The sequence below is a fragment of the Xanthomonas phaseoli pv. dieffenbachiae genome (assembly GCF_008639345.1).
Classification (GTDB): Bacteria; Pseudomonadota; Gammaproteobacteria; order Xanthomonadales; family Xanthomonadaceae; genus Xanthomonas; species Xanthomonas phaseoli.
Window position 1 is genome coordinate 630780 of sequence record NZ_CP041380.1, and the last position, 57671, is coordinate 688450.

Sequence of the window (57671 nt, forward strand, 5' to 3'; positions counted from 1 at the left end):
CGGCATGCCGCAGTTATTACGCCTGGTTGCTCAAGCATGGCCGCATTTCGGCCAGCCCGGCGGCGGCGCTGCGTGCGCCCAAAGCCCCGCGCAAGTTGCCGCAAGTGCTGGATGCCGACGAAGCCGTGCGTCTGGTGGAAGTGCCAACCGATGCGCCACTAGGCCTGCGCGATCGCGCGCTGCTGGAAGTGTTCTATTCGTCCGGGCTGCGCCTGAGCGAGTTATGCGCATTACGCTGGCGCGACCTGGACCTGGACAGCGGCCTGGTGATGGTGCTCGGCAAAGGCAGCAAGCAGCGCCTGGTGCCGGTGGGTTCGCACGCAATCGCCGCCTTGCGCGAATGGCGGCGCGACAGTGGTGCAAGTGCCGACAGCCACGTCTTCCCTGGCCGCGCCGGCGGTGCGATTTCGCAACGTGCAGTGCAGATCCGCATCAAGCAACTGGCCGTGCGCCAGGGCATGTTCAAGGACGTGCATCCGCATATGCTGCGCCATAGTTTTGCCAGCCATATCCTGGAATCGTCCGGCGATCTGCGCGGCGTGCAGGAATTGCTGGGCCATTCGGATATCGCCACCACCCAGATCTACACGCATCTGGATTTCCAGCACTTGGCCAAGGTCTACGATGCTGCGCATCCGCGTGCCAGGCGCAAGAAGGCTGCAGAGTGAGTGCTAGGCAATCAAGCCGGCACGCAGGAAGCAGGAAGCATCGCGGTGCGGTGCATCAGGTAGCGCCACAGACGCAGCAAGCTACTGCACGCATCCAGTGCATCGGCCACTTCCGACCGCGCTGATCGTCCCTCTCCCGCCGGGAGAGGGGTTGGGGTGAGGGTACGTGCGCAAGCGCGGCTTGCGCGTTGCGCATGGTTTGCGGACGGTGACGTTAGGGCTGATGCGATCCCCGTAATGCGTTGCGGCAGGTGGACCTGCATGGTCGCGCGCAACCGTGTGGCTGTCTCGCAAGTGAGCGCCGCCGCACCTGCCTGCGGCGGCTGGTCGCAGCGTGCTTGAACCCGGCAGGGGCGTCCCCACCTCCTTGGAAACCCCCGGAGGATCCATGGACCCTAGCCAGAACCCCAACATCGTTCACGCCACCACCATCATCTCGGTTCGACGGGGTGGGCATGTCGCCGTCGCGGGCGATGGCCAGGTCACTCTTGGCCATACGGTCATGAAGGGCAATGCGCGCAAGGTGCGTCGGCTCGGGCGCGAGAGTCAGGTGCTGGCCGGTTTCGCCGGTGCGGCGGCCGATGCGTTCACCTTGTTCGAATTGTTCGAAGCCAAGCTCGACAAGCACGGCCAGCTGACGCGCGCGGCAGTGGAACTGGCCAAGGATTGGCGCACCGAGCGCCGCCTGGGCAAGCTTGAAGCGCTGCTCGCGGTCGCCGACAAGGAAACCTCGCTGATCATCAGCGGTACCGGCGATGTGATCGAACCGGAAGACGGCATCATCGCGATCGGCTCCGGCGGCTCGTACGCCTTGTCGGCCGCGCGCGCACTGCTGGCGCACACCGAGCTGGATGCCAAGACCATCGCCACCGAAGCGATCAATATCGCTGGCGATATCTGCATCTATACCAATCGCAACGTGGTGGTCGAAGAGCTGTGAATCGGGAGTGGGGAATCGGGAATCGCAACAGCGGTTTGGTCCCCATGTCGTCGACCCAGGCTCTTGATCTTGCCCTTGCAATTCCCCTTTCTCAATTCTCGATTCCCCAATGCCAAATCCCGAGACTTCAACCATGACTCCGCGCGAAATCGTGCAGGAGCTCGACCGTCATATCGTTGGCCAGCACGACGCCAAGCGCGCGGTTGCCATCGCGCTGCGTAACCGCTGGCGCCGCATGCAGTTGCCGGAAGAGCTGCGCAACGAAGTGATGCCCAAGAACATCCTGATGATCGGCCCCACCGGCGTGGGCAAGACCGAGATCGCGCGGCGCCTGGCGACGCTGGCCAATGCGCCGTTCGTCAAGGTCGAAGCCACACGCTTCACCGAAGTGGGCTATGTGGGCAAGGATGTGGAGCAGATCATCCGCGACCTGGCCGATACCTCGGTCAAGCTGTATCGCGAGCAGGCCAAGGTGCGCGTGCGCAACCAGGCCGAAGAGCGTGCCGAAGATCGCATCCTGGATGCATTGCTGCCGCGCCGCGCGGCCGGGATTGGGTTCGATCCGGAAGCGGCGCGCAACGAGCCCTCGTCGCAGGATAACGAAACCCGCATCAAGTTCCGTCGCATGTTGCGCAACGGCGAGCTGGACGAGCGCGAGATCGAGCTGGAAGTGGCCGTCAATGCCAGCATGGACATCATGACCCCGCCGGGCATGGAGGAAATGGGGCAGCAGCTGCGGCAGATGTTCGCCAACATCGGTGGCGGCAAGTCGCAAAAGCGCAAGCTCACCATCAAGGCAGCGCGCCCGCTGTTGATCGAAGAGGAAGCCGGCAAGCTGGTCAACGAAGACGATGTGCGCACCGCAGCCATCGAAGCCTGTGAGCAGCATGGCATCGTGTTCATCGATGAAATCGACAAGGTGGCCAAGCGCGGCGAAGCCGGCTCTAGCGGCGGCGATGTCAGTCGCGAAGGCGTGCAGCGCGATCTGTTGCCGCTGGTGGAAGGCTCCAACGTGTCCACCAAGTACGGCACGGTCAAGACCGACCATATCCTGTTCATTGCATCAGGCGCGTTTCACCTGGCCAAGCCCAGCGATCTGATTCCGGAACTGCAGGGCCGTTTCCCGATCCGGGTGGAATTGACCGCGCTGACCAAGGCCGATTTCGTGCGCATCCTCACCGAGCCCAAGGCGGCGTTGATCAAACAGTACGAAGCCCTGCTGCAGACCGAGGGCGTGCACCTGAGCTTTGGCGCCGATGCGGTGGAGCGCCTGGCCGAGATCGCCGCGCAGGTCAACGAGCGGCAGGAAAACATCGGCGCGCGCCGGCTGCACACGGTGCTGGAGCGGCTGCTCGATGTGCTGAGCTACGAGGCGCCGGATCGCGACGGCCAGAGCGTCACCGTGGATGCGGCCTATGTGGATGCCCAGCTGGGCGAGCTGGTGCAGGACCCGGACCTGAGCCGCTACATCCTCTGAGCGCAGCGCACCTGCGCGCAGATGTCGAATGCAATGCATAGGTGGCATGTCGCATCCATGCATTGCAAACATGGCACGTACGCATCACAGGACGATGCAAGCTAGCCGCATCCTGTCAGCTGCAGTCAACGCCGGGTCGGTCGCGGGCGCGGCGCCCTCGCCGCGTGCAGGCCACGCCGTCACTCCGGCCCTGGAGGCTCGATGGCGGCATCATGCCTCCACATGGTCCCGCAAGTGGCAAAGACACCGCACCACACCGTTGGTCGGCGCTCATCCAAAAAGCTGTCTGTCGTGCGGTGCGCATCAGACCTGTCGCCGATGCTGCAATGATCGAACAAGGCGCATCCAGCACTGCTCTTCCCATGCACGCCGACCATCTCGACTGGTCATTGCCCGCCCATCGTCGCGGGGCCTTACGCGGCATGGGTGCGGCGTGAGAGCTGACAGGGACGTCCTTGCAGTGTGCCCTGCAATGGTGGGCGGGCAAGGGCCCTGCAGCCAGGTTGCAGATCACTCCCTGCAACGAAGGCTCAGATCATCGGCTCTGCGATGGACCGTTACCTAGGCAGCCGTTTGCACTGCACAGCCAACCTGCGCAATCCCAGCATAGCCAACCTGCAAAATCCGGCAAACCGCTCAATCCTCGCCGATATCTTCGTTCCATACCTGCGGGTTGGCGGAGATATAGCCACCGAGCAGATCGATGCATTCCTGGCTCTGCAGATCGATCACGTTGACGCCGTGCTCGCGCAACCACGCGATGCCGCCCTGGAAGGTGACCGATTCGCCGACCACCACCGTGCCGATGTTGAACTGGCGCACCAGCCCGCTGCAGTACCAGCATGGCGCCAGCGTGGTGACCATGATGGTGTCCTTGTAGCGGCGCTGGCGGCCGGCCTTGCGAAACGCGTCGGTCTCGCCGTGGACCGAGGGGTCGTTTTCCTGCACGCGGCGGTTATGGCCGCAGCCAAGCAGGCGCCCGTCGTTGTGATACAGCGCCGCGCCGATCGGGATGCCGCCTTCGGCCAGGCCCTGGCGGGCCTCGGCAATGGCGGTGTCCAGCAATGCGCGGTAGTCGGGGGTGGTGATCATGCGAACTCCTGAGGGGCCGCGCCGGCAGGGCGCAGCATGTCGAGATGGGGAATGCCATCTTCCAGGTACTGCGCGGATGCAGGTGCAAACCCGTGCGCCGCGTAGAACGATTGCAGGTGCGCCTGCGCGCCGATCTGGATCGCGTGACCCGGCCACTGCGTGTGCACCAACCGGATGCCTTCGCGCAACAGCGCATGCGCAAGTCCAGTGCCACGAAATCCTGCGGCAACGACCACCCGGCCGATGCTCGGTTCGGAATAACTCAAGCCTGGCGGTAGCACGCGCAGGTAGGCCGCCAACGCGGCGTCATTGGCGGTGCCCAGCACATGCAGCACGGCCGGATCGGTATCTTTGCCATCCAGTTCCGGATAGGCGCATTGCTGCTCCACCACAAACACATCCGTGCGCAGCCGCAGTAGCGCATACAGCTGCGTGGTGCTCAGTTGCGCAAACCGCAGGTGCTGCCAGTGCAGGGGAGGAAGGGGCATGGTGGGCATCGTTGCATCATAGCGGCTGTGCCGCGCTTGAGCTGCCGAGTCGTGCACGTGTGGGCGTGCTGGCCGACGTCTCGCTGGCGGTATTGCCCACGCTCGGATAGAGGTTGATGCCTAGTCGACTGCGCTGTCGGTATCGACGGCCACCACCACCGACATGCCTGGCCGCAGCCGCGGCGCCAACGGCTGGTCCGCATCGACGCTGATGCGCAGCGGAATGCGCTGGGCAATCTTGACGAAGTTGCCGGTCGCGTTGTCGGCTGGCAGTACGCTGAATTCGGAGCCGGCGGCCGGCGAAATCTCCTGCACGCGGCCATGCAGACGCGCATTGTCCAGCGCGTCCACGGTGAAGCTGGCGCGCTGGCCGATCCGGATCCTGGCCATCTGGGTTTCCTTGAAATTGGCCACGATCCATAGCGTGTCCGGCACCAGCGACATCAGCTGCGTACCGTTGGTGACGTAGGCGCCCTGGCGCACGCCAAGCTGACCGAGCTGGCCATCGCGCGGGGCCAGGATGCGCGTGTTGTCCAGGTTGATCTGGGCCAGCTGCACGGCGGCCTGTGCATTGGCAACCGCCGCTTCCAACGCGGCGCGGTTGACAGTGACGCTGCGGGCGTTTTCTTCGGCGGCCTGCACGGCGGCACGTGCCTGCGCCACGCCGGCATCGGCTTGCGCACGCGCGGCAAATGCGGTGTCGCGGTCCTGCTCGGAGACCAGTTGCTGGCTGGCCAGCTGCTGCGTCCGCGCATAGGCCGAATGGGTGCGCTCGCGTTGTGCCTGGTTGCTGCTCAGCGCGGCGCGTTGCTCGGCGATCGTCGCTTCGGCGCTATGGCGTTGTTGATCCCAGTTGGCGAGATTGGCCTGCGCGGTCTGCACCTGCGCCTTGGCTTGTTCGAGTTGCTGCGCATAGATGCGGTCGTCGATGCGTGCCAGCAACTGGCCGCGTTTGACGTGCGCAAAGTCCTGCACCGGTACCTGCGTGACATAGCCGCTCACCTGCGGCGCAATCACGGTGATCTGCCCATGCACCATCGCATTTTCGGTGCGTTCGATCGCACTGACGAACGGCGGCAGGCGCCAGGCATAGAGCACCAGCGCCACGCCGATCAGGGCAAGCCCGCCGAAGCCGACGACCCCGGCAAGACGGCGACGCCGACGACGTTGCGGGTCGGCAGGCAGGGAGGAATCTGCTGGTGTATTCATGTACGCGCAGTGGGAGTAGGAGGAGGGGGCGATACCGATGGGCGCAGATAGCGGCGCCACACCAGCACGGATAGGATCCACACGCCGGTGGCGATGGCGATGCAGCCGATCAACAGGAATACGTCGTTGTACGCCAGCACGTGCGCACGCCCTGGGCCTGACGCAGCGCCGGGTCGCCGATGCTGCGGCCATACAGGCTTGCGTAGGCCTGCACGCGCGCGGCGACCTGCGGGTCGGTCAGCACCAGATGGTCCACCAACTGGCTGGAATGGTATTTCTCGCGCACCACCTGCACGGTGCCGAGCAGGGCGCTGCGGAGCAGGCCGCCCATGTTCTGCGCCATGCCGAACAGCACGATGAAACTGATCAGGTTGCGCGGCTGCGCGATCCCCCGGCCGATGCCGGCCACCATCGCCGGACCGATGAAGAACGTGCTGCCGAAGGCGAGCAGGAATTGGCTCGCATACATCTGTTCGGGGCGGGTGAGGCTGGTGGCATCGGCATCCATGAAGCAGCCCACGCAAATGGCGGCCACGGCGATGATCAGATGTTCGGCAACCCGCGCCGGGTTGATCAGCCACGCGCTGGCCGCCACGCCTACCACCGCGCCCAGCAGCATCAGCGCAAACAGGGTCTGCAGTTGCGTGTTGGCCAGGCCCAGCGTCTGGAAGAAGCCGATGGCGCCGGTGCTTTGTTCGGACAGCACCAGCCGGATTAACAGGATCGCCAGCCCCAGCCGCAGCATGTCCGCACTGGCCAGCCAGCGCGTGTTGATCATCGGATTGCGGCGGTTGTGTTCGATCCAGGCCGCCGTGCACAGCAGCACGATGGACGCGGCCAGCACCACGCCCAGCCACGGGGTACTGGTCCACCACAGCAGGCGCCCGAGCGACAGCACCGCGGCCAGGCCGGCGGCGCCGGCGGCGAACAGGCTGAAGGTGAGGAAATCCAGCGGCTCGAACACGCGATACCGGTCGCTCGGCGGTAACTTGAGCGCCAGCACGCAGGCCAGCGCAAACACCGCCAACCCGCACTCGAACAGGTACAGGCCTTGCCACTCGCCAAATTCCAGCAGGTCGGTGGAAAACACCCGCGCCAGCGGTAACGCCAGCTGGGTCATGCCCAGGCCCAGCACCACGGCCTTGAGCCGATATTTCGGTGGAAATGCCTGGATCACGTAATACAGGCCCAGCGAGCTGAGCGCGGCGCCCACCAAGCCATGCGCGGCGCGCACGGTGATCGCCGAGCTCAGGCTGTGCACGAACAGATGCGCGAAGGCGATGAGCGCGTACAGCGCCAGGAAGATTTCGGTGAACCGGCGCAGCCCGAACTGCTGGCGGAACTTCACCAGCAGCAGGTTGGCCGACATGTTGGTCATCACATAGGCCGCCGGCAGCCACGCCATTTCGGTGGCGTAGGCGCCCAAGGTGCCTTGCAGATAGGTCAGGTTGGCAGTGACCAGGGCATTGCTCAGCCCTCCGGTAAGCGCCACCACCACACCCACCAGCCCATACTGGATACGCCGCCGGATAGGGTGCAGGGGGGTGGAGGCCGACCCCGGCAGGGTGGGCCGCTCGTGGGGCTGCCAGTCGCGCTGGACGTACTTGTCGCGCACTGAATGCTCGCAGGGCCGGTCGCAGATGAAAACGCGATTGTGGTCCGGTTGCGGTCATGGTGGCGTCAGCAGTGCGATAATCCGCCCATGAGCGAATCCCCCTATACCTCCGGTACCACCCATTTCGGCTTTCGCGATGTCGCTGCCAAGGACAAGCAGAAGCTGGTCGGCGAAGTGTTCACCTCGGTCGCGCGTAACTACGACCTGATGAACGATCTGATGAGCCTGGGCGTGCACCGCGCCTGGAAACGCTACTTCGTGGCGACCGCGCAGGTGAAGCCAGGCGACCGCGTGCTGGACCTGGCCGGCGGCACCGGCGACATCGCCGTGCTGCTCAAGGAGCGCGTGGGCAACGAAGGCGCGGTGGTGCTGGGCGACATCAATGCCGGCATGCTGTCGGTGGGCCGCGACCGGCTGACCAACCGCGGGCTGGTGTCCGGTTTCGACTACGTGCAATGCAACGCCGAAGCACTGCCGTTCCCGGACCAGAGTTTCGATCTGGTGACCATTTCCTTCGGCCTGCGCAACGTCACCGACAAGGACGCCGCCTTGCGCGAGATGTACCGCGTACTCAAGGTCGGCGGCCAGGCGCGCGTGCTGGAATTTTCCGAAGTCACCGCCGAGTGGTTCAAGCCGATCTACGACTTCCACTCGTTCAAGATCCTGCCCAGGCTGGGCCAGCTGTTCGCGCGCGATGCCGATAGCTATCAGTACCTGGCCGAAAGCATCCGCAAGCATCCGCCGCAGGAATCGCTCAAGGGCATGATGGGCGAGGCCGGGTTTGCGCGTTGCCATTTCAAGAACCTGACCGGCGGCATCGTCGCCATCCACTCCGGCTACAAGATCTAGGCAGGTCGTTTCAGCCTGATGGGCGTCGGCGCGCAGAGCGTGCGCTGGCGCTCGCCCCCCGCGTGCACGGGATCGCTTGTTGCGGGGAAGCGGTGTCTCACATGTGTAGGCCAGCGAAGTTCTGAGAACTCCGTCGCGTTGGCTCCACACGCTCTCGGCGACACTAAACGCTCTTTTGCCGGAGTGTTGGATGCGCTTGTACGCCGGGCTCTCGCGCGTGTTTCCCCGCTCCTTCAGCGCCAAACTGCTGGCGGTGACCTTCCTGGGCATCCATCTGCCGTTGCTGCTGTTGATCGCCTGGTTGGCATCGCAGAGCGAACTGGACGGGCGCCCGCTGTGGTCGGTGGTCATCGTGGCATTGCTGGCCACGCTGGCTGGCACGGCATTGACCTTGGTCGCGCTGTATCGGCTGCTGGCACCGCTGCGCATCGCCGCCGATGCGCTGGATTCGTATTACGCCGATCAACGCCTGCCCACGCTTCCGGAACAGGGTGACGATGAATTGGGCCGGCTGTTGCGCGGCATCAACCGCAGCCTGCGCGGTATCGATTCCGGCATGCGCGATCTCAAGAAACACGCCTTGTTCGACCCGTTGACCGAAGCGCTGAACCGGCGCGGCTGCGAACAGGCGATGCGCGATTCGGTGATCGCCTCCCAGCGCGAAGGCTGGCCGTTCGTGCTGTTCGTGCTGGACATGGACAACCTCAAGCAGATCAACGACCGTTTCGGCCACCTGGCTGGCGACCGCGTGCTGGTGCGCCTGGTGAACTCGGCCTACGGCTGGTTGGGCGCGCAGGACTGGGTCGGGCGCTGGGGCGGCGACGAATTCCTGATCGGCATCCATGCCAGCGAAGACGAAGCCACGCTCAAGCTCAACCAATGGCTCTCGATGCTCGAACGCGAGGATGCCGACGACGCGCCGCTGCATGTGAGCGCCGGCAGTGCGGTGTGCGAACAGGGGCTGGATGCCACCGAACTGTATCGCCGCGCCGATGCGGCGATGTACCGCGCCAAGTTCTCCGGTGGCCGGCGTCTGGTGCGCGACGGGCACGACGCCCCGCGCGGCCATCCGGTGACCTGACCTGGGCAAGCCGATTGCGGCAGCGCGTGGCAGGCCGTCGCGCGCATGGCCACCGATGGCACGGGCAGGCTGCGGCACGGGGCGCTAAAATGCCCAATTCTCCTTGCTGCGGTGCCGTCGATGCGCTTCCCGTTCCTGTCGCTGTCCCTGGCCGTGTCCATCGCGCTGGCCGGTTGTTCCAATGACTCCACGCCGTCGGCATCCCCCACCGCGCCGGCCGCCACTGCCAAGGCTCCCGTGAAAGCAGACGCCCGCAACCACGACGAAAGTTCCTACGCCCAGCCGCAGATGGTGGTCATCAAGGACCTGGCGCTGGACCTGAAGCTGGATTTCGATGCCAAGCAGATTGGCGGCACCGCCACCTACACGCTGGAGTGGAAGGACAAGGCCGCCAAGCAACTGGTGCTGGACACGCGCGAGCTGAGCATCGCCCAGGTGCAGGCCGACGATGGCAAGGGCGGCCTGTCGCCGCTGCAGTTCGCCCTGGCGCCGGCCGACAAGACCTTCGGCAGCAAACTCACCATCGAAACGCCGAATCAGCCGGGCAAGGTGGTGATCACCTATCACACCGCGCCGACCGCCTCGGGCCTGCAGTGGCTGGAGCCGTCGATGACCGAAGGCAAACAACTGCCTTTCATGTTCAGCCAGTCGCAGGCGATTCATGCGCGCAGCTGGGTGCCGTTGCAGGACACCCCGAGCGTGCGCTTCACCTATAGCGCGCATGTCACCTCGCGCCCGGACGTAATGGTGCTGATGAGCGCCGACAACGACCCCAAGGCGGCACGCGACGGCGATTACAGCTTCAAGATGCCCGAGCCGATTCCGTCCTACCTGCTGGCCATTGCCGCCGGCGATGTGGTGTTCAAGCCGATTTCCGCGCGCTCGGGCGTGTGGGCCGAGCCAGCCATGGCCGACAAGGCCGCCAAGGAATTCGAAGACACCGAAAAGATGATCGGTGCCGCCGAAAAACTCTATGGCCCGTATCGCTGGGGCCGTTACGACATGCTGGTGCTGCCGCCGTCGTTCCCGTTCGGTGGCATGGAAAATCCGCGCCTGACCTTCGCCACGCCCACCGTGATCGTCGGCGACAAGTCGTTGGTGTCGTTGGTCGCGCACGAACTGGCGCATAGCTGGTCCGGCAACCTGGTGACCAATGCCAGCTGGAAGGACATCTGGCTCAACGAAGGGTTCACCACCTACGTGCAGGGCCGCATCACCGAAGCGCTGTACGGCAACGAGATGGCCGAGATGGAGCGCGAGATCGACCAGGGCGATCTGCTGGCCGAAGTCAAAGACATGCCGCCGGCCGACCAGGTACTGGAGTTGCCGCCGCTGGCCCAGCGCGACCCTGACGAAGCATTGAGCCAGGTCGCCTACGTCAAGGGCGCGTGGTTCCTGCAGTTCCTGGAGCAGCGCTTCGGCCGCGAGGCCTTCGACCCGTTCCTGCGCGGCTGGTTCGACGATCACGCCTTCCAGAGCGCCACCACCGACCAGTTCGTCGATTACCTCAAGAAAAATCTGCTGGACAAGCATCCCAACACGGTGAGCGCAGCCGAGGTGGATGCATGGCTGAAGCAGCCGGGCATTCCGGCCTTCGCCGCCAAGGCACGCTCGCGCAGCTTCTCGATCGTGGATACCGCACGCATTGCCTGGAGCGGCAGCGGCACCTTGCCGAACAAGCAGGTCACCGGCGAGTGGGGCACCCAGGAATGGGTGCACTTCCTCAGCGGCATGGGCGCCACGCTCAAGCCCGAGCAGCTCAAGCAGCTGGACGATGCGTACCACTTCACCGGCACGCCGAATGGCGAGATCGCGATGCGCTGGTATCCGCTGGCCATTCGCAGCGGCTACACCGACGCGCGCGCTGCCGCGGGCGAGTTCATCGAGCGCGTCGGCCGTCGCAAGCTGGTGCTGCCGATCTACGCAGAACTGTTGAAGACGCCCGACGGCATCGCGTTCGCCGAACAGGCTTTCGAAAAGGCCAAGCCCAGCTACCACCCGATCACCACCGCATCGGTGGCCGAGATGATCGCCAAGGCGAAGGCGGCGATGCCTGCTGCGGCTCCTGCACCCGCAACCGCACCTGCAGAAAAACCGGCGCCGACGCAGCAGTAGTTCGTCGCGCAACGCAGCGTCGTCAGTTCGGCAGTACGTGCAACACACCGGGAGCCTTGTGCTCCCGGTGTGTTGTCCGAGGACCCGGCGCGAACGTCGGCCGTCGTGCATGCAGCCTGCAACGCCGGGCTGCTATCGTTGCGGTGGTGTCCCACGCCTTTCGGAGTCGACGATGAAGTATCTGCTGAGCGCGGCCTTGTGCGTCGCCGCCTTGAGTGCCTGCACCGACCGCGAGGCGCAACGTCAGGCGCAGGCCACCGCGCAGGCGCAGGCCAAGGAAACCCAGGCCGATGCGCTCGCCAAGCAATACGACGAAGCGGTCAAGGCACAGAACTGGGACATGGCACGTGCGCACGGTGCGGCCTTGATCGAAGGCTACGCCGGCACTGCGGCTGCCACGCGCATCGAACCCGGCTATGCCGATATCAAGGCCAAGGGCGAGCAGGCGCGCGAGCTGCGCCGCATGCAGGCGTTGTGGCAATACTCGCAGGTGCCGGCCAAGGGCGGCACGCAGCGCTCGGCGATGATCGATGCCAAGGAGCGCGTGGATGTGGACGGCAGCGGGCCCAAGCCGGTCAGCCTGGTGTTTCGCGATCATCCGCAGTGGAAGCGCCACAGCTACCTCGTGCTCAAGGCCGGCGATTTCAATTGCTACGGTGGCTGCAAGGTGCAGGTGGCCGCCGATGGCGGAGCACCGCGTGCCATGGCGGCGCACCGCCCGGATACCGACGAAGCCATCGCCATGTTCATCGACGATGACAAAGCGTTGTGGAAGCTCGTGCGCAACGCCAAGCGCATCAGCATCACCTTCCCGGTCAAGGCCGGCGGTACGCGCACCGCAGAGTTCGAGGTCGGCGGCCTGGACACCACGCAGATGCCCGGGTGGAAGTAGGTCGGCTCGCGGTGACATCCTGGCGTCCACCGAACGTGTGTGCGAACCGGTGCAACATGACCGGGTTTGATCGACTGTGCAGTACCCCGATGTGATGGCGCTGCAGCGTATCGGCACTGCGCGTTCGGCGCGGTCAGCGAAGCTGGTGCGCATTCGTTCGGTGGCAAGGGCGAGCGCGCGTTGGAGTGTCCGCGCAAGCACATGCCGACCGCGCGCTACACGCACCGGCTTGGCGGTGCATACAGACGCGTTGTCGAGCGCGTTGGGCGAGGTTGCCGATTGCGCACTGCAGGTTGGCCGCGCCGCCGCCCGCTGCATCGCATCGATCACTTTCATGTCTTTGCACGGATGGACAGCATGACACTCACCACGCGCGCTCCCACGTTGTCCGACTACCGCCATTGGGTCTTCGACATGGACGGCACGCTGACCGAGGCTGCGCACGATTTCGCCTTGATCCGTCGCGTGCTGGACATCCCGCCAGAGGCGGACATCCTGCACCACCTGGCCGCGCTGCCGGCCGACGAAGCAGCGGCCAAGCATGCCTGGTTGCTCGAACACGAGCGCGCGCTCGCCCAAGGCGCACGCGCCGCGCCGGGCGCAGTGGCATTGGTGCACGCGCTGCATGCGGCCGGTTGCCGGCTTGGCATGCTCACCCGCAACGCACGCGAGCTGGCAACGATCACGTTGCAGGCGATCGGTCTGGACGATGCGTTCGCCTGGGACGACATCGTCGGGCGCGACGAGGCTGCCCCGAAACCTGCGCCCGACGGGCTGCACTATTTCGCGCGGCGCTGGTCGGTGCAGGGCAGCGCGCTGGTCATGGTCGGCGATCACCACAATGACCTGGCCTGCGGCCGTGCCGTCGGTGCGTGCACTGTGCTGGTCAATACACCCGGCGACCCCTGGCCCGGTTTCGCCGACTGGCGCCTGCGCGACTGCACGCAGTTGCTCGCGCAATTGGATAGCTAGGAGCTAGGAGCGCGTTGCGCCTGTGCAACGCGGGTAATGCGCACACAGCGGGCATGGGAACGGTTGAATCGCTGCCGACACCATGACGCGTCTTTAAAGGGTGCTCGTCGTATCCGCATCCGCCTTTCGGTTACCCATCTTCTGGCGAAAGAAGACATGCGTGGCCACACCGCGCGATGTGGCCTGCATCGCGCACTGCCCTGCATCAGTGGTGCCACGATTCGAGCTGGTGACATGCTCGAGGTTACCGAGACGACATTCTCGACCGCCTGCACCACCTGTGTCACAGCACGTTCGGCGCAAACTGTGCCAAAACCGTGACAACGCGAAGTGCTCAGCTCGCCGTCATTACTCCCAACCCTTGCTGACTCGACGTGGTGCGGCGCACCAGTTGGCTGGCATGCCGTTTGCTCACGTCTCTCCCGACGTTTCCTGCGTCCGCATCGTAACGGCGGTGAAAGTGGCTGCGTTGCGGGATGTTTCAACCGACTGGTTGTTCAAACGAGAGGGGTAGACGCACATGCACCAATCTTCCTGTCGCAGCGTACCCAGCGCTGCGCTGCTCATGCTTGCGCTGAGCGCCGTTTTGTCTGGCTGCAAGAAAGAAACGCCGACCGAAACTGCAGCGCCGGTAACTGCTGCAGCACCTGCCACCGCGCCCGCCGCTGCACCTGCCGCCACGGTCGACACCGATAGCGAGTTCACCGCCACTGCCAGCAATGCGGACAACTGGGGCGGCGTGGGACGCGACTTCGCACTCACCCGGCATAGCCCGCTGGCCGAGATCAATCGCGACAACGTCAAGAACCTGAAGATGTCGTGGGAGATGAAAACCGACGCCACGCGCGGCCACGAAGGCCAGCCGCTGGTGATCGGCAGCATCATGTACATGGTCAGTGCGTATCCCAACAACGTGTTCGCCATCGATCTGGCCGCGCAGGACGACGGCGGCAAGGTGTTGTGGAAATACACTCCGCAACAGGACGAGCGGTCGGTGGCGGTGGCGTGCTGCGATACGGTCAATCGCGGCGCCTCGTATGCCGACGGCAAGCTGGTGTTCGGCAGCCTCAGCGGCGATGTGATTGCACTCGATGCCAAGACCGGCAAGGAAGTGTGGAAGCAAAAACTCGCGCATCCGGACAAGGGCGAAACCATCACCATGGCGCCGATCATCGCCGACGGCAAGGTGGTTGCCGGCATCAGCGGCAACGAGTTCGGCGTGCTCGGTCGCGTGGCCGCCTATAACCTTGCCGATGGCAAGCAGGCATGGTCCTGCGATGCGGCCGGTACCGACAAGGCGATCTGCCTGGGCCCGGATTTCAACAAGGCCAATCCGCAGCATGGCCAGCTCGGCGATCTGGGCGTCAAGACCTTTCCCAACGAAGAGTGGAAGCGCGGCGGCGGTGCAGCGTGGGGCTGGTACAGCTACGACCCGAAGTTGAAGCTGGTGTACTACGGCACCGGCAATCCGGGCCTGTGGAGCCCGTCGTACCGTTGCGGCAAGACCTCGCAGGAGGAATGCAACAACGGCGAGCATGACAACAAATGGTCGATGACCTTGTTCGCCCGCAAGATCGATACCGGCGAGGCGGTGTGGGGCTACCAGAAGACTCCGTTCGACCAGTGGGATTACGACGGCATCAACGAGCCGATCCTGGTGGACCTGAGCATCGACGGCAAGCAGGTTCCCTCGGTGGTGCAGTTCGACCGTAACGGCTTTGCCTACGTGCTCGATCGGCGCGATGGCACGCTGCTGCGCGCGCACAAGTTCGTGCCGGCCAACTGGGCCGAACGCATCGACATGAAGACCGGTCGCCCGGTCAAGGTGGCCGCGCATTCGCCGCTGGAACGCGGCAAGAAAGTGCAGGCCTTCCCCTCGGCGATGGGCGGCAAGGACCAGCAGCCGTGTTCGGTGGATCCGGCCAATGCGGCGGTGTTCTTCTGCGGCACCAATAACTGGCACATGGAGCTGGAACCGCAGGAGCGCGGCAACACCATGATGGGTCTGCCGTACGTGTTCGCCAACGTGATGATGAAGCCGAACGAGCCGGGGGCGCTGGGCATCGTCAAGGCGTTCGACGTGGTGGAAGGCAAGTCCAAGTGGGAGATCAAGGAGAAGTACCCGGTGTGGAGCGGCACCCTGGTCACCGACGGCTGGTTGGTGTTCTACGGCACGCTGGACGGCTGGTTCCGCGCCGTGGACAAGGACACCGGCAAGAAGCTGTGGGAGACCAAGTTGCCGTCCGGCGTCATCGGTAATCCCATCGCCTACAAGGCCAACGGTCATCAGTACGTGGCGGTGTTCTCCGGTATCGGCGGGTGGATCGGCTTGCCGGTCACGGCGGGCCTGGATCCGTCCGATCCGTATGGCGCGCTGGGTGCGGCGGGGCTGGCGTTCGGTGCGGGCTTCGACAAGATTCCGCTCGGCGGCATGGTCCACAGCTTCCGCATCGATGGCGCCGGCAAGACCGTGACCGCCACTGCCACTGCCACTGCGGCCGCAGGCGGCGGTACCGCCAATGCAGCAGCGAAGACGGCACGATGACCTGCATGCAAGGCGTTGGACGCGCACCTCGGCCGCTTGCTGCCGGCGTGCGCGGCATCACCCGGCACCTGCAGCAGGTGCTGGTGCTGTGCAGCCTCGGACTCGTCGCCGCAGGCTGCACACGCGAGCCGTCTTCACCGACGGCTCGCGCTTCTCATTCGGATGCGGTGCCCGCTGCGGCGCCGGCACCAACCACCTCGCCGGCAACAGCGCCGGCCGCGGCCTCTGCGCCGCCGCCAGCACCGGACCCGCATGTGCTGCGCGTCTGCGCAGACCCGGGCAACATGCCGTTGTCCAACAAGGCCGGCGAGGGCTTCCAGAACAAGATTGCGCAGGTCGTGGCCGATGCCATGGGCCGGCGCCTGGAATACGAGTGGCGCACCTATTACCAGCGCGGGCTGGCACGCAGCACGATCAACGCGGGCCGTTGCGAGGTGCTGATGGACCTCAACAGCGATTTCGAGCAAGGGCTGACCACACGTCCGCTCTATCGCTCTACCTATGTATTGGTCACACGCAAAGGCCTGAATGTGCGGCCAGCGTCGCTGGACGACCAGGCGTTGAAAAAGCTGCGACTGGGCGTGTTCCAGAGCTCGCCTGCGCGTCAGGCGCTGTACGAGCATGGCATCAGCGGTGAGGTGCAATACCTGTTCTACGATTCGGCCACCGCGCCGGAAGAACACCCCGGCAAGCTGGTCGAACGGGTCGCTGCCAACCAGCTGGATGCGGCCGAATCCTGGGGCCCTGTGGCCGGGTATTACGCACAGCGCAACAGTCTGGGAATGGTGCCCTTGAACACCATCGACGATGCGGTGCTGGAGTATTCGATGGCCTGGGCGGTGTCGCGCAAGAACGCAGACCTGCGCGATGCGTTGAACACGGCGCTGCAGCAGAGCGCGGCAAAGATCGACGAGATTCTGCGCAGGTATCACGTGCCGCTGGTGCGCTGCAGCGACTGCGTGGTGGCCGGCGATCTGGCATCGCACGGGCCGTATGTCACACCGGCACCGGCATCCACTGCCCCCAGCCCGGCGGCCTCGTCGCAAGAGTTGGCGCAGCTGCAATTGCGCATCGCCGAGGGTGCAGACCCGAACCAGGAACTTTCGCATGCACTGGATGCGGGTGACGCGGTGCGTGCGGCATGGCTGCTGCGCCATGGCGCCGATGCCAATCACGCGAACCTACTCGGGGAACCGCCGTTGCACCAGGCTATCCGCAACCAGGAGCCGGATCTGGTCGGCCTGCTGCTGGATGCCGGCGCACGCCTGGAGGCGCGCGACGCCAGCGGCTGGACCGCGCTGATGAAAGCTGCCTGGGCCAACGATGCCGGCAGTGTCGGCAGGTTGCTGGCCAAGCGCGCGCCGGTGGACACCGTATCCAGCGACGGCTGGAGCGCGCTGGAGCTTGCGGTGTCCTATGCCGACGTGGGCGTGGTGCAGGCGCTGCTGGACAAGGGCGCCAATGTGCGGCGCGCCAATCCCACCGGATTCACGCCGGTGATGTTTGCGGTGGCACGTGACGACCCGGCCATTCTGGAGGCCGTGCTGGCGCGTGGCGCCGAGGTCAACCACGCCAATCAAGCCGGCGTCACGGCGCTGATGCTGGCTGCCGCGGCCGGGCGCGAAGCAGTTGCCAAGCGCCTGCTGGCCGCAGGTGCCGACCCGTCTGCACGCAACCGCGAAGGCAAGACCGCTGCGGACCTGGCGCAGGCACGTGGCGACACCGCACTGGCCAGGCGACTCGCCGAGGCCCGGCGCCCAAATGATTGCGTCACCCGTCGCGTGCACCCGGATGCGCGGCGTTCCCTCCGATCAAAAAGGTTCGTTCATGCGCACGTCCATCCAACGTTATCTCGATCGTTCCGCCCGCGCACCGCTGTGCGCTTTGATGCTCAGCGTGGTGCTGGCGGGATGCGGCAAGGACGCACCGCCGGCACCGGCCGCCGCTGCGCCGCCACCGCCACCGCCGGCCGCCAGCGCACCAGCGCCTGCGCCAGTGGCCGGCAGCGCAGCGCCTGCGTCCTCACCCGCTGCTGCGATGCCAAACCTTGCAGCCGGACCTGCGCCGGATCCGGCCACGCCGGCCACGCCGCCCGCCACGATCGTGCCGATTCCCAAGGGGCCCGAGGTCAAGGTCACGCCCGAACTGGTCGCCGAAGGCAAGAAGATCTATTTCTCGGCCGGCTGCAATGCCTGTCACGGCGGGACCGGCGGCGGTGGCATGTGCCCGCCGTTGACCAACGACATCTGGGTGTACGGCAGCGACGACGACACCCTGCGTACGCTGATCAATGAAGGCACCGCGGCCATGATCACCCACGGCAAGACCCGCGTCGGGCACGAAAAAGTCGTCGGGCAGATGCCGCCGTTCGCACCGGTGCTCAAGCCCGGCGATACCGAAAAATTGCTGGCCTTCATCCACTCGATCAACAAGACCGCGGGCAAGGCGCAATGAGGCCAGTGTGCGCTCCCTGGCCGCGCGGGTTGGCAGCAGCGCTGCTGGGCATGCTGTTGTTGGCCGGCTGCCAGCGCGACGCTGCCATGCCGGCCTCCACCGCCGCACCCGCGACGACGGGCAACGCGACACCGGCGCCGGCAACGCCGCCGGTGTTTGCGTATGTGCCCAATCAACGCAGCGGCACCGTCTCGGTGATCGATACGCACACCGATACCGTGGTGCGTACGCTCAGCGCGCAGGGCCAGCTCGGCAAGCGCTTGCAGCAGCTATTGCCCGGCCCGCAGGGGCATCTGTACCTGATCGATGCCGAGCATCACCGGTTGGTCGAACTGGATGTCGCAAAAGATGCGGTGTTGCGCAGCGTGGACATCGGCGAGAACGCCGAAGGCATCGCGTTGTCGCCGGACGGTAGGCAGTTCGCGGTCTGCGTGGAAGGCCAGAATCAGGTGACGCTGATTGATGCGGCGCACTTCATCGTGCAGCAGGTGATCGCCACGCGCGGGCAGGCGCCGGAGCATTGTGCCTACACCCCGGATGGCAAGTGGTTGCTCACCAGCAATGAAGGTTCCAACGACATGGACCTGATTGAGCTGGCCACGCATCGATCACGCGGCGTGGTGGCCACCAGCGGCCATCCGCGCGGCATGGCGTTCGCACCCGACGGGCGCAGCGTGTACATCGCCCAGGAAACCGCCAACGTGGTGGACGTGATCGACCTGCAGACACGTCGACGTCGCGCCAGTCTGCCGGCCGGCGTGCGCACCGCCGGCGTCGCGCTGTCGGCCGACGGCACGCGGCTGTATGCCTCCAATGGCGGCGCCGGCACGGTCAGCGTGATCGATCTCAATACCGCATGCAGCCTGGCCGAGATTCCGGTTGGTCAGCGCCCGTGGAATCCGGCGCTGACCCCGGCCGGCGACAAGCTCTACGTCGCCAACGGGCGTTCCAACAGCGTGAGCGTGATCGACACCGCCAGCTTGCGCGAACTCAAACAGATCCCCGTCGGCGAGCTGCCGTGGGGCGTGATCATCGCGCGCTGAGCGGCCGGCAGGCCGACGCGCGTCAGGGAGGCCGGATGAAGACACGCGCTGCGGTGGCCTGGGGTCCGCACCAGCCGTTGACCATCGAAGAGGTGGACCTGCAGCCGCCGCGTCCCGGCGAGGTGCTGGTGCGTCTGGTCGCCACCGGCATTTGCCATGGCGACGCGCATGCGTTGGCGCATGGCCCTGCCGGCAGCTTTCCGGCGATCCTGGGGCAGGAGGGCGCCGGCGTTGTCGAAGACGTCGGGATCGGCGTGACCGGCGTGCGGCCCGGCGATCACGTGATTCCGCTGTACATGCCCGAATGCGGCGTGTGCAAGTTCTGCCGGTCCGGCCGTACCAATCTGTGCCAGGCGATTCGCAGCAGCCAGGAACGTGGGCTGATGCCCGACGGCAGCAGCCGGTTCTCGTTGCGCGGACGGCCGATCCTGCATCACATGGGCACCAGCACGTTTTCCGAACACACAGTGTTGCCGGAGATTGCAGTCGCACGCATCCATCCGGATGCGCCGTTGGAGCAGGCCTGCCTGCTCGGCTGCACGGTCACCACCGGCGTGGGTGCGGTGCTCAACAGCACGCATGTGCGGCCGGGCGATTGCGTGGCGGTGTTCGGGCTGGGCGGCATCGGATTGTCGGTGATACAGGGTGCACTGCTGGCGCAGGCCGGCCGCATCATCGCGGTGGATATCGACCCTTCGAAATTCGCGCTGGCACGCACGCTGGGCGCCACCGATTGCCTGGATCCGCGCGACTACGGTGCGCCGATCCAGCAGGTGATCGTGGACCTGACCGATGGCGGCGCCGACCACAGTTTCGAGTGCGTCGGCGATGTCGGTGCGATGCGGGCGGCGTTGGAGTGCTGCCACAAGGGCTGGGGCGAGAGCGTCATTCTGGGCGTGGCCGACGACACGCAGGAAATCAGCACGCGCCCGCTCCAACTGGTCACCGGGCGGGTGTGGCGCGGCAGCGCCTTTGGTGGCGTCAAGGGCCGCAGCGAGTTGCCCGGTTATGTCGAACGCTATCTGCACGGCGACATCCAACTGGCGCCGTTGATCACGCGCACGCTGGCGCTGGACGACATCAACCAGGCGTTGGCGGACCTGCGTGCGGCACGCGGCATCAAATCCATCGTGGTGTATTGAAGGAGACGCACATGGCAGCAGGCAGAGGCAGGATAGCGACGTCGCACCGGCATGTACTGGCAGGCGCATGTACGGTGGCCTTGCTTGCACGCAGCGCCCTGGCCGTTGCAGCGGATGCACCGCAAGTCACCTGGTTGGACCGTATCGAGGTGACCGCCACGCCGATCCCCGGCACCACCATCGATGCGGCGCAACTGCCGTACATGGTGCAGTCGGCAAGCAACGCCGCACTGTCGCGTGGACGCAGCAACAACCTGAGCGATCTGCTGCAGCGCCGCTTCGTCGGCGTGGACGGCAACGACGTGCAGGGCAGCGCGTTCCAGAACGATCTCACCTTTCATGGCTTTCGTGCCTCGGCGCTGCCGGGTGCTTCGCAAGGGGTGTCGGTGTATCTGGATGGCGTGCGCTTGAACGAACCGTTCGCCGATATCGTCAGCTGGGACATGCTGCCCGAAGCGGCGATCAGCACCGTGACGCTGATGCCCGGCTCCAACCCGTTGTTCGGGCCGAACACGCTGGGCGGGGCGGTGGTGCTGTCTACCGCGTCCGGGCTGGCCGCGCCCGGATTACAGGGGGAAGCGAGCATCGGCAGCGGCGCGCGCAAGCGGCTGGATGCCAGTTACGGCGTCGCCAGCGCCACCGGCTGGCACGGCTTTGTTGCGGTGACCGGCTTCGATGAAAACGGCTGGCGGGCGGCCTCCGAAGGCCGGCTTGGCAGCGTGTTCGGCAAGGTCGGTAAGCAAGGCGAGCAAACCGATTGGAGCCTGTCGTTGCTGCACGGGCGCAGCCGTTTGATCGGCAATGGTCTGCTGCCGGATACACGCTACACCGACGAAGGTCCGGAGCAGGGCCTGTACCGCGCCGATCGGCGTTCGGTGTACACCTCGCCGGATCTCACTCGCAATCGCAACACGTTATTGACCGCGCAGCTGGATCATCGTTTCGACGAAGACACCGCAGTGCACGCCCTCGCTTACTCGCGCGCCGGGCGCCGCGACACCGTCAATGGCGATATCGGCCAGGACTACGAGGAATTCGTCGAAGAGTGCGCCTCCGGTTACGCGGCCGATGGCAGCGCACTGGATGCCGATTGCGATGTTTCTCGCACCGATGCCGAGACGCTGCACACCGGCGCGCTCAACACCACCCAGATGCGTCAGCAAGCACAAGGCGTTGCGCTCAATCTGAGCAGGCAATGGGGCGCGCATGCGCTCACCGCTGGCGTCACCTTCGATCGTGGCCATGTGCGTTATCGGCAATTCGCCCGCGATGGCTGGGTGCAGCCCGACCGCTCGGTCGTTGCAGATCCCGCGACCGACCGTGCGTTCTTTTCCGGCGTGCGCGGCAGTACGCAGACATTGGGCGTGTTCCTCGCCGACACCTGGGCGCTGGACGATGCCACTCATCTCACCGCCGCAGTGCGCTGGAATCATGTGGTGGTGGACAACATTCTTTCCACCGCCGACGACGGCGACCGCCCACGCGAGCGTTTCGTTTATGCCAAAGCCAACCCGTCGCTGGGTCTGACCCATCGGCTCGCGTCGGCGGTGACGCTCTACGGCTCGGTCGCGCAGAACAGCCGTGCGCCCACCGCCATCGAATTGGGCTGCGCCGATCCCACCCAGCCGTGTCGGTTGCCGACCGGTCTGCAGGCCGACCCACGCCTGGAGCAGATCATCTCGCGCACCTACGAACTGGGCGTGCGCTGGACGCCATCGGCCGATCGCAATGCCACGCTATCGGTCTACCGCGCCGACAATCGCGACGACATTCTGTTCTTGCGCGCACCGGACACGCAGTTGGGTTACTTCGACAATGTCGGCCGCACGCGTTATCAGGGCGTGGATGCGGCGCTGCATCTGCGCAGCGGGGATTGGCAGTGGTCGGCCGGCTACAGCTACCTGGATGCCACTTACCGCAGCGATGGCCAATTGCTGTCCGGCGAGCGTGTGATCGCGCTGCGGCCGGGACTGCGGATCGCCGCGCTACCGCGGCACAACCTCAAGCTCGGCATGGAGTGGCAACGCGATGCGCTGACGCTGGGCGTGGGCGTGCGTGCGGTCTCCGGGCGGGTGGCCAGCGGCAACGAAGATGGCCAGGTCGACAATGCCGAAGAAGGCGAGGCCGCGCCCGAGCGTCTCGACATCGGCACCGCCGGCTATGCCCTGGTCGACCTGCAGGCGCGCTGGACCATCAACGCACGGGTGTCGCTGTTCGCCCGGATCGACAACCTCTTCGACCGCCATTACGCCACCTATGCCGCGGTGGCCGAAGACGTGTTCCCCGACGGCGAACTCGCACGCCCGCAGGATGCGCCAGTGGAAACCGGTCCGGCCCGGTTTCTCGCACCGGGGGTGCCCCGGCAGTACCTCATCGGCCTGCGCTGGGCGCTTTGAAGCGGGAAATCGGGAATGGGGAATCGGGAATCGGGAATGGATAAAAGCAGTGCGCTGACGCTCTACGATTCCCCATTCCCCATTCCCCATTCCCGATTCACCCGGTCTCCAGCCCGTGCTTGCGCAACTTGCGATACAGGGTGTTACGGCTGATGCCCAGGGCGTCGGCGGTGCGGCTGACATTCCAGCGGTGGCGTTCGAGTTGTTGCTGCAGCACCAGCCGCTCGGCCTGATCCAATGCAACGCGGCCGGGCATATCGTCGGCCGCGACCGCACGCGCATCGACCAGGCAAGGTGCGCTGCCCGCGTCGACGATCTCCTGTGGAAGATTCGGCAGGCGAATCACCTCGTCACTGCACAGCACGGCCGCCGTGCGCAGCACATTGCGCAATTGGCGCAGGTTACCCGGCCAGGCGTAGCTGAGCAGCTTGTGCAGCGCATCTTCGCTGATGCGCACGCTGCGCTCGCTGTTTTCCTCGCGCAGCAGGGTGCGGATCAGCTCGGCCTTGTCGCTGCGTTCGCGTAGCGGCGGCAGGTGCAGCACCACACCGTTGAGGCGGTAGTACAGGTCCTCGCGGAATTCGCCGGCGGCCACCATCTGCGCCAGGTCGCGGTGGCTGGCGCTGATCACGTGCAGTTCCAGCGGCATCGCCCGGTCGCTGCCCAGCGGGGTCACGCTCTGTTCTTCGAGCACGCGCAGCAGTCGCGTCTGCAGCGGCAGCGGCATGTCGCCGATCTCGTCCAGGAATAAGGTGCCGCCGCTGGCCTGCAGCAGCTTGCCGTGGCGGCCTTCGCGCGCAGCATCGGTGAACGCGCCGCGCGCGTAGCCGAACAGTTCGCTCTCGATCAGCGCCTCGGGGATCGCCGCACAGTTCACCGCCACGAACGGCCGCGCCGCCCAGGGCGAGCCGCGGTGAACCGCCTTGGCGAACTCCTCCTTGCCGGTGCCGGTGGCGCCGCACAGCAGGATCGACACGCGATGCGCGACCAGCTTCAGCGCGTTGTCCAGGTTGTGGCGCATGCGCGGATCGGAGCCGACGTGTTCGCGTGCGTAAGTCGCCTCGCCCTCGCCGGCGGGAGTGGCGTGCGCGCCGCCAGCAACCACGTTGCGGCGCGGCGGCTGCGCCAGGGCGAAGAAGCGGCGTCCGTGGCAGGCACAGCGGATCGACCAGAGCGTGCTGGCAGCATTGCGCGCACGCTGCTCCACGGTGTCGAAATCCAGCTGCATCACCTGCGAGATGTCGCGCCCGACCAGCAGGCTGCGATCGCCCTTGCCGAGCTGTTCCAGCGCTGCTTCGTTGACGGCCAGCACGCAGCCGTCGTTGTCGATCGCCATCAGCGCCTCGTGCAGCAGGCCGGCGAACTCCGGGCGGCTGTGGAAGCGCAGGATCCACGCATGCCGGTACTGCTCCAGGAAATACGAACGCGCGATCTGTGCCGCCGACATGCGCACCAACGCGCTGGTGTGGCGCTGTACCAGCTTGGTGTCGCGCGCGTCCGGCGTGGACGCATCCAGCACCGCCAGCAATTGCCCGTGCGGGTCGAGGATTGGCGCACCGCTGCACGACAGCGGCAGGTGCCGTGCCAGGTAATGCTCGCCGCGGTGCACGCCGAGCGCGCTGCGCTCTACCGCGCAGGTGCCGATCCCGTTGGTGCCCTGGTAGCGCTCGGCCCAGCTGGCGCCGCAGAACAACCCGGTCTGGCGGAATTCGCGCAACAGTGCCGGGTCCTGCACGCTGTGCAGCAAGGTCGCCTCGGCGTCGGCGAACACCACGGCGTAGCCGCCGCCAGCGATCTGCTCGTAGAGGTTCTCCATCTCCACCTTGGCGATGCGCAGCACTTCTTCCAGCCGCTGCTGGCGCTCGCGCAGGCCGCTGCCGTCGTGGACCATCGGCAACGGGGTAGCATCCGGACTCAGCCCATACTCGTCCAGGCAGCGCTGCCACGAGCGCGCCAGCGCCGGCGGCAGCGGTTCGATCTGGCGGAAGCGGCGCATCCGCGCCAGCAACGCGGACTCGGCCTCGGCAGCGGACGTGGGCCCGGCCGTGGCCTGCAGGAGGTTGGCGACAGTCACTTCCGACACGTGGCGCTTCCTCGGTCCCTACCCGGGGCCAGAGCGGCAGTGACGCATAAACCGGGGCGCGGCTCAAACCGCGGTGCAGCAAACGCCGGGATTGCAGATGCGTTGAATCGGATCGGCAGCGAGGTGGCGCGACGAATACCGCCGCTTAGCACGGCTGCGGCATGCGCCTGCCGTCCTACGCCATTGCTGGACCACCGCGGTTGGGCACGTCCATGCCGCGTTCCAGCTCGGCTTGCCTGGCTTGTTGCAGCTCCTTGCCGATCGCCAGGTTTGCCGCCTGCAGCTTCTGGTCCGATTGCTCCACCGGAGTGTTGAGCGCCTGCTCAACGTTCACCGCGGCGCGCTTGTGCGCTGGATCGCGCGGGTCGCCCTGCACAACGACCAGGTAACCCTTGCTGCTCAACGTCACCTCGTCCGCGCGATCCAGCGCGTTGGACGCAAGCGGGAAGTCGTTGTGCGCAGACAGCCCGCGGTTGTCCCGGCAGGCGGCCAGGGCCGCTCGACTCAATCGCTCGCTGGCCTCGTCGTAGGGTTTGCCGATGTCTTTGTCGATCTTGCCGACGCCATCGCGGATCTGGTTGAGCAGGGTGTGGTTCTGGTGATCGGGATCGTTGGGGTTCGCTGGTGCCAAACGCTGTGGCGCCGGGCTTGCAGGAACCGGTGTTTCCTGCGCGTCACGCCGCTCGCGCAGTTGCGCCGGTGTTGGCACATGCAGCAACGTGTCGGTCGTGCCGTTCTTGCTCACCTTCAAGTCGACGCTTTGATCGGCATTGCCGACGCGCTTGACGTCGCCACGTTCCACCGCGCTCCACTTGCCGCCGACGAAGGCCGTGCCATGGCCGTTGCCGTCGAAGACCGCGAACTCGTTGTCCGCGCCGAACAGGCTGGACGACTGTGCAGACACCTTGCCGCTCTTGTTCTTGACGTTGTAGCCGAAGGACGTGTCCTGATCTAGCGCAACGATCAGCCTCTGCGCCTGTCCGTTTTGCAGGAACAAGGTCTTGATCGCGTCGTACTGGTGACGCGCATCGGGATGCGCGGTGTCGTTCTTCAAGTCGATCGGGCTGCGCAGCGGATCGGCAGCAACCGCATTGAATGCGTCGTGCAGCGGGTTGCCTGGCTGTGCTGCACGCAGCTTGTTGAAGACCTCGGTGCCGGCGAGCGCATGATGGACCCCGGTCTCGATGTAGTCGGGAATGTCCTTGCCGTCCTTGACCTTGTTCGGCAGCATCGCATCGACCTTGCTGACCACCTCGTCCACGCTGGTCAGGCTGCCGTCCTTGATCCCATTGATGATCTTCGGGTACTGGCCCTTGCCCGCCTGGTTCTCCAACTTCATGACCACGGTCGCGAACTTGGCTTGGTCGTCGAGGCTGGCATTCTTGTAGAGATCGGTCTGTTGCAGCTGGTGCAGCGCGCCGCCCGGGTCCTTGTTGCCGTCACCTGGACGCATCAGGCGCTCGACCTGCGTTCGGTCATGAGCGTGCACGAAGCTCACCCCGTCATCGGACGCCAGGAACTTGTCGAGGTTGCCGCGCACCGTTTCGTCCAGCGCGCGATTGTTGTCCGCCTTGATGGCCTTGCCGTCGCGTTGCAGGTCGGTGGTGGTCTGGGCCTTTTCGCTTTCCGACAGCGTCAGGCTCGGCGTCTGCTTTGCGGCCCAGGTCTGATAGGCGGACACCAGGTCGGCGGCCACCTCCGGGTGTGCGCCGAAGTCGGTCTGCAGCGTGCCGATGGTGAAGCCGCTGTTCCCTACCGGCGTCATCTTGCCGTTGGCGGTGGTGCCGGCGAAGGACAGGTGGTAGGCCACGTTCTTGGGGCCGATGCTGCCCTCGGACGACACGCCGATCGCGAAATACGCCAGCGTCTTCAGTTCGGTATCGCTTAATTGCGGCTTGGTCGTGGTCGTGCCGTTACTTGGGTCTGCCATGTCCGTTCTCCTTAACGTTGTGCACCCTTCGATGGCGATCCGCGCTAGCCCGCCGCGCCGTCGCCGCAGAGTTTGAGGTTGGTGCGCGCAGCGTGGATCACCCCCAGGTAATCGTCGATGATCGCGGGGCTCATGCCGTCGGTGATGGCCTCATCGCTGCGTCTGGCGTCGTCGCGGTAGGGCGCCAGTGCCTCCAGGCACCGGGCATCGTCGCCTAGCCTGTGCTGGGTGATGGCGTAATCGTTGCGAATCGCCCCTTCGTCGCTGAAGCTGGAAGTGGCCAGGCAACTACGGTAAAGCGGCGCCAGTGTCGTCTCTGCTTTCACATAGTCCTTTTGATCGTAGAGCGACTGGAACGCTTTGCGCGTGCGCTGCATGGCTGTCGGTTCGCAAGTCGCCGCCAGCGGCAGGTAATCGCCTTCGAAGCTGCCATTGCCGCCGCAATACTCCCGACACGCGTTTTCGCTGCCGCTCGCGGCGCGGATCGCGGCGCCTGCCCCAGCCTTGGCGATCTCCAGGGCGCAGGCGCCCGGACGATCGCCGTCGTATACCGCCGCCTGGGTGTCGCGCAACTTGCCATTGAAGCTGCAACTGGCATCGGCGTTGAGCGTTTCCAGCGAGAAGCTGGCGGTATCTTGCGCCTCGGGCACTATCGTGAGCTGCCCCCAGCCGCGCTCTGTGGCGTAGTGGCCTGGCGAAGGCAGCTGTGGCGCAGTCGTGGTGTTCGCGGGCGCAGCGGGCGAAGGGATGGCGCCAGCGTGCCCGATCTCGGTGGGGATTGAAGCAGCGGGGGAAGATGGCTGCCCGGCGTTGCCGCATCCGCACAAGGTGGCGATGCACAGCGCCAGGCAAAGGCGGACAGCGTTGTTCGCCTGGGTCAGGTTTCCGCTGGACGGAACACACACATTTCCCATGGCATCCTCCATTGACGCGAACCCGACGAGCCTATTCCCTCGTCAGCGCCTCGGCAAGCGAAGCAGGGCGCCCGGTCGGCGTTACAACGCGTAGCCGAACTGCTGCTTGAACTGGTCGTTGAACTCGGCGAAGTCGAAGCGCTGGTTCTGGGTGCCCGGGTGTTCCACTTTCAGCGCCCCCATCAGGTTGCCCATGCGGCCGATGGTCAGCCAGTCGTAGCCGCCCTGGATGCCGTAGATCAGCCCGGCGCGGAATGCATCGCCGCAGCCGGTCGGATCCACCACGCGGCGCTCGTGCGCCGGCGGAATGTCGTAGGTTTTTTCCGGCGTATGCACCAGCGCGCCCTTCGGGCCCTGCGTGGTGATGTAGGCCTGCACGCGCGAGACGATGTCTTTTTCGTCCCAGCCGGTGCGCTCTGCAACAGGTTCGACTCGTAGTCGTTGACCACCACGTACTGCGCCTGTTCGATGAACTGGCGCAGCTCCGGGCCGTTGAACAAGGGCATTGCCTGGCCGGGGTCGAAAATGAAAGGAATGCCGCCGGCAGCGAACTCTTCCGCGTTCTGGATCATGCCTTCGCGCCCGTCCGGGCCGACCAGGCCCAGGCTCACGCCCGGCACATCCTTCACGTGGTTTTCGTAGCTGCGCATCATCGCGCCCGGATGGAAGGCGGTGATCTGGTTGTTGTCGTGGTCGGTGGTAATGAACGCCTGCGGGGTGAACAGGTCCTCGATGATCTTCACCCGCGACAGGTCGATGCCCAGCGTTTCGAAGTGTTCGCGGTACGGGCCGAAATCCTGGCCGACCGTGCCCATCGGGATCGGCGCGCCACCGAGCAGATGCAGGTTGTAGGCGATGTTGCCGGCGCAGCCGCCGAACTCGCGGCGCATGCGCGGCACCAGGAACGACACATTCAGGATGTGCACCTTGTCCGGCAGGATGTGGTTCTTGAACTGGTCCGGAAACACCATGATGGTGTCGTAGGCGAGGGAACCACAGATCAGTGCGGACATCGAGTCGGGCCTTTGCGTTGGGAAAACCCGCCAATTGCCGGGCATGGCAGCGGGACGGCGCGTGCGCCGCGGCGCAAAGGGTAACGGCTGCGGCCGATCAGGGCCAGAACCGCATGCCATGGCCGGCGTGACCGCCACATGAAAACGGGGGCGAAATCGCCGATTTTTCCTTGCTCACCCCGGGGGGGATTGCTAGGCTAGCCGACTTCGTTTTCTGCCCAAAATTTCGCCAGTCTGGCGGCGGGCACGCGACTTACCCAGGAACGACTCCCTCGATGTTCAAGAAACTCCGCGGCATGTTCTCCAACGACCTGTCCATCGATCTGGGCACGGCCAATACGCTGATCTACGTGCGCGGACAGGGCATCGTGCTGAACGAGCCGTCGGTGGTTGCGGTGCGTCAGGATCGTGCAATCGGCGGCACCCGCTCGGTCGCTGCAGTCGGTGCGGAGGCCAAGCAGATGCTCGGCCGTACCCCCGGCCACATCACCACCATCCGTCCGATGAAGGACGGCGTCATCGCCGACTTCACCTACACCGAGGCGATGCTGAAGCACTTCATCAAGAAGGTGCATAAATCGCGCTTCCTGCGCCCCAGCCCGCGCGTGCTGGTGTGCGTGCCGGCTGGCTCCACGCAGGTCGAGCGCCGCGCCATCAAGGAATCCGCGGAAGAGGCCGGTGCGCGCGATGTCTACCTGATCGAAGAGCCGATGGCGGCAGCGATCGGCGCCGGCATGCCGGTGACCGAGGCGCGCGGTTCGATGGTCATCGACATCGGCGGCGGCACCACCGAAGTGGCGGTGATCTCGCTCAACGGCATCGTGTATTCGCAGTCGGTGCGTGTGGGTGGCGACCGTTTCGACGAGTCGATCACCAACTACGTGCGGCGTAACCACGGCATGCTGATCGGTGAAGCCACGGCCGAGCGCATCAAGCTGCAGATCGGCTGCGCCTACCCGCAGGACGAGGTGCAGGAGATGGAAATCTCCGGCCGTAACCTCGCCGAGGGCGTGCCGAAGATGATCAAGATCAACTCCAACGAAGTGCTCGAAGCGCTGCACGAGCCGTTGTCGGGCATCGTCTCGGCAGTGAAGCTGGCGCTGGAGCAGACCCCGCCGGAACTGTGCGCCGACGTCGCCGAGCGCGGCATCGTGCTCACCGGTGGCGGCGCGCTGCTGCGCGACCTGGACCGCCTGATCTCCGAAGAAACCGGCCTGCACGTGCAGGTGGCCGACGACCCGCTCACCTGCGTGGCCCGCGGCGGCGGCCGTGCGCTGGAGTTGGTGGACATGCATGGCAATGAGTTCTTCGCGCCGGAGTAATGGAGCTGGGAATGGGGAATCGGGAATGGGGAATCATGAAGGCATTCCCCGCCTACGGCCCTGAGCGGTTGCGACGCGATCCCGCCCCTGTGAGTTTTCGCCTCAATCGTCTCGGGGACAGCCGACTGCTTCCCGATTCCCCATTCTCGATTCCCCATTCTCGATTCCCCATTCTCGATTCCCCATTCTCGATTCCCCATTCTCGATTCCCCATTCCCGGCCCTGACAGTGCCCTCCTACGCCGGTCCTCCCGTCGCCTCCCGTCCGGGCGAAGTCACCTCCACGCTGCGGCTGCTGGTCTATCTGGTGCTGGCGGTGGTGCTGATCGCGCTCGATAGCCGCGGTGGTTGGCTGAGCCAGGTCCGCATGCAGGCCAATCTGTTGATCCAGCCGATCTGGGCGGTGGCCGGGCTGCCGGGACGCATCGGCTCGCAGGTGCGCGACAACGCCGCAACGCATGCGCAACTGGTGGAAGAGACCCGGGATCTGCGCAATCAGCTGTTGGTCGCCAATGCGCGCCTGACCCGGTTGCAGACTGCGGCCCTGGACAACGCGCAACTGCGCGAACTGCTCAACGTGGCCGAGCGCCGCGGCCTGGATGTGCAACTGGCGCCAATCCTGAACATCGATCTGGATCCGACGCGCCAACGCCTGCTGCTGGACGCCGGCAGCCGCGAAGGGGTGGTGCTGGGCCAGGCGGTGATCGACGCTGGCGGCCTGATGGGGCAGGTGATCGAAGTCACTCCGCTGCATTCCACCGTGTTGCTGCTCACCGACCCCGACCACGCGGTGCCGGTCAGCGTGGCGCGCAATGGCGTGCGGCTGATCGTCTACGGGCGCGGCGACCGCCTGGAACTGCGCGACATCCCGCTCAGTGCCGGCGTGCAGGTGGGCGATGAAATCGTCACCTCGGGCCTGGGTGGCCGCTTCCCGGCCGGCTTCCCGGTCGGCAAGGTCTCCGAATTGCATCCCGACGATACCCACGCCTTCCTGGTCGGCGAACTGACCCCGGCCGCCAAGCTCGATCGTGGCCGCGATGTGTTGCTGCTGCGTGCCGGAAAGCCGTTGCGCGTCGTGCCCGGGGCCGAGAATGGGGAATCGGGAATGGGGAATGGCAACGGCAACGGCAACGCCGCTGCGTCAGTGAATGCGCCGGTGACCGCGACACCGCGCACTCCGGCGGCCGATGGCTCCAACGCAGTGGTCGATCCGGCCCGTACGACAGCGGGCATCGGGACCGCACCCCGCTCGCAACCGACGCCGGCACCTGCCGCGTCCGGCGCCTCAGGCGCGCAGCCAGCAGGGGTAGGGACCGGCGACTCGGGAACTAGGAACGGCAGCAGCGCGCCAGCGCCAGCGGGTCGGGCGCCAACTACCGCACCGACGCGTGGCGCTGCCTCTAACGATTCCCGACCCCAGACTTCCGATTCCCGCCCGGCGTCAACGCAGGGCTCGCGGGCGGCGGTAAATGAACAATCGGGAACAGGTAACCGCAACGCCTCACCGTCGCGGAGCACCGCTCCTGCCGATTCCCGACTCCCGATTCCCGATTCCCGTCCGGCTCCGCAGGAGACGGACCAATGACCCGCATGCGCAACACCTGGATCCTGCCAGCGAGCATCTTCATTGCGCTGGTCCTGGGCCTGCTGCCGTTGCCGATGGTGGTGCAGCCGCTGCGGCCTTACTGGCTGGCGTTGGTGCTGGCGTACTGGGTGATCGAGGAGCCGGACCGGGTCGGGCTGGGCCTGGCCTTCGTGGCCGGCGTGCTGGCCGACCTGCTGTATGGCGGGCTGCTCGGCGAACAGGCGCTGCGGCTGGTGATCATGACCTTCATCCTGCAGCGCTTCCGCGCGCGCATGCGTTTTTTCCCGGTCTCGCAGCAGGCGCTGGCCATTGGTGGGCTATTGCTCAACGACCGCATCGTGTCTTCGGCGGTGCACCTGGCCGTAGGCGAGCCGACCCTGCCCTGGAGCTACTGGTGGGCGCCGCTGCTGGGCATGGCGCTGTGGCCGCCGTTGTTCGTGGTGCTGGATGCGGTGCGGCTGGGCAAGCGGGGCAAAAAGTAAGCCATGCACGGGCGCCGTCATCCCAAGAATCCGCATGCGGAGGCCGAACAGTTCCGCCGCCGCGCGGTGCTGGGCTTTGCGATGGTGGTGATCTGCCTGGTGGGCCTGGGCGGCTGGTATTTCAAATTGCAGGTGCTCGACCACGAGGTCTACGCCACGCGCTCGGAGGCCAACCGCATCAAGCCCAAACCGGTGGTGCCCGGGCGCGGCATGATCTACGACCGCACCGGCCGGCTGCTGGCCGAAAACGTGCCGGCGTTTCGTCTGGACGTGACCCCCGACAAGGTCGCCGACATGAACGCCATGCTGGACGCGCTGGGCAAGGTGATCCCGATCGCGCCGGAGGATCTGGAGCGCTTCAACCGCGAGCGCCGCGCGCGCCGCAGCTTCCTGCCGGTGACGCTCAAGCTGCGCATGAGCGATGAAGAAATGGCACGGTTCGCGGTGGAGCGCTGGCGCTTTCCCGGCGTGGAGCTGGAGCCGTACCTGACCCGGCGTTATCCCTACGGGCCGTTGTTCGCGCACATCATCGGCTATGTGGGCCGCATCGACGAAAAAGACCTGGCGGTGCTGGGCGAGGGCAATGCTGCGCTCACCCACATGGGCAAATCCGGACTGGAGCGCTACTACGAGCAGGATCTGCGCGGGCAAGTCGGTTACGAGCAGGTCGAAACCAATGTCCAGGGCCGTGCCATCCGCACCGTCGGCCGGGTCGCGCCGCAGTCCGGTGCGGATCTGCGGCTGTCGGTAGACGCCGACCTGCAGCGCGCGATGGTGGCCGCCTTTGGCGAGCACGAAGGGGCGGCGATCGCGATGGACCCGCGCACCGGCGAGATCCTGGGCATGGTCAGCCTGCCCAGCTACGACCCCAACCTGTTCGTCAACGGCATCTCGCATACCGATTTCAAGATGCTCAACGACAACCCGTCGCGGCCGCAGTTCAACCGGCTGGTGCTCGGCGGGGTGGCGCCAGGGTCCACGCTCAAGCCGCTGATCGCGTTGGCCGGCCTGGATAGCGGCCTGCGCCGGCCGGAAGACCGGGTGCTGTCTACCGGCATGTTCTATCTTCCCGGCGTCAGCCGCGGCTGGGGCGACTCGCACCGCGGCGGCCACGGCTGGACCGACCTGCGCAAGTCGATCGCCCAATCGGTCAACACCTATTACTACCGCCTGGCGGTGGACATGGGCATCGAGCGCTTCGACCACTACATGGGCGAATACGGCTTCGGCCAGCCCACCGGGGTGGACCTGCTGGGAGAAATCGGCGGCATCCTGCCGTCGCCGGCCTACAAGTACAAGACGCGCAAGGAGCGCTGGTATCCGGGCGACACCGTCAACATCGCCATCGGCCAGGGCGACTGGAAGGTCACGCCGCTGCAGCTGGTGCGCGGCGTCTCGGCGATCGCCAGCGGTTTGCTGCTGCGCCCGCACCTGGTGCTGGAAGAGCGTACCGGTTTCGATCATCCCTGGGAGCCGATGATCCAGCCGCCCGGCAAGCCGATCAGCCAGAGCCCGGCGCATCTGCAGGTGGTACGCGAGGGCATGATGGACACCATGCGGCCCGGCGGTACCGGCTATGCGATCACCCCGGGTGCGCCGTACCAGATGGCCGGCAAGACCGGCACCGCGCAGGTGGTCAGCCGCAAGGGCGTGGCGGCGGTGGACCCGCGCAGCCTGCCGTTGCACCTGCGTCACCGCGGCCTGTTCGTCGGTTTCGCGCCGGCCGACAATCCAGTCATCGCGGTGGCGGTGGCGGTGGAAGGCGGCGGTTTCGGCACCAGCTCGGCAGCGCCGATCGCACGCAAGATCTTCGATGCCTGGCTGCTGGGCAAGATGCCCGCCGGTCTGGAGCCGCTGGACAGCGAGCTCGGCATGACCGCCGTAGGTGTCAACCAGTTCGAAGCCGGCGTCACCGACGCGCGCGCAGCCGGCGACGCGGCCGCTGCCACGCTGGACGAACTGCCGGTGGTGATCGGCCACAGCGCCGTTGCGCTGGACCCCAACACCCCCGCGCAACCGGTCGTGCCGGATGTGCCGGACGCGGTGCAGGAGACCGACCATTGAGCGACATCCTGCGCTGGTTGGTGGACATGGCCGCGCGCTTTACGCGCAGCCTGGACTGGGTGCTGTGCCTGGCGCTGGGGGGGCTGATGGCCATCGGCCTGTCGGTGCTCAAGAGCGCCGGCGGCACTGCCAATGGCGAGCATCTGATGCTGGCGCAGGGCATCCGCTTCATCATCGGGGCGGCGGCGATGTGGGGTATTTCGCGCATGTCGGTGCTGCGCCTGCGCGCCTGGACGCCGTGGGTGTACGGCTTGTCGATGCTGCCGCTGCTGGCGGTCTTCGCGCTGGGCACCGGTAAGTACGGCCGGCAGTGGCTGGACCTGAAAGTGTTCTACCTGCAGCCGGCCGAGCTGCTCAAGATCAGCTTGCCGATGATGGCGGCCTGGTATCTGCACCGCATGCCGCTGCCGCCGCGCATTTCCACCGTGCTGGTGACCGGCGTGATTATCGGCGTACCCACCGCGTTGATCATGCTGCAGCCGGACTTCGGCACCGGTGTGTTGATTGCTGCCAGCGGCGTGTTCGTGCTGCTGCTGGCCGGCCTGCCGTGGTGGTGGGTGGCCGTGGGTGTGGGCGGTGTGTCTGCGGCTGCGCCGGTGGCGTGGTTCTGGCTGCTGCGGCCGTACCAGAAGGACCGCATCATGATGTTCCTCAACCCCGAGAACGACGCGCTTGGCGCGGGCTGGAACATCATCCAGTCCAAGATCGCGATTGGCTCGGGCGGGTTGAACGGCAAGGGCTGGGGCCTGGGCTCGCAATCGCACCTGAACTTCATTCCCGAACAGACCACCGACTTTGCGTTCTCGGTGCTCAGCGAAGAATTCGGCTGGATCGGCGTCGCCACCGTGCTGACCTTGTACCTGATCGTCATCGGCCGCTGCCTGTGGATCGCCTCGCAGGCGCGCGACACTTATTCGCGCCTGGTTGCCGGCGCCACCGGCCTGGCGTTCTTCGTCTACGTGCTGGTCAACGGCGGCATGATTTCCGGCCTGCTACCGGTGGTGGGCGTGCCGATGCCGCTGATGAGCTACGGCGGCACCTCGGCGGTGTCGTTGCTGGCCGGTCTGGGGCTGGTGATGGCGGTGAAGTCGCATCGCCCGGTGCATGGTTACTGAGGCGTGCCGATTGCGTGGGTCAACGCATAAGGCGGTAGGTGCGGAGACGGCAACTGGAACTGATTGGCAGCGCTTATTTGGGGAGCCAAGCGCAAGCGATCCAATCTGAACAAATCGTCGAGCGTTGTAGCTCCTTGCAACGCCGATACACCGGCGTAGGCTTGCTTCGTTCGTGTGGCGCCGGGTTCGCGTGCGCTCTGCATGCACGGACAGTGCTCCGTAGAGTCAGCCACTCCATTGCAGCGTTGGCGGCTGCACCGAGTCGCCTGAACAAGCGCGTGCCATTCCTTTTTCGGGTGATCTCTTCCATGAAACTGCTAACCGCCGCCATCGGCGGTGTCTGTTTATCGCTCTGTGCGCAAGCCGGCGCCGTTACGTTTGCTACCGGCGATACGCGCGCGGTCGCGCAACCGGCGATTCCCGCCACTTGCCAGCCGTCCTTGAAGGCCAGCCAGACGCCGGCCGGGCGGCAATTCGACGCCGCGCTGGAAAGCGCGCCCCCTGATACCAAGGCCATCCAGGCCGCGCTCAACGCCTGCAAGAACGGAAGCGTGCTGTTGACCAGCGGCAGAGGCAACGCGTTTCTGACCGGGCCGTTGTCCATCCCGGCCAACGTCACCCTGGTCATCGACCAGGGCGTCACCTTATACGGCTCGCGCAACCCGGCCGACTACGGTAGCGGTTGCGGCACTGCCGGTTCCAAGAGCGGGGCTTGCCTGCCGTTGATCAGCGTCAAGGGCAGCAATGCAGGCGTGATGGGCATCCGCACCGGCGGGCGGCAGGGCACCATCGATGGGCGCGGCGATCAGACCATGCTGGGCAAGAGCACCACCTGGTGGGAGTTCGGCGAAAACGCCAAAAAGGCCAACCAAGTGCAGAACAGCCCGGACCTGATCAAGGTGCAGAATTCCAGCGAGTTCACGCTCTACGACGTCAACCTGATCAATGCGGCGTACTTCCATTTCTTCTCGCATATCGTCAATGGCCTCACCGTCTGGGGCGTGCGGGTCAAATCGCCCGCCAGCAGCCCCAATACCGACGGCCTGGATCTGGACAGCGTGGTCAACGCCACCATCCACGACAGCGACGTGATGGGCGGCGACGACTGCGTGGCGATCAAGACCATTGCCTCCAGGTCGGCCAACATCACCGTGCGCAACAGCCGCTGCTATGGCACGCATGGCATCTCGATCGGCAGCGAAGTGATGTCCGGCGTCAGCAACGTGCTGGTGGACAACAATGCGCTGGTGTCCACCGACGATGCAGGTAACCGCAGCACCGACAACAATGGCCTGCGCATCAAGACCAGCATCGTCAAGGGCGGGCCGGTCAGCCAGGTGACTTATCGCAACACCTGCCTGTACGGGGTGACCAGCCCGGTGGTGATCAACCCGTTCTATGCCAGCGGCAGCAGCGGTACCACGCCGACCTTCAGCGCCATCGTCGTGGATGGATTGCGCAGCGCCAACGATGCCGGCGGCAAGGGATGGATCCTGCGCGGCTACGATGCGCAGACACCGCTGGATCTGGTGCTGGCCAATGTGGCCATCGGAAGCACCTCGGTGACGGTGACCGCCAGCAATGCGCAGATCGGGCTCAGCAACAGCGCGCTGACACCGACCGGCACCGGAGTCACCACCGGCCCGGTACAGGTCAGTGGCGCGATCCCCACCTGCTCGGGCGCTCCCCGCTTCCCGGCACTGTGAGACACCCGGCGCGGCCCTCCAACGGCCGCGTCCGACCGGCGGCTACCGCGCAGCGCTGCACCCGCCGAGGTGGCGCAGTTGCGAACGCGTCTTCCGCCAATCCACCCCGCATGCGCAGCTGCCCTGCAGCTGCACGATTAGCGTGCGTGAGACGAGCCGTCGCTGCCTGAACTAGACGAGCGCAGGCGACGACCGCGCTGACGAGTTGCCGTTCCAGGTTCTGCCCATCATCCAGCCAGAGCCAATCGCACGGCCCGGCATCGGCCTAAGCCAAACCATACGACCCGGTCTTGGCCATGGCCCACAGCAACTTCCCAAGTCTGACGCTGGGTGCAGCCTCAACCGTAAACGTAAAACTCCGTTTCTATCCTCGACTCATCCCACTCCCCACTTCCCATTCCCCATTCCCCATTCCCCATTCCCCATTCCCGAATCCCGAATCCCGAATCCCGAATCCCGAATCCCGAATTTGCTGCAACACCCCTTGACTTGATCCAAAGTCTTTGCGTTTCATGGCCTTATTGCCAGAAGTTCATCTGATGTCTGTTACCCTCGGCCGATGATTCGACGCACCCTGACCTGCCTGCTCACCCTCGGCCTTGTCGCCTGCGCGACCCAGCCCAGCCCTCCGCCCCCGCCACCGGCTGCCAGCGCGCCGCCGGCCAAGCCGCCGATTGCGCCAGTCGCGTCAGCCACGCCGGCCAGCGCTGCCGCCGAGGCGCCCGCGCTTCCGCCAGTGGACCTGGCCCCGGTGCCGTTCGAGATCGCCCGCGCCAACTTCGTGCGCGACACCTCGGCCAGGTACGGCATCGATGCCGCGCAGATCGAAGCGACCCTGGCGCAGGCGCAGTTCAAGGACGCCATTGTCACGGCGATGTCGCGCCCGGCAGAACGGGTCAAGCCGTGGAACGAGTACCGGCCGATGTTCATCACCCAGGCGCGCATTGATGGCGGCCGCAAGTTCCTGGCCGAACACCGCGCCGAGCTGAGCAAGGTGGAGGCTGCCACCGGCGTGCCGGCGCAGGTGATCGTGGCCATCATCGGCGTGGAAACCAGCTACGGCAGCAACGCCGGCAAATACCGCGTGCTGGACGCGCTGTACACGCTGGCGTTCCGCTATCCGCGCAGCGGCGACCCGGCCAAGCTCGAACGCGAAGTGCGCCGCGAACTGTTTTTCCGCGATGAGCTCGGCCAGCTGTTCGCGCTCGGCAAGGAAGAGCAACTCGACGTCACCACCCTGATCGGCAGCTATGCCGGTGCGATGGGCATGGGCCAGTTCATGCCGTCCAGCTATCGCCAGTTCGGCGTGGATGGCGATGCCGACGCCAAGCGCAATCTGTTCACCGACTACAACGACGTGTTCGCCTCGATCGCCAACTACTTCGTCAAGAAGGGCGGCTGGGTGCGCGGCGGGCAGGTCGCGGTCCCGGCCACGCTGGCCGCCGGGCACGAAGAATTCAACCCGGCCGACTGGTCGCCGGTGTACACGCTGTCCGACCTGTCGGCACGCGGCTATCACCCGAGCGCACCGGTGGTGGCCGGCAGCACCGCCACTCCGATCAGCCTGGATGACGCCAACGGCAAGCAGTACTGGCTGGGCTTCCAGAACTTCTACGCGATCACCCGGTACAACATTTCCAAGATGTATGCGATGGCCGTGTTCCAGCTGTCCGAGGCCATCGCCGGCAAGGAGTTACCCCCGGCATGAACAGCATTGCAGGCCCCAAGTGGCTGATCTCGATGGCGCTGATGCTCGGCCTGGCGGCCTGTAGCAGTGCACCGAAGAAGACTGCCGGCGGCACCGGCAGCGGCGCGATCAAGGGTGTGAAGGTCGAAGGCAAGGGTCCGGCGTATGTCGCCACCGGCTGCCCGTCCACCTCGCCGTATGCGCCCGCCAAGGAAGACCCGTCCACGCGTGGCGACTACACCGCTGGCGGCTTGTACAAGCCAGGCGTGAAAGACTCCACGCCCGATCATGTGCCCAATGTGGCCTGCATCCCCGAGCCTCTGGTCACCAACGAGCCGCGCTCGGCGGTGGGCAATCGTTCGCCTTACGAAGTGCTGGGCAAGCGCTACGTGGTGATGGACAACCCCGGCGACTATGTCGAACGCGGCACCGCCTCATACTACGGCAACAAGTTCCATGGCCGGCTGACCTCCAACAAGGAGGTCTACGACATGTACGCCTTCACCGCCGCGCACAAGACCTTGCCGCTGCCCAGCTTTGCGCTAGTCACCAACACCGACACCGGCCAGTCGGTGGTGGTACGCGTCAACGACCGCGGCCCATTCCACGACGGCCGTGTGATCGATCTGAGCTACGCTGCTGCGGTGAAGTTGGGCATCACCGGCAAGGGCACCGGCAATGTCGAAGTCCGCGGCCTGACCGAAGCCGACAACGGCAACCTGCTCGCCAAGCGCCGCAGTGGCCAGGCAGCGGTGAATACCGCCGTTGCCACGGCGCGGCCGGCCGCCGCCGCCAGTCAGATCGATGGCCTGGTGCAGCGTCTGCCTACCCGCACCGTGCCGCCGCGTGCCGCCGCGACCGCTGCCGGCACTGCGATTGCCACACCTGCCGCTGCATCCACTGCCGGTGCGCCGGTCATTGCGGCCGGCGAGCGTTGGCGCTATCGCGTCGCCGATTCGCGCCAGCCTGGCAATGCCGACAACTTCGATGCCTGGATGAAGGCGCAGGGCGTGCGCGTGGCAACAGGCAAGCCGGCTGCTACGGCCCCGCGCCCGGCCGCGTCAGCGTCTGCCGTCGTACCCGCCGCGGCGCCGCCCGTGGCGGTTGCGGCGGTCAAGCCTTCCGAAACCACTGCCTCGCGCCCGCTCAAGGCCGAGCCAGCGCCCGCCAAGGCACCCAGCGCGGCCGAAGCTGCGCTCGGCGACATCCTGCTGCAGGTCGCCAGTTTCGCCAGCCGCGAAAACGCCAATCGCGCACTGTCGCAACTGGCCTCGGCGGGGATTGCCGGCGCCAGCGTCAGCGACATCGTCAGTGGCGGGCGCACGCTGTGGCGGCTACGCGTGAATGCACGCGACCACGCAAATGCCTCGGAGATTGCCCAGCGCATCGCCGGTCTTGGCTTCGGTCGCCCGCAGATCGTGGCCAATTAGCGCCGGGCGAGTCGGTGACTGCGTCAGCCAATGACGCGCGCGAGCGCATGCGTCACTGGCGCGCCAGCTAGGTCACCTTGCTTGAACGCCAGCGCGCCGGTGACTGCGTTGGCCCATCAGCCACGACGCAGCAGGCGCTCGCGCTTGCTGCGCCGGCCGTCATGGAACAGCTGGGACGCGCCAGATTGGTTGGCAGACATTGCCTCTCCACAGTGCGGGCGCGGGCACGGCCGGAATTGGTACGCCCCTCGTGCATTTCGAGACCCATCGCTGTTGCATCCAGCAAACCGCTCAGCGCCACAGTCGCCTGTTCCAAGGTCGCTCCAAGCGACGCCGAAGCTGTGCGTGGCGCCTCCGGCAGCGCGCCGCAGGCGCCACGCGCATGGCGCCATCGCTGAACTGTGCAAGCGCTCGCATCTTGCAACGCGTCGCCCTGATCGCCGTGGCGCCTTACAATTTCGCATTGCCCAGCTTTCGGGCCCGTCAGGAGTCGTTCTTCAATGAAATTCCGCTTCGCCGCCGCTGCCGTGGCCACGTTCGCCTTCGGCCTGGTCTGCGCCCAGACACCTGCGCCGCAGCCGACTCCTGCCGTGGCTGCCGCCCCGGCCGCCTTGCCGGTGCCGCCGGCGCCCGCCCCGGCCGTGTCCAAGTCCTGGATCCTGATGGACTACGCCACCGGGCAGGTGCTGGCCGGTGAAAACATCCACCAGCAACTGGCGCCGGCCAGCATCACCAAGGTGATGACCTCCTACGTGGTCGCCGCCGAGATCAAGAACGGCAAGGTCAAGCGCGACGATCAGGTCATGATGAGCGAACGCGCCTGGCGCGAAGGCGGCGCCGGCACCGACGGCAGCTACAGCGGCTTCCCGGTCAACCAGACCGCGCGCCTGGAAGACATGGAAAAGGGCATGGCGATCCAGTCCGGCAACGATGCCGCCATCGCGCTGGCCGAGCACGTGGCCGGCAGCGAAGAAGCCTTCGCCTCGCTGATGAACAGCTACGCCGCCAAGATCGGCATGAAGGATTCGTACTTCGTCAACGCGCACGGACTGAGCGCCGAAGGGCATCACTCCACCGCCTACGACCTGGCCCTGCTGGGCCGCGCGATGGTGCGCGATTACCCGGAGACCTACGCCTATAACAAGATCAAGGAATTCCAGGTCGGCAGCATCAAGCAGAGCAACCGTAACCGGCTGCTGTGGCGCGATCCGGCGGTGGACGGCATCAAGACCGGTCACACCTCCGAAGCCGGCTACTGCCTGCTGAGCTCGGCCAAGCGCGGCGATCAGCGCCTGATCGCCGTGGTCATGGGCGACAGCTCCGAAGAACAGCGCGCCACCGATAGCCTGGCGCTGCTCAACTGGGGCTTCCGCTTCTTCGAAACCCACAGCCTGTACGCGCCCGGCAAGGTCGTCACCAAGCAGAAGGTCTGGAAGGGCCAGCAGGACGAAGTGCAGCTCGGCGTGGCACAGCCGCTGCTGGTCAGCCTGCAGCGCGGCCGCTACAACGATCTCAAGCCCAGCATGGAAGTGCCCAAGAACCTGCAGGCACCGATCAAGCAGGGCCAACAGGTCGGCACCGTGAAGGTCAGCCTGGACGGCAAAGTCATCGCGCAGGCCCCGCTGGTCGCCATCAACGCCGTCGAAGAGGGCGGATTCTTCAAGCGCCTCTGGGACGCGTTCTGGATGTGGTGGGAATCGGAGTGATCCAACGAAAAAGCCGGCGAAAGCCGGCTTTTTCCTTGCGGGAATTGGGGATTGGGCATTCGGGATTGGTAACCGCCAGAGCAGCATCGGATCGCCAGCAGTCCGCTCCCACGAATCCCCAATCCCGACTCCCCAATCCCACCCCTCAAAGCATCCGACTGATCGTAAAACTGCCATACACCGGCGTTTCGCGCTGGGTGTCGAATTCGCGGGTGCGGTGGTAGCGGGCGAGGGCGAATTTCCAGCGGCCGTACATCACCGCCAGGCCGTAGCCCACATCGCCGACGAACGGGCGCTTGTCCACGCTGTGGCTGTTGCGGAAGGTGTTGCCGTCCAGCGTGATGTCGCGGATCACCCAGCGCGCATCGGTGGTGACGAACAGGTGGCCGGACCAACCGCTGGCGCGCCCGAGCCGGCTGGGGGCGGTGTTTTCGCCCGCGGGGCGGGTCGGGGTGCTGCCGAAGTCGTCCGGCAGCTTCCAGCCAAAGCGGGCCTCGCCGCCGGCATTCAAGTGCGTGGCCATGTTGCCGACCGCACCACCCCAATGCGAAATGAAATCCCAGCCAAAGCCACCGGCATTGCCGCTGGCATCGGCCGGCCAGCGATGCATGCGCTCATGCACCAGGTTGATCAGCGGCTCGTTGTGCAGCTGGTTGTCCCAGCCCTGGAATTTCTCGTCGCCGAGCGCATCGTGGATCGCATCCTGCGCTTCCTTCGCAAGCGCCCACGGGCCGACGACGCCGACCTGCAGCTGCGTGGTGCGCAGATGTGCATCGTTACGCGCGTTGTAGCCGAAGCTCGCCAGCAGGATGCCGGCATACGGGCGGTCGTCCGGGATGACGTCGCGGCGGGTGTAATCGGTCGGAGTGAAGATCGCCTGGCCGATCGAGAACACCATGTTCTGCTGGTCGAACTCGCCCGGGTGCAGCCGCTCCAGATAGCTGTTGACCCACCGCGCAGTCCGCGGCAGGCATGGGTCGTCGGTGTAATCGACCAGGTTCGGCGACACCAGCGTCAGCACCGCACCGTTGGAATATCCCTGGTCCTGATCTTCACCGCCGAACAAGTCGTTATCGACACGGAAGTTCACCGCAGGCGGCGTGCGCCCAAGACGGCTGGAATCGCACTGATCCGCCGCCAGGGCCGGCAACGACAGCCCGGAAAGAGAAAGCAGCAAGGCAGCAGACAACGCGCGCGGTCGGAGCATGGAAGGCCTGGGGAGGTGAGCTGGAATCGGAAAAATGCCTGCGTCTTCTGTTGCGCCGTGTGAACGCGCACGTCATCTGCCACGAGGAAAGCGAGCTGTAGCAGATGCCGAACACATCCGTGCGCGGTGTCTGTGTGGCAGTGACAGCCCTACGCAGTAGACAAGCGCTGCCGCCATGAAAAGCTGGCGCCGATAGCATATGATCCGCCGCGGGGGAACCAGCCCCAAGGAACGGCGGCCTTCGCAGGCCAATTCATTACCAACGGATCGCGTTTGCCAACGGCAGCGCAGGTGTTTAGGGGACTAACATGAGCAAGACGATTTCTGTGGGCGCAGCGGTGCTGTCCAGCGTGCTGGGCATTGCATTGGCCAGCGTGAGCGCGCCGGCGTCGGCCGGGTTCAAGGACGCCTTCAAGGGCTCCGCGCAAGATCAGCGCAAGGAGGGCGTGGCGCAGATCCCGACCTGCACCAAGTCGTTGGGCAGCCTGTCGGTTATCGAGCCGGAAGATGCGGTCAACTGGTGGTCTGGCCAGCAGCTGCCGGCGCCTTCCAAGTTGATCAAGGTGTTCGTCAACAAGTCGCGCTGCTTCACCCTGGTGGATCGCGGCGCCGGCATGGCGGCCTCGCAGCGCGAGCGCGATATGGCAGCCAATGGCGATCTGCGCGCCCGGTCCAACATGGGCAAGGGACAGATCCGCGCGGCCGATTATGTGATGACGCCGGACCTCATTTCGCAGAACCACAATGCCGGCGGCAGCGCCATTGCCGGCATGCTGGGTGGTCTGGTGGGCGGCAATGCCGGCAACCTGGTCGGTGGCCTGAACCTCAGCAAGAAGACCGCTGACGTGGTGCTGACCATCACCGATGTGCGTTCCTCCGAACAGGTCGCCATGGCGGAAGGCAACGCCAAGAAGACCGATTTGGGCTGGGGCGCGCGTGGCAACGTCTTCAGTGGCGGCGACTACGGCGCGGCCGGTGCGGGCGGTTACGCCAATACCGAGATCGGCCAGGTGATCACGCTGGCATATCTGCAGGCCTACACCGACATCGTCAGCCAGCTCGGCGGGCTGTCCGGCAATGCGGCGGCGTCGAACACGCAGCAGGCGGTTACGGTCACTCGTGCAGGGCGCCTGCTGGCCAATGCCAAGGGCACCGGTGCGGCCGTGCGCACGCTAGAGCCGGGCATGATGCTGTACCCAACCGGGACCAAGGAAGGCGTCATGTGGGAAGTCGAGGACGAGATGGGCAACCGTGGGTGGGTCTCCTCGGCCATGTTGGAACTGTCCAAGTAAGCCGCTGATGCAATTGGCGCCACGCTTGATCGCACTGGCGTAACGCAGCGGGGCCCGCGCGGTCCCGCTGTCGCATTCGGCACAAGGTGGGCTTGGGTTTGCCCATCGCCGGCCCGATAATGGTGCGATGGATATCAGCACCGACAACCCCGACCACGGCTTTCAGTTTCCCGGCACCTTCGAGCTCAGCGCCATGGGCACGGCCGAGCGTGGGCTGGAAACCGAGCTTCCGCGTCTGCTTGCCGCCACCGGCGTGGAACTGCTGCAAGAAAGCGTGAGCTGGAAGCATTCTTCCAGCGGAAAATATGTTTCGGTCAAGATTGGCTTCCGTGCCGAAAGCCGCGAGCAGTTCGAGGCCGCACATCAGGCGCTACGCGATCATCCGGAAGTGAAGTGGACGCTGTAGCGGCCGAGCCTGTGAGCAGCTCCATGGCTGGGCTGCCTGCGCAAATGCGCGACCTCGGCCAGCAAGACTACGCGCCCGTGTGGCGTGCAATGCAGCGTTTCACCGATGCGCGTGATGAGCACACGGCCGATGAGGTCTGGGTGGTCGAGCATGCGCCGGTGTTTACGTTGGGCCAGGCCGGCAAGCCCGAGCATGTGCTGGCCCCGGGCGAGATTCCGGTGCTGCAGGTCGATCGCGGCGGGCAGGTCACGTATCACGGTCCCGGCCAGTTGGTCGTTTACCCGTTGCTGGACCTGCGCCGGCTGAAGATCGGCGTGCGCGATTACGTCTGCAAGATCGAGCAGGCGCTGATCGATACGCTGGATGAGTGGAACATCGTGGCCGAGCGCCGCGACGGTGCCCCCGGGGTGTATGTGGGCGGGGCCAAGATCGCCGCGCTCGGGATCCGCGTGCGGCGTGGCTGCACCTTCCACGGGTTGTCGTTCAACGTGGACATGGACCTGGAACCGTTCCATCGCATCAACCCCTGTGGCTACCAGGGCCTGCAGGTGACCTCGGTGCTAGACTTGGGCGGCCCCTCCGGGATGGACGCCGTCAAGGCGGTGCTGCTCGACCAGCTGGCGCGCCAGTTCGGCCTCGTGCTGCAGCCCGTTTCCGCATTGCCCGACCTTTCGCTTCCGGCCTGAGCGCCCCGTATCGTCATGACCCAGCCTATCGCCCGTTCCATCCCCTTGCAGGTCGTCTCCGGCGACACCGCCGCGCCTGCGCCGCTGCAGACCGGCGTCAAGCAGATCGGTGGCGACAAGATCAACCGCTCGCCGGTGCAGTTCGTCGATGCGCCGGTGCTGCGCAAGCCGTCGTGGATCCGGGTGCGGATTCCCTCCGGCAATGCGGTACAGAACCTCAAGGCCAAGCTGCGCGAAAACCGCCTGGTCACGGTGTGCGAAGAAGCCAGCTGCCCCAACATCCACGAATGCTTCAGCCACGGCACCGCGACCTTCATGATCCTGGGCGAGGTGTGCACGCGGCGCTGCTCGTTCTGCGACGTGGCACACGGCCGGCCCAAGCCGCCCGACGCGAGCGAGCCGGCCAGTCTGGCCGCCACCGTCGCCGACATGGGGCTGAAGTACGTGGTCGTGACCAGCGTGGACCGCGACGATCTACGCGATGGCGGCGCGCAGCATTTCGTCGACTGCATTTCGGCGATCCGGGCCAGTTCGCCCAACACGCGTATCGAAATCCTGACCCCGGATTTCCGCGGCAAGGGCCGCATGGACCGCGCGCTGGAGATCCTGGCGCTGAGCCCGCCGGACGTGTTCAATCACAATATCGAAACCGTGCCGGACCTGTATCCGAACGTGCGCCCCGGTGCGGACTACCAGTGGTCGCTGACGCTGTTGCAGCGCTTCAAGGCGCAGCATCCATCCATCGCCACCAAGTCCGGCATCATGCTGGGCCTGGGCGAGACGATGGAGCAGGTGCAGGCCACGCTACGCGACCTGCGCGCACACGACGTGGACATGATCACCATCGGCCAGTATCTGCAGCCGACGCCACACCATCATCCGGTGATGCGTTACTGGACGCCTGAGGAATACAAGGCGCTGGAAGACTACGGCAACGCGCTGGGCTTCAGTCATGTCGCCTCCGGCCCGATGGTGCGTTCCTCGTATCACGCCGATCGGCAGGCTGCAGGCGCCGGCGTCGCCGCCTGAGTCGGCAACAGGCGATCGGCGGCTGCCGCGCCGGGTGCGCGATCGATGCTGGAACCCGCCCCGCGTCGCGGGTGTGTTCGATGCAGGCCGGTCCCGCATGTTGCCAGTAGACCACTGACCGGTCAGTCGCGACGTGCTACCGCCGACCACATCGCAATGCCCAGCAACGACAGCCCCGTGCATCGCGCGGGGCTGTGTCGTCGCTGGCCCATGCGGCGCGCAGCCGCAAGGTACGGTCTCGTTCACAATCTGCTACGGGCCCGGCGCTAGGCTGATTCAGCCAGCGGATGACAACGCCAGCAACTTTCGGCACTGTCATGCTGTCTGATCCGTTCACCGCCCTTCTTTCGTCGGCCTCGTGCCGAGAGCCATTCGATGACCTACAACGTTTCTTCGTGCATGAAGGCCGGCCTGCTGGCGCTGGTGTTGACCACTCCGATGGCCTTGCTCGCACGCGCCGATACCGCGCTGCCCGCCGCTGCCACGCCCGACCAGGCGACGGCCACCAAACTTGTCTACGGCCTGCTCTCCGACAGCCGCTATGCCTACCGGCCGCGCACGTTGGACGAGGCGATGTCCAAGGACGTGTTCAAGCGCTACCTGGAAACGCTGGATGGCGGCAAACAGTTCTTCACCCAGGCCGATATCGACAGCTTCGCGCCGCTCCAGGCCGGTGTGGGCGACGCGTTGCGCGGCGGCAACCTTGAGCCTGCGTTCCAGGTGTTCTCGGTCTACAAGAAGCGTGTCGATCAACGCGTCAAGTACGCGCGCGACCTGCTCAAGCAGGACTTCGATTTCAGCGGGAACGACAAGTTCGAATACGACCGCAAGGACGTGCCGTGGGCTGCAGACGACAAGCAGTTGGACGTGCTGTGGCGCCAGTCGGTGATGAACGATTGGCTGCGCCTGAAGCTGGCCGGCAAGAAGCCCGACGACATCCGCAAGACGCTGGACAAGCGGTATGTGGCACTGGCCGATTCGGTCAAGCAGCTCAAGGGCGAAGACGTGTTCCAGTTCTTCGTCAATGCCTATACCAATGCCGTCGACCCGCACACCGACTACTTCACCCCGCGCACTGCCGAAACGTTCAACCAGCAGATGTCGCTGTCGCTGGAAGGCATTGGCGCACAGCTGCAGAAGCAGGACGACATGGTGGTGATCCGCGAGGTGATCCCGGGCGGTCCAGCGGCGGTCGATGGCACGCTCAAGCCGGGTGATCGCATCGTCGGCGTTGGGCAGGCCAAGAATGGCGCGATCGAAGATGTGATCGGCTGGCGCATCGATGACGTGGTGGCCAAGATTCGTGGCAGCAAGGACACCCAGGTGCGCCTGGAGTACATCCCGGCCGAGTCGGGCATCGATGGCAAGCACCGCACGGTGACCCTGACCCGTCAGAAGGTGCGTCTGGCCGAACAGGCTGCCAAGGGCGAAACCATCACCTTGCCGGCGACCGGCAGCGAACCGCAGCGCCGCATCGGCATCATCAAGTTGCCGGGCTTCTACCAGGATTTCGAGGGCCGTCGCCGCAATGCAACCGACTATGCCTCGGCCACGCGCGACGTTGCCAAGCTGCTGGCCGGCTTCAAGACCGACAAGGTCGATGGCGTCGTGCTTGATCTACGCAATAACGGCGGTGGTTCGCTCGACGAGGCGATCGAACTGACCGGCTTGTTCATCGAGCAGGGCCCGGTGGTGCAGGTACGCGAATCCGGCGGCCGCGTCACCGTCAATGGCGACAGCGACCCCAAGGTTGCCTGGGACGGCCCGCTGGCCGTCTTGATCAACCGCGGCTCGGCGTCGGCATCGGAAATCTTTGCCGGTGCGATCCAGGATTACGGGCGTGGGCTGGTGATCGGCGAAACCAGCTTCGGCAAGGGCACCGTGCAGAACATCGTCGACCTGGATCGCTGGCCGGCTGCCGAAGGGCAGCGGTATGGGCAGGTCAAGCTGACAATCGCGCAGTTCTTCCGCGTCAGCGGCTCCAGCACCCAGCACAAGGGTGTGGTGCCGGATATCGCCTTCCCGGCCAGCGTGGATGCCACCGAGTTCGGTGAGAGTACCTACGACAATGCATTGCCGTGGACGCGCATCGCCGCTGCGCCGCATACCCAGTACGGCAATTTCGCACCGTTGCTGCCCAAGTTGCAGTCCCTGCACACTGCGCGCATCGCCACCGACAAGGAATTCCAGTGGTGGGAAGAAGACGTCAAGCAGTTCCGCGATGAAAAAGCCAAGAAGTACATTTCGTTGAATGAGGCCGAGCGCGTTGCCGAGCGACAGAAGCAGGATCAGCAGCGCAAGGACCGCCAGCAGATTCGCAAGCAACTCGGCCTGCCGCTGGATCCGCTTGCCGAAGACAGCGACGACGGCCTGACCGGCAACGAGCGCGACATCGTCAAGGACACCGCACGCGAAAAGGCCGCCGAAAAGCGTCCGGATCCGCTGCTGCATGAGTCGGCGGCGATCCTGGCCGATGCGCTGGGCTTGCTCTCGCAGGACAAGCCGTTGTCGGCCCAGGTGCTGCCGAAGTCGACCGCACCGGGACGTTGGGCAGACTGAGCCAGGCTGCCGATTCACTGCATGAGCGCCACCGCTTGCCGGTGGCGTTTTCATTTAGGCAGCACCGTCGCCGCTGGCAGTGTCTCAGGCGATCGCCTGCCAGCAGGCCTGCAGGCCGAGCAGCAGCAAGGTGCCGAAAAATATCCGACGGAATGCTTCGGCAGAGATGCGGCGTCGCAGCTTCGTGCCGGCCCACACCCCCAGTGCGGTGGGCAGTAGCGCCAGCAGCGACGGCAGGCCAGCCGAAAGCGGTACGCCGCCGTGCCAGACCAGCGCCGTCGCCAGCGCAAGCGTTGCCGTACCGAAGCATGCGGCCAGTGCGCGGATCAATACCTCGCGTGGCAAACCCAGTGCAGAAAGGTATGGCACCACCGGGAGAACCAGCACGCCGGTGGCGCCATTGAGCAGGCCACCGACCAGGCCGATCAGCGGGCTGCCCCAGCGCTCGTGACGTGGCGGCAGGGTCCACTGCCGGCGGGCAAGCCCCAGCAGGGCGTAGGCAACCAACAGGACCCCAAGCGCGCCGCGCAGGTAGCGCGGATGACCGCCAATCATCAACCCGGCGCTCAACCACGTGCCCGCCACCACCATGGCCAGCACCGGCCACAGGCGCCGCAACAGCACGGTCGCAGCGGGCCCCCAGGCCTGCTGCAGATTCGTCACCAACGAAGGCAGCACCAACAGCGCGGCGGCCTGGCTGGGCGGCAGCCACAGCCCCAGCAAACCCATCGCCACGGTGGGCAGCCCCATGCCGGCCACGCCTTTGACCGCGCCGGCCAGCAGGAATACCGCGGCAACCATAATCAATTGCGAAACGTCTTCTTTCATGGGGCGCAGGATCGATGCGGTAGCGGTGTCCGGCAAGCTGTCTTTGTTTGAGGCAGACTTCGGCCACGCCGAAGGCTGGAGATGCAGATGCAGGTGGAATTCATCGACTTGCGGATCTTTGTTGCGGTGGCAGACACCGGCAGCATCACCGCCGGCGCCGACCGGGCGGCGCTATCGCTGGCGGCCACCAGTGCGCGTGTTCGCGCGCTGGAGCTGCAGGTCGGCGCGGCCCTGTTCGAGCGCGGCCGCCGAGGCGTGACGCTGACCGCCGCCGGCCAGGTCCTGCTGCGGCATGCGCGGGTGCTGGCACGGCAGGAACAGGCCATGCGCAGCGAGCTTGGCGATTACGGACTTGGTGGACAGGTCACCCTGCGATTGGCCGCGAACACCGCCGCACTGTCCGAATGGCTGCCCGAGTGCGTTGCGGATTTCTTGCTGGCCCACCCACGGGTGGACCTGACCCTGGCCGAATGGGGCAGCGAGGAGGCTGCCGATGCGGTGCGCGATGAACGTGCGGACCTGGCCGTGGTGGCAGGGCATGCCGACTTCACCGGCCTGCAGCGGCGTCCGTTTCGGCAGGATCGCCTGATGGTCGCGGTGGCCGCCAGCCATCGGCTTGCCGGCGCAGGCAGCCTGCGCCTGGCCGATATCGCGCCGATGCAGTTGCTGGCGTTATCGGCCGACAACGCCTTGCAGCGCCATCTGCGGACGCATCTGGCCCGTGCCGGCGTGCAGCTGCGCATCCGCGCGCGCGTGCCGGGTATCGAAACGCTGTGCCGCATGCTGGCACGCGGCGTGGGCGTGGCCATCGTGCCGCACGCGGCGCTGTCCTGCTCCAGTGTCAGGCAGCAGCTGGCGGCGGTGCCGCTGGAGGAAGCCTGGGCGCGGCGCGAGCTCTCCATCATCTGGCGCGACCGCCCTTCGGCCACCCTGCAGGCCTTGCTGGAATGGCTGCAGGCCAGCGCCGCGAACGCCGGCATTCATCCGGCTTGATCACTGCGGTGCTGCATGCATCGGGTGGCTTTGTCACGGCCGGCGTGCGCGCCCGCTGCCGCTACTGCTCTTGCACGCGCTTGTCCTCAGCGTGGCCAGTCGAACTCGGCCATCACCGGATAATGGTCTGACGGCAGGATGCCGCCGGGACGATCGTCCAGGGTCGCGAAGCGGGAAGGACGCAATCCGCGATACAGGATCCAGTCGATGCGCCGGGTCGGGTGCGTGGTGAAATCCTGGAAGGTGTTTTCCGGCCCGCTGCGCTTGCTGGCCTGTGCACGCGCATCGCGAAGCACTGCGGTGAGCGTGGGGTAGGTGATCTTGTCCGGATCGCTGTTGAAGTCGCCGGTCAGCACCACCGGGATAGCGGCAGGCAACTGCGCGATGCGCGACAGGATCAGGCGCGCGCTGCGCTCGCGGGCGGGCTCGTCCTCATCGCGATACGGAAAGTGCGTGTTGAACAGATAAAAGCGGCGTTTGTCGCTGATGCGCTCGAACAGCGCCCAGGTGGCCATGCGTGGCAGTACATTGCCCCAGGTGATGCTGCCGGGGCGTTCGGGCGTGTCCGACAGCCAGAAGTTGCCCGACTCCACCACCTTCAATATACGCGCGTCGTAGAACACGCCCATGTGCTCGTCGCTGTCATCGCCGCGCCGGCCCTGGCCGAACCAGCGGTAGTCGGGCAACTGTTCGGCCAGGAAGGCCGCCTGTTCGCTCACCAGTTCCTGCGTGCCAAACACGTCCGGATGCGTCTGTTTGATCAACGCGACCATGGCCGCGCGACGCACTTGCCAGCGTTTGTCGCCATCGGTATCGGCCGGCACGCGCACGTTGAACGACATGACCCGCAGTGGCGCAGCCGGCGTGACGGCCAGCGCGGGTAAGGCGAGACACAACAGTGCAGCGAGGGCGAGAAGGCGGCGCAGCACCTGCGCGATGGAGCGTGGCATGCAGGGAAATTCCTTGAGGAAGCAAGAGCGCCGAGTCTAGCCAGAGATGATGACCGCTGCGTCACGGCGCCGGCCACTGATGCGTAGACGATCGGCCGCTTGACGCCATCGTGCATCGGCGTAGCATTTGCACCAGGCCGGCGGATAGACCGTCGGCTCACCACTCAACCGTGAGGGATTCTCATGGCAACACCGTACGACTATCTCGTGTTTATCGGGCGTTTCGAGCCCTTTCATAACGGCCACGCTGCCGTCGCCCGCCACGCGCTGGGCAAGGCGAAAAAGCTCATCGTGCTGATCGGCTCGGCCGACACGCCCCGCACCATTCGCAATCCTTGGACCGTCGCCGAACGTGCGGTGATGATCGAATCTGCGTTGCCGGACGAAACGGCGCGGCTGATCGTGCGCCCGCTACGCGATCATCTGTACAACGAAAGCCTGTGGATTGCCGAAGTGCAGCGACAGGTTGCCGAAGCGGTGCACGCCGATGGCGGCACGCTGGATGCGAACATCGGCCTGATCGGCATGGACAAGGATGCCAGCAGCTACTACCTGCGTGAGTTTCCGCAGTGGCCGCTAGAAGACGTGCAACATACCGCAACGCTGTCGGCCACCGAATTGCGCCGCTATCTGTTCGAAGCCGGCGATATCGGCTTCCACGGCGGCCTGTTGATGCTGCGCGGCAATGTGCCGGCGCCCGTCTACGACATGCTGGAAGCATTCCGGCGCAACTCGCCCAGCTACGCGCAGCTGGTGGCCGAATACCGCTTCATCGAGCAATACCGCGCTGCGTGGAAAGACGCGCCATATCCGCCGACATTCGTCACGACCGATGCGGTGGTGGTGCATTCGGGGCACGTGCTGCTGGTGCGCCGTCGCGCCGAACCGGGCAAGGGGTTGTGGGCCCTGCCCGGCGGTTTCGTCGGCCAGGAGGAAGGGCTGCTGGATTGCTGCCTGCGCGAGTTGCGCGAGGAAACCCGGCTCAAGCTGCCGGTGCCGGTGCTCAAGGGCTCGTTGCGTGGCAAGCAGGTGTTCGATCATCCCAAGCGCAGTCAGCGCGGACGCACCATTACCCATGCATTCCATTTCGAGTTTCCGGCCGGTGAATTGCCTGCGGTGCGCGGTGGCGACGATGCCGACAAGGCGCGCTGGATTCCGATCGCCGAAGTGATGGCGATGGGCCCGCGCCTGTACGAAGACCACCTGCATATTCTTGAATTCTTCCTGGGCCGTGGCTAACGCGCAAACGACGACCTGCTGCCGCGATGCCAACGGGCCGCACATGCCGTGACCGCTTGAACCATGACCTCCCGCCGGCGGACAGACCGCCGGTTCATTCGACGCGAAGGAGCTTCCGTCATGCATTACCTCGATAACCTGCTGCTCAATACCGATAGCTACAAGGCCAGTCACTGGCTGCAATATCCGCCCGGCACCGATGCGTCGTTCTTCTATGTCGAATCGCGCGGTGGGCTTTACGAGCAGACCGTGTTCTTCGGCCTGCAGTCGATCCTGAAGGAAGCGATCAACCGCCCGGTGACGCACGCCGACATCGACGATGCGAAAGACTTGCTGGCGGCGCATGGCGAGCCGTTCAACGAAGCCGGCTGGCGCGATATCGTCGACCGGCTTGGCGGGCAGTTGCCGATCCGCATCCGCGCGGTGCCCGAGGGCGCGGTGGTGCCAACGCACAACGTGCTGATGACCATCGAGTCCACCGACGCCAAGGCGTTCTGGGTACCGTCGTATCTGGAAACCCTGTTGCTGCGCGTGTGGTACCCGGTGACGGTGGCCACGGTGAGCTGGCAGGTCAAGCAGACCGTGCGCGACTTCCTGGAGCGTACCAGCGACGATCCGGAAGGGCAGCTGCCTTTCAAACTGCATGATTTTGGCGCGCGCGGCGTGTCCAGTCTTGGCTCGGCCGCATTGGGCGGTGCCGCGCATCTGGTGAACTTTCTCGGCACCGACACCTTGTCGGCATTGCTGCTGGCGCGTGCGCATTACCACACGCCGGTGGCCGGGTATTCGATTCCCGCCGCCGAACACAGCACCATCACCAGCTGGGGCCGCGAGCGTGAGGTGGATGCGTATCGCAACATGCTGAAGCAGTTCGCGCACCCGGGTTCGATCGTAGCGGTGGTGTCTGACAGCTACGACATCTACCGCGCCATTGCCGAGCATTGGGGCACCACCTTGCGCGAGGAAGTGATCGCCTCCGGCGCAACGGTGGTGATTCGCCCGGACTCGGGCGACCCGGTGGACGTGGTCGAGCAGTGCCTGCGGTTGCTGGACGAAGCGTTCGGGCATCAGGTCAATGGCAAGGGCTACAAGGTGCTCAACCACGTACGGGTGATCCAGGGCGATGGCATCAACCCCACCTCGCTGCGCGCGATTCTGGAGCGCATCACCGCCGCCGGCTATGCCGCCGACAATGTCGCCTTCGGGATGGGCGGTGCGTTGCTGCAGAAGGTGGACCGCGACACGCAAAAGTTTGCGTTGAAGTGCTCGGCGGTGCGTGTGGACGGGCAGTGGGTCGATGTCTACAAGGACCCGATCACCGACCAGGGCAAGCAGAGCAAGCGTGGCCGCCTGACCTTGCTGCGCAACCGCAACGATGGCAGCTACCGCAGTGCTTTGCTCGATGAGGTGCACACCTACCCCGACAGCGAAGACGCGCTGGTCACGGTGTGGGAAAACGGTGTGCCGCAACAGGAGTGGACGTTGGAGCAGGTTCGCGCGCGTGCCAACGCGGCACGTCGCTGACGCGCGGCGCGCAGGGTTGGCCATGCACGCTTCCATCGACGACATCTCCTTGTTGCCTGCTTCGGCGCTGCTGACGCGTCTGCGCGCCGCAGCACCCAACCTGCAGCGGCGCGTGCCGCTGCAGGACGAGGCCAGTCGCTGGCATGCGCTGCGTATCGGCGCGCGCACCTATCGCGCGGCGTTGCCGATCACCTTCACCCCCTATGCCTCAGTACGGCCCTGTTCGGCGCGCTGCGGGTTCTGTTCGGAAAATCTGCGGCAGCACGGTGGCGGTCGCGCGGCAGCGACGTTGCGACCTGGGCCTGACTATTTCCAGCAGTTGAGCGCTGTCTTGCAGCTGCTGCGCGAGGTGCCGCTGTCGTATTCGTTGTCGGGTCTGGAAATGACCGACGATGCGGCATGGTTGCAGACCTTGCTGCAGACCCTGGCAACCACGCCCAACGGCCCGCGCGTCGAGCAGCGCGTGCTGTACAGCAATGGCGCCGGGCTGGCGCGTGCGCACGGTGCGCGCTTGATCGAAGCGCTGGTTGAGTTCGGGCTGTCGTGGGTCGAGTTGTCGCGTCACCATCCGTTGCAGGAGCGCAACGACGCGATCATGCGTTTCCGCCCCGACGAGCCGATCGCCGATGTGGCGACCTTCGTACAAACGGCACGGCGGCTGGCAGCACGGCTGCCGCTGCGACTGGTCTGCATCGTGCAGCGCGGTGGCGTGGACAATGCAGACGCCATTGCGCAGTACATCGCGTGGGCACGCAGCTGCGGCGCCAGCCAGGTGATCTTTCGGGAATTGTCGCGGTTGGACGATGCCTATCGCAGCAACGGCACGCTGCGCTACATCGGCGAACACCGCATCGGCGTAGACACGTTGCTGGACCAGTGCATGCAGCAGCCCTGGTGGTCGCGCTGGCAACCCGATGGCCTCACCGAAGGCTATTACTTCTGGAATGTGCGGCTGCGCGATCAGGCGGGCTTGCAGATGGTGTTCGAAAGCGCCGACTACGCCGCGATGCATGCGCGCCACGCGACCGGCGATCTGTACAAGCTGGTGTTCTTCGCCAACGGCCGTCTGTGTGCGGGTTGGGACCCGGATGCCGATGTGTTGTGGGAACCCACTAATGGATGAGTTCGATCGGCGCAGCTGGTGGACGCCGGCCCCGGACGAGGCCGCCTGGGCACTGCCCGACGATCTGCGCGCGGCCGACCCGCTCGGCGCGCGCGATTGTGGCTGGGTCAATCAGATGCGCCCGTTTGTGCGCCATTTCAGCCGGCCGGGCGAGCAGGTATTCGACCCGTTCTGCGGCTTTGGCAGCACCTTGCTGGCGGCCGCGCTGGAAGGCCGCAACGCGCATGGCATGGAAATCGATCCGGCACGCGCGCAGTTGGCACGCACGCGTCTGGCGCGGCATGCGGTGGAAGCCCCGGTGGTGGTCGGCAGCCTGGCCGATATCGCCCCGGCGGCCCCGATCGACCTGTGTCTGACCAACGTGCCGTATTTCGGCTGCCACTGGCATGGCGACGTGCTGCCTGGGCAGCTTTATGCGAGCAGCGATTACGCCAGCTACCTGACCGGCATGCGCGCGGATCTTGGCCGCATCCTGGCCAGTCTGTTCAACCTGCGCGAGGAGCGGGTGCTGTGCTATCGGCGTGCGGGCGCAGCGCTGGGGCATGCCGAGACACAGAGCAATCGCAGCCACGAATACGCGCTGATCTTTCAGCATTGTCGTGCCCGGCTGGATCTGCAGCAGGCCGCGCAGTTGTTGCAGGCGGTGCAGGCACAAGGCCTGCCGGTGGTGGTGCATGGCAGCTACGCGCGCTGGCTGGCGTCGCCGACCCCGGTGCCCCAAGGCCCGGCCGATCTGGACCTGATGCTGCGTGGCGAACAAGCGCTGTGGGACCGCCTCACGCTCTGGCTGCAGCAGCAGGGCTTCGCGTTGAGCCTGTGGGGCGAACCGTGCCGTGCGCCCGTGGCACTGGCGGTGGTGCGCGCCCACCACTACCTGCGCGCCGAGCGCATCGGTGCCGATGGCCGCCGTCTGCAGGTAGACCTGCAATTGCCAGTGGATGAACCGCCGTTGCCCTGATCGGGCAAGCCGACGCCGCGCGCACATGGGTTGCCGCTATGCTCTGTGCCGGTTTTGGATGCCGGAATCTCCCTATGTCTTGTTCTTCCCTGATCGCGCGCGGCGCACTGCTCGGCGCATTGGCAACCCTGGCCGGCTGCGGCGGCAGCAAGGGCGACACGATGCTGATGCGCGAGTCGTTCAATTCCGACGACACCTATTCGCGCAGCGTGGCGGCCAGTTCGCCGCAAGCCTGCGAGGCGGCCCGGCGAGTGCTGTTGAGTCAGGGCTACGCCGTCACGCGCGCCGATGCCGCAGCGGTGGAGGGCAGCAAGAACTTCCAGCTCAAGGAAGCCGACCAGAGCGAACAACTCAACCTGCGCATTTCCTGCGCCAGCCAGGACGGCGGCAAGGCGCAGGTGTTCGTCAGTGCGTTGCAGGACCGTTACGCGCTGAAGAAGAGTTCCACCTCGGCCAGCGTGGGCGTCGGCGTGCTGGGCTCGTTATCGTTGCCGGTCGGCAGCAGCGGCGATTCGCTGGTGCGTGTGTCCAGTACCACTGTGCAGGATGCGGCCTTCTACAAGCGCTTTTTCGAACGCCTGAATTCGTATCTTCCCAAGGTCACCGAAGCGGTACCTGCCGCAGTGAGTGCAGCGCCTGCGCCCGCACCTGCGCCAGCGGCGGCACCAGCGCCGGCCGCTGCGGTTCCAGCCGCGACTACCACGCCTGCCGCGACGCCCGCAGCCCCTGCCGCGGCTCCCACCACGGTTGCACAGCCTCCGGTTGCGCCATTGCCCGTGGAAGCGCAGGACCCCCCACCGGCACCGGCGAAGGTGCCGCAAACCGAGCCCGCCACGCAGCCGTGACGGAGCGGTTCACGCTCC

General features: G+C 65.7%; 42 protein-coding genes and 3 pseudogenes (1 of these 45 only partly in view). 34 read left to right on the forward strand and 11 right to left on the reverse strand.

Going from position 1 to position 57671, the window contains the following annotated elements:
* The 3 genes from xerC to hslU form a co-directional block, all read left to right on the forward strand.
* Positions 1-668, forward strand: partial view of a tyrosine recombinase XerC gene (gene xerC, locus FLG15_RS02910; RefSeq protein ID WP_057677620.1) — the 3' portion only. The gene continues 250 nt to the left of window position 1, outside the view; 668 of the gene's 918 nt are visible here — the last part of the coding sequence; the start codon falls outside the window, past its left edge; its stop codon occupies positions 666-668.
* A gap of 388 nt (positions 669-1056) precedes the next feature.
* Positions 1057-1608 (forward strand): ATP-dependent protease subunit HslV, encoded by a 552-nt coding sequence (gene hslV, locus FLG15_RS02915; RefSeq protein WP_057677619.1) that lies wholly within the window; start codon positions 1057-1059, stop codon positions 1606-1608.
* 109 nt (positions 1609-1717) lie between these two features.
* Positions 1718-3085, forward strand: a complete 1368-nt coding sequence (gene hslU, locus FLG15_RS02920) for an ATP-dependent protease ATPase subunit HslU (RefSeq protein ID WP_039568072.1) — start codon at positions 1718-1720, stop codon at positions 3083-3085.
* Between the two features lie 636 nt (positions 3086-3721).
* Here the strand turns inward: hslU and FLG15_RS02930 are convergent.
* The 4 genes and pseudogenes from FLG15_RS02930 to FLG15_RS02945 form a co-directional block, all read right to left on the reverse strand.
* Positions 3722-4177, reverse strand: a complete 456-nt coding sequence (locus FLG15_RS02930) for a nucleoside deaminase (RefSeq protein ID WP_017158520.1) — start codon at positions 4175-4177, stop codon at positions 3722-3724.
* Entirely contained in the window at positions 4174-4674 is a 501-nt protein-coding gene (locus tag FLG15_RS02935; protein WP_057677618.1) for a GNAT family N-acetyltransferase, read from the reverse strand. Before FLG15_RS02935 ends, FLG15_RS02930 begins: the two co-directional genes overlap by 4 nt.
* A 111-nt stretch (positions 4675-4785) precedes the next feature.
* Complete coding sequence (locus FLG15_RS02940) at positions 4786-5874, reverse strand: HlyD family secretion protein (protein WP_057687030.1); 1089 nt, start codon at positions 5872-5874, stop codon at positions 4786-4788.
* A pseudogene (locus FLG15_RS02945) lies at positions 5871-7489 on the reverse strand (MFS transporter). Before FLG15_RS02945 ends, FLG15_RS02940 begins: the two are co-directional and overlap by 4 nt.
* Positions 7490-7576: 87 nt before the next feature.
* On the opposite strand from FLG15_RS02945, the gene ubiE reads away from it, so the two are divergent.
* From ubiE to FLG15_RS03005, 11 genes and pseudogenes are all read left to right on the forward strand, one after another.
* A complete protein-coding gene (gene ubiE / locus FLG15_RS02950) occupies positions 7577-8338 on the forward strand; it encodes a bifunctional demethylmenaquinone methyltransferase/2-methoxy-6-polyprenyl-1,4-benzoquinol methylase UbiE (protein ID WP_017155416.1) in 762 nt (253 codons plus the stop codon).
* Between the two features lie 190 nt (positions 8339-8528).
* Positions 8529-9419: a GGDEF domain-containing protein gene (locus FLG15_RS02955; RefSeq protein WP_057679447.1), complete on the forward strand. Its 891-nt coding sequence runs from the start codon at positions 8529-8531 to the stop codon at positions 9417-9419.
* 120 nt (positions 9420-9539) lie between these two features.
* Complete coding sequence (locus FLG15_RS02960) at positions 9540-11534, forward strand: M1 family metallopeptidase (protein ID WP_057679446.1); 1995 nt, start codon at positions 9540-9542, stop codon at positions 11532-11534.
* Between the two features lie 172 nt (positions 11535-11706).
* Entirely contained in the window at positions 11707-12426 is a 720-nt protein-coding gene (locus FLG15_RS02965; protein WP_057679445.1) for a hypothetical protein, read from the forward strand.
* A gap of 348 nt (positions 12427-12774) precedes the next feature.
* On the forward strand, positions 12775-13398 hold the full coding sequence (locus FLG15_RS02975) for an HAD family hydrolase (protein ID WP_057679450.1): 624 nt from the start codon (positions 12775-12777) through the stop codon (positions 13396-13398).
* Between the two features lie 520 nt (positions 13399-13918).
* Positions 13919-15943 carry a methanol/ethanol family PQQ-dependent dehydrogenase gene (locus FLG15_RS02980; protein ID WP_342344115.1) on the forward strand — a complete coding sequence of 675 codons (2025 nt, stop codon included), beginning with the start codon at positions 13919-13921 and terminating at the stop codon, positions 15941-15943.
* Positions 15940-17703, forward strand: a pseudogene (locus FLG15_RS02985) (quinoprotein dehydrogenase-associated putative ABC transporter substrate-binding protein); the annotation flags it as partial. The gene FLG15_RS02980 and the pseudogene FLG15_RS02985, both read left to right, overlap by 4 nt.
* Positions 17704-17734: 31 nt before the next feature.
* Positions 17735-18397 (forward strand): c-type cytochrome, encoded by a 663-nt coding sequence (locus FLG15_RS02990; protein WP_057679449.1) that lies wholly within the window; start codon positions 17735-17737, stop codon positions 18395-18397.
* On the forward strand, positions 18394-19440 hold the full coding sequence (locus FLG15_RS02995) for a beta-propeller fold lactonase family protein (RefSeq protein WP_150145505.1): 1047 nt from the start codon (positions 18394-18396) through the stop codon (positions 19438-19440). The genes FLG15_RS02990 and FLG15_RS02995 overlap by 4 nt, the downstream gene beginning before the upstream one ends.
* Positions 19441-19475: 35 nt before the next feature.
* Positions 19476-20582 carry an S-(hydroxymethyl)glutathione dehydrogenase/class III alcohol dehydrogenase gene (locus FLG15_RS03000; protein ID WP_057679448.1) on the forward strand — a complete coding sequence of 369 codons (1107 nt, stop codon included), beginning with the start codon at positions 19476-19478 and terminating at the stop codon, positions 20580-20582.
* A gap of 11 nt (positions 20583-20593) precedes the next feature.
* On the forward strand, positions 20594-22978 hold the full coding sequence (locus FLG15_RS03005; protein ID WP_150145507.1) for a TonB-dependent receptor: 2385 nt from the start codon (positions 20594-20596) through the stop codon (positions 22976-22978).
* Positions 22979-23075: 97 nt separating this feature from the next.
* Here the strand turns inward: FLG15_RS03005 and FLG15_RS03010 are convergent, their stop codons facing one another.
* The 4 genes and pseudogenes from FLG15_RS03010 to FLG15_RS03025 all read right to left on the reverse strand — a co-directional run bounded on the left by FLG15_RS03010 (position 23076) and on the right by FLG15_RS03025 (position 29038).
* The gene (locus FLG15_RS03010) at positions 23076-25061 is read right to left on the reverse strand and encodes a sigma-54-dependent Fis family transcriptional regulator (RefSeq protein ID WP_150145509.1); all 1986 of its coding nucleotides are present in this window, start codon (positions 25059-25061) and stop codon (positions 23076-23078) included.
* 175 nt (positions 25062-25236) lie between these two features.
* Entirely contained in the window at positions 25237-26991 is a 1755-nt protein-coding gene (locus FLG15_RS03015; protein ID WP_150145511.1) for an XVIPCD domain-containing protein, read from the reverse strand.
* Positions 26992-27035: 44 nt separating this feature from the next.
* The gene (locus FLG15_RS03020) at positions 27036-27563 is read right to left on the reverse strand and encodes a hypothetical protein (protein WP_057678715.1); all 528 of its coding nucleotides are present in this window, start codon (positions 27561-27563) and stop codon (positions 27036-27038) included.
* Between the two features lie 423 nt (positions 27564-27986).
* Positions 27987-29038, reverse strand: a pseudogene (locus tag FLG15_RS03025) (carbohydrate kinase family protein).
* A gap of 155 nt (positions 29039-29193) precedes the next feature.
* Between FLG15_RS03025 and FLG15_RS03030 the strand changes: the two are divergent.
* From FLG15_RS03030 to FLG15_RS03070, 9 genes are all read left to right on the forward strand, one after another.
* Complete coding sequence (locus tag FLG15_RS03030; protein ID WP_003482734.1) at positions 29194-30240, forward strand: rod shape-determining protein; 1047 nt, start codon at positions 29194-29196, stop codon at positions 30238-30240.
* 228 nt (positions 30241-30468) lie between these two features.
* Positions 30469-31824 (forward strand): rod shape-determining protein MreC, encoded by a 1356-nt coding sequence (mreC, locus tag FLG15_RS03035; RefSeq protein WP_057679951.1) that lies wholly within the window; start codon positions 30469-30471, stop codon positions 31822-31824.
* Positions 31821-32306: a rod shape-determining protein MreD gene (mreD, locus tag FLG15_RS03040; protein WP_005911183.1), complete on the forward strand. Its 486-nt coding sequence runs from the start codon at positions 31821-31823 to the stop codon at positions 32304-32306. The genes mreC and mreD overlap by 4 nt, the downstream gene beginning before the upstream one ends.
* A gap of 3 nt (positions 32307-32309) precedes the next feature.
* Positions 32310-34370: a penicillin-binding protein 2 gene (gene mrdA / locus FLG15_RS03045; RefSeq protein ID WP_057679950.1), complete on the forward strand. Its 2061-nt coding sequence runs from the start codon at positions 32310-32312 to the stop codon at positions 34368-34370.
* Positions 34367-35485: a rod shape-determining protein RodA gene (gene rodA / locus FLG15_RS03050; RefSeq protein WP_017155401.1), complete on the forward strand. Its 1119-nt coding sequence runs from the start codon at positions 34367-34369 to the stop codon at positions 35483-35485. The genes mrdA and rodA overlap by 4 nt, the downstream gene beginning before the upstream one ends.
* 308 nt (positions 35486-35793) lie before the next feature.
* Positions 35794-37191 carry a glycoside hydrolase family 28 protein gene (locus FLG15_RS03055; protein WP_057687026.1) on the forward strand — a complete coding sequence of 466 codons (1398 nt, stop codon included), beginning with the start codon at positions 35794-35796 and terminating at the stop codon, positions 37189-37191.
* 559 nt (positions 37192-37750) lie between these two features.
* The gene (gene mltB, locus FLG15_RS03060) at positions 37751-38899 is read left to right on the forward strand and encodes a lytic murein transglycosylase B (RefSeq protein WP_150145513.1); all 1149 of its coding nucleotides are present in this window, start codon (positions 37751-37753) and stop codon (positions 38897-38899) included.
* Positions 38896-40308 (forward strand): septal ring lytic transglycosylase RlpA family protein, encoded by a 1413-nt coding sequence (locus FLG15_RS03065; RefSeq protein WP_057678334.1) that lies wholly within the window; start codon positions 38896-38898, stop codon positions 40306-40308. The genes mltB and FLG15_RS03065 overlap by 4 nt, the downstream gene beginning before the upstream one ends.
* Before the next feature lie 500 nt (positions 40309-40808).
* Positions 40809-42014, forward strand: coding sequence for a D-alanyl-D-alanine carboxypeptidase family protein (locus FLG15_RS03070; RefSeq protein WP_017155354.1), 1206 nt, complete (start codon positions 40809-40811; stop codon positions 42012-42014).
* Positions 42015-42159: 145 nt separating this feature from the next.
* On the opposite strand, the gene FLG15_RS03075 is transcribed toward FLG15_RS03070, so the two are convergent.
* Positions 42160-43221, reverse strand: a complete 1062-nt coding sequence (locus tag FLG15_RS03075; RefSeq protein WP_008577896.1) for a lipid A deacylase LpxR family protein — start codon at positions 43219-43221, stop codon at positions 42160-42162.
* A gap of 308 nt (positions 43222-43529) precedes the next feature.
* Here FLG15_RS03075 and FLG15_RS03080 point away from each other — a divergent pair, with 308 nt between their 5' ends.
* From FLG15_RS03080 to FLG15_RS03100, 5 genes are all read left to right on the forward strand, one after another.
* A complete protein-coding gene (locus tag FLG15_RS03080) occupies positions 43530-44513 on the forward strand; it encodes a CsgG/HfaB family protein (protein ID WP_057678335.1) in 984 nt (327 codons plus the stop codon).
* A 127-nt stretch (positions 44514-44640) separates the two neighbouring features.
* Positions 44641-44919 (forward strand): YbeD family protein, encoded by a 279-nt coding sequence (locus FLG15_RS03085; protein ID WP_008577897.1) that lies wholly within the window; start codon positions 44641-44643, stop codon positions 44917-44919.
* Entirely contained in the window at positions 44907-45605 is a 699-nt protein-coding gene (gene lipB, locus FLG15_RS03090; RefSeq protein ID WP_057678336.1) for a lipoyl(octanoyl) transferase LipB, read from the forward strand. The genes FLG15_RS03085 and lipB overlap by 13 nt, the downstream gene beginning before the upstream one ends.
* Before the next feature lie 15 nt (positions 45606-45620).
* Entirely contained in the window at positions 45621-46634 is a 1014-nt protein-coding gene (gene lipA, locus FLG15_RS03095; RefSeq protein ID WP_008577899.1) for a lipoyl synthase, read from the forward strand.
* Positions 46635-47033: 399 nt separating this feature from the next.
* Complete coding sequence (locus FLG15_RS03100; protein ID WP_170922312.1) at positions 47034-49193, forward strand: carboxy terminal-processing peptidase; 2160 nt, start codon at positions 47034-47036, stop codon at positions 49191-49193.
* Between the two features lie 84 nt (positions 49194-49277).
* Here FLG15_RS03100 and FLG15_RS03105 read toward each other — a convergent pair whose 3' ends face one another.
* Positions 49278-50021, reverse strand: coding sequence for a sulfite exporter TauE/SafE family protein (locus tag FLG15_RS03105; RefSeq protein WP_057678338.1), 744 nt, complete (start codon positions 50019-50021; stop codon positions 49278-49280).
* Between the two features lie 87 nt (positions 50022-50108).
* Between FLG15_RS03105 and FLG15_RS03110 the strand changes: the two genes are divergently transcribed.
* Positions 50109-51014, forward strand: a complete 906-nt coding sequence (locus FLG15_RS03110; RefSeq protein ID WP_150145514.1) for a LysR substrate-binding domain-containing protein — start codon at positions 50109-50111, stop codon at positions 51012-51014.
* 86 nt (positions 51015-51100) lie between these two features.
* On the opposite strand, the gene FLG15_RS03115 is transcribed toward FLG15_RS03110, so the two are convergent.
* Positions 51101-51964 carry an endonuclease/exonuclease/phosphatase family protein gene (locus tag FLG15_RS03115; RefSeq protein WP_057678340.1) on the reverse strand — a complete coding sequence of 288 codons (864 nt, stop codon included), beginning with the start codon at positions 51962-51964 and terminating at the stop codon, positions 51101-51103.
* A 183-nt stretch (positions 51965-52147) separates the two neighbouring features.
* Here FLG15_RS03115 and FLG15_RS03120 point away from each other — a divergent pair, with 183 nt between their 5' ends.
* From FLG15_RS03120 to FLG15_RS03140, 5 genes are all read left to right on the forward strand, one after another.
* Complete coding sequence (locus FLG15_RS03120; RefSeq protein ID WP_057678341.1) at positions 52148-53203, forward strand: bifunctional nicotinamide-nucleotide adenylyltransferase/Nudix hydroxylase; 1056 nt, start codon at positions 52148-52150, stop codon at positions 53201-53203.
* A gap of 120 nt (positions 53204-53323) precedes the next feature.
* Positions 53324-54727 (forward strand): nicotinate phosphoribosyltransferase, encoded by a 1404-nt coding sequence (locus FLG15_RS03125; protein ID WP_039573222.1) that lies wholly within the window; start codon positions 53324-53326, stop codon positions 54725-54727.
* A gap of 22 nt (positions 54728-54749) precedes the next feature.
* Positions 54750-55850, forward strand: a complete 1101-nt coding sequence (locus FLG15_RS03130) for a hypothetical protein (protein ID WP_057678342.1) — start codon at positions 54750-54752, stop codon at positions 55848-55850.
* Positions 55843-56808 (forward strand): DNA methyltransferase, encoded by a 966-nt coding sequence (locus FLG15_RS03135; RefSeq protein WP_150145515.1) that lies wholly within the window; start codon positions 55843-55845, stop codon positions 56806-56808. The genes FLG15_RS03130 and FLG15_RS03135 overlap by 8 nt, the downstream gene beginning before the upstream one ends.
* Positions 56809-56882: 74 nt before the next feature.
* Positions 56883-57653, forward strand: coding sequence for a DUF2242 domain-containing protein (locus FLG15_RS03140; RefSeq protein ID WP_057678344.1), 771 nt, complete (start codon positions 56883-56885; stop codon positions 57651-57653).
* Positions 57654-57671 lie beyond the last annotated feature (18 nt).

Bases quoted from the DNA above. Each gene is read 5' to 3' on its own strand.
- FLG15_RS02995 (WP_150145505.1), top strand. From the start codon at position 18,394: ATGAGGCCAGTGTGCGCTCCCTGGCCGCGCGGGTTGGCAGCAGCGCTG.
- FLG15_RS03105 (WP_057678338.1), bottom strand. From the start codon at position 50,021: ATGAAAGAAGACGTTTCGCAATTGATTATGGTTGCCGCGGTATTCCTG.
- mrdA (WP_057679950.1), top strand. From the start codon at position 32,310: ATGCACGGGCGCCGTCATCCCAAGAATCCGCATGCGGAGGCCGAACAG.
- FLG15_RS02935 (WP_057677618.1), bottom strand. From the start codon at position 4,674: ATGCCCACCATGCCCCTTCCTCCCCTGCACTGGCAGCACCTGCGGTTT.
- FLG15_RS03115 (WP_057678340.1), bottom strand. From the start codon at position 51,964: ATGCCACGCTCCATCGCGCAGGTGCTGCGCCGCCTTCTCGCCCTCGCT.
- FLG15_RS03100 (WP_170922312.1), top strand. From the start codon at position 47,034: ATGAAGGCCGGCCTGCTGGCGCTGGTGTTGACCACTCCGATGGCCTTG.
- FLG15_RS03000 (WP_057679448.1), top strand. From the start codon at position 19,476: ATGAAGACACGCGCTGCGGTGGCCTGGGGTCCGCACCAGCCGTTGACC.
- FLG15_RS03135 (WP_150145515.1), top strand. From the start codon at position 55,843: ATGGATGAGTTCGATCGGCGCAGCTGGTGGACGCCGGCCCCGGACGAG.
- FLG15_RS03085 (WP_008577897.1), top strand. From the start codon at position 44,641: ATGGATATCAGCACCGACAACCCCGACCACGGCTTTCAGTTTCCCGGC.
- FLG15_RS03130 (WP_057678342.1), top strand. From the start codon at position 54,750: ATGCACGCTTCCATCGACGACATCTCCTTGTTGCCTGCTTCGGCGCTG.
- mreD (WP_005911183.1), top strand. From the start codon at position 31,821: ATGACCCGCATGCGCAACACCTGGATCCTGCCAGCGAGCATCTTCATT.
- FLG15_RS02990 (WP_057679449.1), top strand. From the start codon at position 17,735: ATGCGCGGCGTTCCCTCCGATCAAAAAGGTTCGTTCATGCGCACGTCC.
- FLG15_RS02965 (WP_057679445.1), top strand. From the start codon at position 11,707: ATGAAGTATCTGCTGAGCGCGGCCTTGTGCGTCGCCGCCTTGAGTGCC.
- hslU (WP_039568072.1), top strand. From the start codon at position 1,718: ATGCCAAATCCCGAGACTTCAACCATGACTCCGCGCGAAATCGTGCAG.
- FLG15_RS02955 (WP_057679447.1), top strand. From the start codon at position 8,529: ATGCGCTTGTACGCCGGGCTCTCGCGCGTGTTTCCCCGCTCCTTCAGC.
- FLG15_RS03125 (WP_039573222.1), top strand. From the start codon at position 53,324: ATGCATTACCTCGATAACCTGCTGCTCAATACCGATAGCTACAAGGCC.
- FLG15_RS02980 (WP_342344115.1), top strand. From the start codon at position 13,919: ATGCACCAATCTTCCTGTCGCAGCGTACCCAGCGCTGCGCTGCTCATG.
- FLG15_RS03080 (WP_057678335.1), top strand. From the start codon at position 43,530: ATGAGCAAGACGATTTCTGTGGGCGCAGCGGTGCTGTCCAGCGTGCTG.
- mltB (WP_150145513.1), top strand. From the start codon at position 37,751: ATGATTCGACGCACCCTGACCTGCCTGCTCACCCTCGGCCTTGTCGCC.
- FLG15_RS02975 (WP_057679450.1), top strand. From the start codon at position 12,775: ATGGACAGCATGACACTCACCACGCGCGCTCCCACGTTGTCCGACTAC.
- hslV (WP_057677619.1), top strand. From the start codon at position 1,057: ATGGACCCTAGCCAGAACCCCAACATCGTTCACGCCACCACCATCATC.
- FLG15_RS03110 (WP_150145514.1), top strand. From the start codon at position 50,109: ATGCAGGTGGAATTCATCGACTTGCGGATCTTTGTTGCGGTGGCAGAC.
- lipA (WP_008577899.1), top strand. From the start codon at position 45,621: ATGACCCAGCCTATCGCCCGTTCCATCCCCTTGCAGGTCGTCTCCGGC.
- ubiE (WP_017155416.1), top strand. From the start codon at position 7,577: ATGAGCGAATCCCCCTATACCTCCGGTACCACCCATTTCGGCTTTCGC.
- FLG15_RS02940 (WP_057687030.1), bottom strand. From the start codon at position 5,874: ATGAATACACCAGCAGATTCCTCCCTGCCTGCCGACCCGCAACGTCGT.
- FLG15_RS03070 (WP_017155354.1), top strand. From the start codon at position 40,809: ATGAAATTCCGCTTCGCCGCCGCTGCCGTGGCCACGTTCGCCTTCGGC.
- FLG15_RS03120 (WP_057678341.1), top strand. From the start codon at position 52,148: ATGGCAACACCGTACGACTATCTCGTGTTTATCGGGCGTTTCGAGCCC.
- FLG15_RS03065 (WP_057678334.1), top strand. From the start codon at position 38,896: ATGAACAGCATTGCAGGCCCCAAGTGGCTGATCTCGATGGCGCTGATG.
- FLG15_RS03055 (WP_057687026.1), top strand. From the start codon at position 35,794: ATGAAACTGCTAACCGCCGCCATCGGCGGTGTCTGTTTATCGCTCTGT.
- FLG15_RS03030 (WP_003482734.1), top strand. From the start codon at position 29,194: ATGTTCAAGAAACTCCGCGGCATGTTCTCCAACGACCTGTCCATCGAT.
- FLG15_RS03015 (WP_150145511.1), bottom strand. From the start codon at position 26,991: ATGGCAGACCCAAGTAACGGCACGACCACGACCAAGCCGCAATTAAGC.
- FLG15_RS02960 (WP_057679446.1), top strand. From the start codon at position 9,540: ATGCGCTTCCCGTTCCTGTCGCTGTCCCTGGCCGTGTCCATCGCGCTG.
- FLG15_RS03075 (WP_008577896.1), bottom strand. From the start codon at position 43,221: ATGCTCCGACCGCGCGCGTTGTCTGCTGCCTTGCTGCTTTCTCTTTCC.
- FLG15_RS03005 (WP_150145507.1), top strand. From the start codon at position 20,594: ATGGCAGCAGGCAGAGGCAGGATAGCGACGTCGCACCGGCATGTACTG.
- FLG15_RS03140 (WP_057678344.1), top strand. From the start codon at position 56,883: ATGTCTTGTTCTTCCCTGATCGCGCGCGGCGCACTGCTCGGCGCATTG.
- FLG15_RS02930 (WP_017158520.1), bottom strand. From the start codon at position 4,177: ATGATCACCACCCCCGACTACCGCGCATTGCTGGACACCGCCATTGCC.